Source organism: Psychrobacillus sp. 05T411, assembly GCF_056396485.1.
In genome coordinates, this window is sequence record NZ_JBFTLO010000001.1 from 1 (window position 1) to 57,671 (window position 57,671).

58 protein-coding genes, 1 riboswitch and 2 other annotated features (1 of these 61 running past the window's edge) are annotated in these 57,671 nt (G+C 36.0%); of the genes, 43 read left to right on the forward strand and 15 right to left on the reverse strand.

Annotation, left to right across the window (positions count from 1 at the left end; genetic code table 11):
• Positions 1–196: 196 nt before the first annotated feature.
• Positions 197–742 (reverse strand): GNAT family N-acetyltransferase, encoded by a 546-nt coding sequence (locus AC1DFT_RS00005; protein WP_477916472.1) that lies wholly within the window; start codon positions 740–742, stop codon positions 197–199.
• 346 nt (positions 743–1,088) lie between these two features.
• Here AC1DFT_RS00005 and AC1DFT_RS00010 point away from each other — a divergent pair, with 346 nt between their 5' ends.
• The 8 genes from AC1DFT_RS00010 to AC1DFT_RS00045 all read left to right on the forward strand — a co-directional run bounded on the left by AC1DFT_RS00010 (position 1,089) and on the right by AC1DFT_RS00045 (position 12,809).
• Positions 1,089–2,756 carry a diguanylate cyclase domain-containing protein gene (locus tag AC1DFT_RS00010; RefSeq protein WP_477916474.1) on the forward strand — a complete coding sequence of 556 codons (1,668 nt, stop codon included), beginning with the start codon at positions 1,089–1,091 and terminating at the stop codon, positions 2,754–2,756.
• A gap of 31 nt (positions 2,757–2,787) precedes the next feature.
• Positions 2,788–3,465, forward strand: a complete 678-nt coding sequence (locus tag AC1DFT_RS00015) for a response regulator transcription factor (RefSeq protein ID WP_477916476.1) — start codon at positions 2,788–2,790, stop codon at positions 3,463–3,465.
• Positions 3,462–4,838 (forward strand): HAMP domain-containing sensor histidine kinase, encoded by a 1,377-nt coding sequence (locus AC1DFT_RS00020; RefSeq protein ID WP_477916477.1) that lies wholly within the window; start codon positions 3,462–3,464, stop codon positions 4,836–4,838. The genes AC1DFT_RS00015 and AC1DFT_RS00020 overlap by 4 nt, the downstream gene beginning before the upstream one ends.
• Positions 4,839–5,104: 266 nt before the next feature.
• The gene (locus tag AC1DFT_RS00025) at positions 5,105–7,906 is read left to right on the forward strand and encodes a 2-oxoglutarate dehydrogenase E1 component (protein WP_477916479.1); all 2,802 of its coding nucleotides are present in this window, start codon (positions 5,105–5,107) and stop codon (positions 7,904–7,906) included.
• 80 nt (positions 7,907–7,986) lie between these two features.
• Positions 7,987–9,213: a 2-oxoglutarate dehydrogenase complex dihydrolipoyllysine-residue succinyltransferase gene (gene odhB, locus AC1DFT_RS00030; RefSeq protein ID WP_477916480.1), complete on the forward strand. Its 1,227-nt coding sequence runs from the start codon at positions 7,987–7,989 to the stop codon at positions 9,211–9,213.
• 595 nt (positions 9,214–9,808) lie between these two features.
• Entirely contained in the window at positions 9,809–10,006 is a 198-nt protein-coding gene (locus tag AC1DFT_RS00035; RefSeq protein ID WP_477916482.1) for a DUF6501 family protein, read from the forward strand.
• Positions 10,007–10,052: 46 nt separating this feature from the next.
• A complete protein-coding gene (locus tag AC1DFT_RS00040) occupies positions 10,053–10,916 on the forward strand; it encodes an AAA family ATPase (RefSeq protein WP_477916483.1) in 864 nt (287 codons plus the stop codon).
• A gap of 9 nt (positions 10,917–10,925) precedes the next feature.
• The gene (locus tag AC1DFT_RS00045; RefSeq protein ID WP_477916484.1) at positions 10,926–12,809 is read left to right on the forward strand and encodes a vWA domain-containing protein; all 1,884 of its coding nucleotides are present in this window, start codon (positions 10,926–10,928) and stop codon (positions 12,807–12,809) included.
• A gap of 16 nt (positions 12,810–12,825) precedes the next feature.
• On the opposite strand, the gene AC1DFT_RS00050 is transcribed toward AC1DFT_RS00045, so the two are convergent.
• From AC1DFT_RS00050 to AC1DFT_RS00060, 3 genes are all read right to left on the reverse strand, one after another.
• The gene (locus AC1DFT_RS00050) at positions 12,826–14,013 is read right to left on the reverse strand and encodes a toxic anion resistance protein (RefSeq protein WP_477916486.1); all 1,188 of its coding nucleotides are present in this window, start codon (positions 14,011–14,013) and stop codon (positions 12,826–12,828) included.
• Positions 13,988–14,662, reverse strand: a complete 675-nt coding sequence (locus AC1DFT_RS00055; protein ID WP_477916487.1) for a 5-bromo-4-chloroindolyl phosphate hydrolysis family protein — start codon at positions 14,660–14,662, stop codon at positions 13,988–13,990. The genes AC1DFT_RS00050 and AC1DFT_RS00055 overlap by 26 nt, the downstream gene beginning before the upstream one ends.
• 72 nt (positions 14,663–14,734) lie before the next feature.
• Complete coding sequence (locus AC1DFT_RS00060) at positions 14,735–15,016, reverse strand: acylphosphatase (protein ID WP_477916489.1); 282 nt, start codon at positions 15,014–15,016, stop codon at positions 14,735–14,737.
• A 159-nt stretch (positions 15,017–15,175) separates the two neighbouring features.
• Here AC1DFT_RS00060 and AC1DFT_RS00065 point away from each other — a divergent pair, with 159 nt between their 5' ends.
• Together AC1DFT_RS00065 and AC1DFT_RS00070 are read left to right on the forward strand one after the other, a co-directional pair.
• Positions 15,176–15,454 carry a DUF1033 family protein gene (locus AC1DFT_RS00065; RefSeq protein WP_477916490.1) on the forward strand — a complete coding sequence of 93 codons (279 nt, stop codon included), beginning with the start codon at positions 15,176–15,178 and terminating at the stop codon, positions 15,452–15,454.
• Positions 15,455–15,645: 191 nt separating this feature from the next.
• On the forward strand, positions 15,646–15,846 hold the full coding sequence (locus AC1DFT_RS00070) for a cold-shock protein (RefSeq protein WP_142605075.1): 201 nt from the start codon (positions 15,646–15,648) through the stop codon (positions 15,844–15,846).
• Positions 15,847–15,888: 42 nt separating this feature from the next.
• On the opposite strand, the gene AC1DFT_RS00075 is transcribed toward AC1DFT_RS00070, so the two are convergent.
• Positions 15,889–16,533, reverse strand: a complete 645-nt coding sequence (locus AC1DFT_RS00075; protein ID WP_477916492.1) for a hypothetical protein — start codon at positions 16,531–16,533, stop codon at positions 15,889–15,891.
• Positions 16,534–16,639: 106 nt separating this feature from the next.
• Between AC1DFT_RS00075 and AC1DFT_RS00080 the strand changes: the two genes are divergently transcribed.
• Positions 16,640–17,128, forward strand: a complete 489-nt coding sequence (locus AC1DFT_RS00080; protein WP_477916493.1) for a YkvA family protein — start codon at positions 16,640–16,642, stop codon at positions 17,126–17,128.
• A 260-nt stretch (positions 17,129–17,388) separates the two neighbouring features.
• On the opposite strand, the gene speD is transcribed toward AC1DFT_RS00080, so the two are convergent.
• Positions 17,389–17,664, reverse strand: coding sequence for an adenosylmethionine decarboxylase (speD, locus tag AC1DFT_RS00085; RefSeq protein ID WP_477916494.1), 276 nt, complete (start codon positions 17,662–17,664; stop codon positions 17,389–17,391).
• Positions 17,665–17,884: 220 nt separating this feature from the next.
• Between speD and AC1DFT_RS00090 the strand changes: the two genes are divergently transcribed.
• Positions 17,885–19,153, forward strand: a complete 1,269-nt coding sequence (locus AC1DFT_RS00090; protein WP_477916495.1) for an S-adenosylmethionine decarboxylase related protein — start codon at positions 17,885–17,887, stop codon at positions 19,151–19,153.
• Positions 19,154–19,250: 97 nt separating this feature from the next.
• Here AC1DFT_RS00090 and AC1DFT_RS00095 read toward each other — a convergent pair whose 3' ends face one another.
• Positions 19,251–20,855: an ABC-F family ATP-binding cassette domain-containing protein gene (locus AC1DFT_RS00095; protein ID WP_477916497.1), complete on the reverse strand. Its 1,605-nt coding sequence runs from the start codon at positions 20,853–20,855 to the stop codon at positions 19,251–19,253.
• A gap of 244 nt (positions 20,856–21,099) precedes the next feature.
• On the opposite strand from AC1DFT_RS00095, the gene AC1DFT_RS00100 reads away from it, so the two are divergent.
• Entirely contained in the window at positions 21,100–22,383 is a 1,284-nt protein-coding gene (locus tag AC1DFT_RS00100; RefSeq protein WP_477916498.1) for a sensor domain-containing diguanylate cyclase, read from the forward strand.
• Between the two features lie 23 nt (positions 22,384–22,406).
• Here the strand turns inward: AC1DFT_RS00100 and msrA are convergent, their stop codons facing one another.
• Complete coding sequence (gene msrA, locus AC1DFT_RS00105) at positions 22,407–22,922, reverse strand: peptide-methionine (S)-S-oxide reductase MsrA (protein WP_477916499.1); 516 nt, start codon at positions 22,920–22,922, stop codon at positions 22,407–22,409.
• 121 nt (positions 22,923–23,043) lie between these two features.
• Here msrA and AC1DFT_RS00110 point away from each other — a divergent pair, with 121 nt between their 5' ends.
• The 8 genes from AC1DFT_RS00110 to metA all read left to right on the forward strand — a co-directional run bounded on the left by AC1DFT_RS00110 (position 23,044) and on the right by metA (position 30,683).
• On the forward strand, positions 23,044–23,985 hold the full coding sequence (locus tag AC1DFT_RS00110; protein WP_477916501.1) for an LCP family protein: 942 nt from the start codon (positions 23,044–23,046) through the stop codon (positions 23,983–23,985).
• Between the two features lie 73 nt (positions 23,986–24,058).
• Positions 24,059–25,252 carry an AI-2E family transporter gene (locus AC1DFT_RS00115; protein WP_477916503.1) on the forward strand — a complete coding sequence of 398 codons (1,194 nt, stop codon included), beginning with the start codon at positions 24,059–24,061 and terminating at the stop codon, positions 25,250–25,252.
• Positions 25,253–25,257: 5 nt separating this feature from the next.
• A complete protein-coding gene (locus tag AC1DFT_RS00120) occupies positions 25,258–25,653 on the forward strand; it encodes a sporulation protein (RefSeq protein WP_477916505.1) in 396 nt (131 codons plus the stop codon).
• A 542-nt stretch (positions 25,654–26,195) separates the two neighbouring features.
• Positions 26,196–26,423, forward strand: coding sequence for a hypothetical protein (locus AC1DFT_RS00125; protein ID WP_477916507.1), 228 nt, complete (start codon positions 26,196–26,198; stop codon positions 26,421–26,423).
• 67 nt (positions 26,424–26,490) lie between these two features.
• Positions 26,491–26,622, forward strand: coding sequence for an RAxF-45 family protein (locus AC1DFT_RS00130; RefSeq protein ID WP_477916508.1), 132 nt, complete (start codon positions 26,491–26,493; stop codon positions 26,620–26,622).
• Between the two features lie 118 nt (positions 26,623–26,740).
• A complete protein-coding gene (gene abc-f, locus AC1DFT_RS00135; RefSeq protein ID WP_477916510.1) occupies positions 26,741–28,609 on the forward strand; it encodes a ribosomal protection-like ABC-F family protein in 1,869 nt (622 codons plus the stop codon).
• Complete coding sequence (locus AC1DFT_RS00140) at positions 28,606–29,127, forward strand: 5' nucleotidase, NT5C type (protein ID WP_477916512.1); 522 nt, start codon at positions 28,606–28,608, stop codon at positions 29,125–29,127. Before abc-f ends, AC1DFT_RS00140 begins: the two co-directional genes overlap by 4 nt.
• A 235-nt stretch (positions 29,128–29,362) precedes the next feature.
• Positions 29,363–29,471, forward strand: a riboswitch (SAM riboswitch).
• 303 nt (positions 29,472–29,774) lie between these two features.
• Positions 29,775–30,683: a homoserine O-acetyltransferase MetA gene (gene metA / locus AC1DFT_RS00145; protein WP_477916514.1), complete on the forward strand. Its 909-nt coding sequence runs from the start codon at positions 29,775–29,777 to the stop codon at positions 30,681–30,683.
• Positions 30,684–30,726: 43 nt separating this feature from the next.
• Here metA and AC1DFT_RS00150 read toward each other — a convergent pair whose 3' ends face one another.
• A complete protein-coding gene (locus AC1DFT_RS00150; protein WP_477916516.1) occupies positions 30,727–31,659 on the reverse strand; it encodes an aldo/keto reductase in 933 nt (310 codons plus the stop codon).
• Between the two features lie 164 nt (positions 31,660–31,823).
• On the opposite strand from AC1DFT_RS00150, the gene AC1DFT_RS00155 reads away from it, so the two are divergent.
• The 3 genes from AC1DFT_RS00155 to AC1DFT_RS00165 are packed head-to-tail and all read left to right on the forward strand — an operon-like array spanning position 31,824 to position 33,744.
• A complete protein-coding gene (locus tag AC1DFT_RS00155; protein WP_477916517.1) occupies positions 31,824–32,429 on the forward strand; it encodes a histidine phosphatase family protein in 606 nt (201 codons plus the stop codon).
• Between the two features lie 43 nt (positions 32,430–32,472).
• The gene (locus AC1DFT_RS00160) at positions 32,473–33,084 is read left to right on the forward strand and encodes a DUF4652 domain-containing protein (protein WP_477916519.1); all 612 of its coding nucleotides are present in this window, start codon (positions 32,473–32,475) and stop codon (positions 33,082–33,084) included.
• Positions 33,085–33,096: 12 nt separating this feature from the next.
• A complete protein-coding gene (locus AC1DFT_RS00165) occupies positions 33,097–33,744 on the forward strand; it encodes a hypothetical protein (protein WP_477916520.1) in 648 nt (215 codons plus the stop codon).
• A gap of 34 nt (positions 33,745–33,778) precedes the next feature.
• Here the strand turns inward: AC1DFT_RS00165 and AC1DFT_RS00170 are convergent, their stop codons facing one another.
• The 4 genes from AC1DFT_RS00170 to AC1DFT_RS00185 form a co-directional block, all read right to left on the reverse strand.
• Positions 33,779–34,012 (reverse strand): PepSY domain-containing protein, encoded by a 234-nt coding sequence (locus tag AC1DFT_RS00170; RefSeq protein WP_477916522.1) that lies wholly within the window; start codon positions 34,010–34,012, stop codon positions 33,779–33,781.
• Positions 34,013–34,236: 224 nt separating this feature from the next.
• On the reverse strand, positions 34,237–34,461 hold the full coding sequence (locus tag AC1DFT_RS00175) for a hypothetical protein (protein ID WP_477916524.1): 225 nt from the start codon (positions 34,459–34,461) through the stop codon (positions 34,237–34,239).
• Entirely contained in the window at positions 34,462–34,635 is a 174-nt protein-coding gene (locus AC1DFT_RS00180; protein ID WP_477916526.1) for a YvrJ family protein, read from the reverse strand.
• Positions 34,628–35,152 (reverse strand): sigma-70 family RNA polymerase sigma factor, encoded by a 525-nt coding sequence (locus AC1DFT_RS00185; protein ID WP_477916527.1) that lies wholly within the window; start codon positions 35,150–35,152, stop codon positions 34,628–34,630. Before AC1DFT_RS00185 ends, AC1DFT_RS00180 begins: the two co-directional genes overlap by 8 nt.
• 507 nt (positions 35,153–35,659) lie before the next feature.
• On the opposite strand from AC1DFT_RS00185, the gene AC1DFT_RS00190 reads away from it, so the two are divergent.
• From AC1DFT_RS00190 to AC1DFT_RS00235, 10 genes are all read left to right on the forward strand, one after another.
• Entirely contained in the window at positions 35,660–36,967 is a 1,308-nt protein-coding gene (locus AC1DFT_RS00190) for a helix-turn-helix domain-containing protein (protein ID WP_477916529.1), read from the forward strand.
• A 1-nt stretch (position 36,968) separates the two neighbouring features.
• Complete coding sequence (locus AC1DFT_RS00195) at positions 36,969–37,103, forward strand: hypothetical protein (RefSeq protein WP_477916531.1); 135 nt, start codon at positions 36,969–36,971, stop codon at positions 37,101–37,103.
• Between the two features lie 324 nt (positions 37,104–37,427).
• Positions 37,428–37,970: an NADPH-dependent FMN reductase gene (locus tag AC1DFT_RS00200; protein ID WP_477916533.1), complete on the forward strand. Its 543-nt coding sequence runs from the start codon at positions 37,428–37,430 to the stop codon at positions 37,968–37,970.
• Positions 37,971–38,134: 164 nt separating this feature from the next.
• Positions 38,135–38,378 (forward strand) — a binding site (T-box leader).
• 53 nt (positions 38,379–38,431) lie between these two features.
• Positions 38,432–41,515, forward strand: a complete 3,084-nt coding sequence (ileS, locus tag AC1DFT_RS00205) for an isoleucine--tRNA ligase (protein WP_477916534.1) — start codon at positions 38,432–38,434, stop codon at positions 41,513–41,515.
• A gap of 427 nt (positions 41,516–41,942) precedes the next feature.
• Positions 41,943–42,160, forward strand: a binding site (T-box leader).
• 87 nt (positions 42,161–42,247) lie between these two features.
• Positions 42,248–43,276, forward strand: coding sequence for an anthranilate phosphoribosyltransferase (gene trpD, locus AC1DFT_RS00210; protein WP_477916535.1), 1,029 nt, complete (start codon positions 42,248–42,250; stop codon positions 43,274–43,276).
• Positions 43,276–44,067, forward strand: coding sequence for an indole-3-glycerol phosphate synthase TrpC (gene trpC / locus AC1DFT_RS00215; protein ID WP_477916536.1), 792 nt, complete (start codon positions 43,276–43,278; stop codon positions 44,065–44,067). Before trpD ends, trpC begins: the two co-directional genes overlap by 1 nt.
• Complete coding sequence (locus tag AC1DFT_RS00220) at positions 44,064–44,666, forward strand: phosphoribosylanthranilate isomerase (protein ID WP_477916537.1); 603 nt, start codon at positions 44,064–44,066, stop codon at positions 44,664–44,666. The genes trpC and AC1DFT_RS00220 overlap by 4 nt, the downstream gene beginning before the upstream one ends.
• Positions 44,667–44,670: 4 nt before the next feature.
• Positions 44,671–45,861: a tryptophan synthase subunit beta gene (gene trpB, locus AC1DFT_RS00225; RefSeq protein ID WP_477916539.1), complete on the forward strand. Its 1,191-nt coding sequence runs from the start codon at positions 44,671–44,673 to the stop codon at positions 45,859–45,861.
• Positions 45,858–46,637 (forward strand): tryptophan synthase subunit alpha, encoded by a 780-nt coding sequence (trpA, locus tag AC1DFT_RS00230; protein WP_477916541.1) that lies wholly within the window; start codon positions 45,858–45,860, stop codon positions 46,635–46,637. The genes trpB and trpA overlap by 4 nt, the downstream gene beginning before the upstream one ends.
• Before the next feature lie 392 nt (positions 46,638–47,029).
• Positions 47,030–48,004, forward strand: a complete 975-nt coding sequence (locus AC1DFT_RS00235) for an NAD(P)H-dependent flavin oxidoreductase (protein ID WP_477916543.1) — start codon at positions 47,030–47,032, stop codon at positions 48,002–48,004.
• Between the two features lie 101 nt (positions 48,005–48,105).
• Here AC1DFT_RS00235 and AC1DFT_RS00240 read toward each other — a convergent pair whose 3' ends face one another.
• Positions 48,106–48,384, reverse strand: a complete 279-nt coding sequence (locus AC1DFT_RS00240; protein ID WP_477916545.1) for a DUF2277 domain-containing protein — start codon at positions 48,382–48,384, stop codon at positions 48,106–48,108.
• 103 nt (positions 48,385–48,487) lie between these two features.
• Here AC1DFT_RS00240 and AC1DFT_RS00245 point away from each other — a divergent pair, with 103 nt between their 5' ends.
• The gene (locus tag AC1DFT_RS00245) at positions 48,488–49,369 is read left to right on the forward strand and encodes a GNAT family N-acetyltransferase (RefSeq protein WP_477916547.1); all 882 of its coding nucleotides are present in this window, start codon (positions 48,488–48,490) and stop codon (positions 49,367–49,369) included.
• Between the two features lie 35 nt (positions 49,370–49,404).
• Here AC1DFT_RS00245 and AC1DFT_RS00250 read toward each other — a convergent pair whose 3' ends face one another.
• Positions 49,405–49,590, reverse strand: a complete 186-nt coding sequence (locus AC1DFT_RS00250; RefSeq protein ID WP_477916548.1) for a DUF3951 domain-containing protein — start codon at positions 49,588–49,590, stop codon at positions 49,405–49,407.
• A gap of 423 nt (positions 49,591–50,013) precedes the next feature.
• Here AC1DFT_RS00250 and AC1DFT_RS00255 point away from each other — a divergent pair, with 423 nt between their 5' ends.
• The 8 genes from AC1DFT_RS00255 to AC1DFT_RS00290 form a co-directional block, all read left to right on the forward strand.
• The gene (locus AC1DFT_RS00255; protein WP_477916550.1) at positions 50,014–50,388 is read left to right on the forward strand and encodes a cytochrome-c oxidase; all 375 of its coding nucleotides are present in this window, start codon (positions 50,014–50,016) and stop codon (positions 50,386–50,388) included.
• A 197-nt stretch (positions 50,389–50,585) separates the two neighbouring features.
• Entirely contained in the window at positions 50,586–51,374 is a 789-nt protein-coding gene (locus AC1DFT_RS00260) for a helix-turn-helix domain-containing protein (RefSeq protein ID WP_477916552.1), read from the forward strand.
• A 234-nt stretch (positions 51,375–51,608) separates the two neighbouring features.
• The gene (locus AC1DFT_RS00265) at positions 51,609–52,847 is read left to right on the forward strand and encodes an LL-diaminopimelate aminotransferase (protein ID WP_477916553.1); all 1,239 of its coding nucleotides are present in this window, start codon (positions 51,609–51,611) and stop codon (positions 52,845–52,847) included.
• Positions 52,848–52,860: 13 nt separating this feature from the next.
• Positions 52,861–53,715 carry a diaminopimelate epimerase gene (gene dapF, locus AC1DFT_RS00270; protein ID WP_477916555.1) on the forward strand — a complete coding sequence of 285 codons (855 nt, stop codon included), beginning with the start codon at positions 52,861–52,863 and terminating at the stop codon, positions 53,713–53,715.
• Positions 53,716–53,737: 22 nt separating this feature from the next.
• Positions 53,738–55,063 (forward strand): type I glutamate--ammonia ligase, encoded by a 1,326-nt coding sequence (glnA, locus tag AC1DFT_RS00275; protein WP_477916557.1) that lies wholly within the window; start codon positions 53,738–53,740, stop codon positions 55,061–55,063.
• 172 nt (positions 55,064–55,235) lie between these two features.
• Positions 55,236–56,120: an aminoglycoside phosphotransferase family protein gene (locus AC1DFT_RS00280; protein ID WP_477916558.1), complete on the forward strand. Its 885-nt coding sequence runs from the start codon at positions 55,236–55,238 to the stop codon at positions 56,118–56,120.
• Positions 56,121–56,237: 117 nt separating this feature from the next.
• Positions 56,238–56,822: a lysophospholipid acyltransferase family protein gene (locus AC1DFT_RS00285; protein ID WP_477916560.1), complete on the forward strand. Its 585-nt coding sequence runs from the start codon at positions 56,238–56,240 to the stop codon at positions 56,820–56,822.
• Between the two features lie 111 nt (positions 56,823–56,933).
• Positions 56,934–57,671: the 5' portion of a DUF4097 family beta strand repeat-containing protein gene (locus AC1DFT_RS00290; RefSeq protein WP_477916562.1), read on the forward strand. 63 nt of this gene lie beyond the right edge of the window; only the first 738 of its 801 coding nucleotides appear in the window; it begins with the start codon at positions 56,934–56,936; the stop codon falls past the right edge of the window.

Consider the following 57,671-nt stretch of genomic DNA (forward strand, 5'->3'; position numbering starts at 1 on the left):
TTAATCCTGGGATATTCATGTTAAAATGCATTTGTACGTAGCTCCTTTTCATACTTGTTTCTCGACAATTCAAGTATAAAAGAAACAGAAGTTACGTGCATTTTTTTATGCACAATTGTAGGAAAACCCCAACAAATATTATAGAACCAAAAAATAAAGAACTCCCGTCAAGTCGTTATTTGACGGGAGTTTATAATTACATCGCTTGTTCTTCTGCATCGTTTTGTTGCATCATCACTAAATGGAATAAATCTTTTGGAATATAATACAAATCATAAACTTCTTGGTTTTTGTTAATCTCTGCATAAATGGAAGGATGTGATTCGTTTGCTATTATTGTATAAGGAAGTTTTTCTGCAGCACGAATACTTTTTGGATTCGTTTTACGAATGCGCAAAAATACCGTGTGGATATCTAGCTCGAAAAATAACTCTTCTAGAAATTGTTCTTTAGCTTTCTTATTGTACCCAAGCCCTTGGAATTGGGTACCGATCCATGTGCCAAGAAATCCAGCTCCATCTTCAATATCAAATAAATTAATGGTACCGATTGGCTGACCGAAATCACTTATAATCGTGCGAGTAATGACAGTACCAGCTTCCTCTTCTTCCATTAACTGTTTCGTTGAAAACCAATATTCATCCACTGAATATGCTTTATGGCGTACATAAGGCAGTACAGTTGGATCCGACATAAGTTCATAGAGAGAAGTACATTCATGCAAATCTCGTTTTTTTATCAAAAAAAGCGCCCCCTAAAGAACCCAAAAAATGAGCGTAGTCATCCTAGGTCCCAGAAATTTTTCATTTCGAATTGCATAAAAAATTTCGGGGTAGGAATCGAACCTACTAGGACCAGCTCAAAACTGGTGGCGCACCATTTGCCTTCCCTCGGCAAAGTGAACTTTGCCTTATAAAATTATTTGCATTAATAATATACTTTGTTTTCACCGTTTTGCATAGTCTTAAATCGTGTCAAATTTATTAAATGTTTGTAAAGAAAAAAAACTAAATACTTGTATGTTACACTTGAAATACATATGATTATAGGGTACAAGTACTTAATGTGATAGGAGTTTGTTTAAGAATATGCCTTACCCAATTATTACGCAAAAACAATTCCATTTATTATATGATTTAGTTGACGATTATGTGTTTTTTATGCGTAAAGAAGGAAATACATTTTTCTATGAATATATCAATAAAAAGGCGGAAGAAATCTTCGTTGAAAATCCTCAAGGAATGCGATTAGAGCAATGTTTTGATGATTTTCATTGTAAAACAATTTTCTATCATTATAATAGAGCGTTTATGCTTAAACAGTCTGTTTCTTACCAGGATCATCACTGTATAAAAGGTGCAACATCTGTTAATGAAACGACCGTAATTCCTATTTTTGATGAAGAGAATATGTATATATTAGCAATAACAAAAGCAGTGATCAAAACAAAAGAAATGCAAGATTCCACTTATATATTAGAAAGTTATCGAAAAGGAGTAAATGGTGCGGCCCTTGTCGCAATGACTAATGAAGACGGCATAATCGAAATGGTAAATGAATTATTCGAAACGACTTCTCAGTTTAAAAAAGAGGAATTAATCGGAAATTCATTTTGGATGATCAACTCTCATTATCATGAGAACCACTTTTTTGAACAAATGTGGGAAACGATTCAAAAAGGGGAAGTTTGGAGAGGGCAAATACGTAATCGTACAAAATATGGTTCTTTCTATTGGGTGGATGCGACAATTATACCGATTGCCAATGAAAAAGGAATGATTGAGAAATATTTAACGATTCAATTTGACAACACAGAAAAGAAACGAATCATGACGGAACTACGTAATATAGAACGTTCATTCAAACTAATCACAGAACATTCCAACGATCTAATCGCTATTACAGATGAAAATGGCTATTTACTTTATTCATCACCAAGTCATGAAACGATTTTGAAATATGAAAAAGAAGAGTTACTTGGAACTTATTATTTGCAGTTGGTCGCAAAAGAAACTTCTAACATTTTAGAAGATGTTGAATTGTTTTCAACGCAGGAAAACAAAGACAAAATACGCACAGAATTGCTTTTAAAAACGAAAGTTGGTTCCGCTATATGGACGGATACAACTATTACGACAGTGCAAAGTACAGTGGATGATGAAGAAGAAAAGTGGTTTGTTTTTGTATCTAGAGAAAATACGGAAAAACGTGCGTTAGCGGATCAGCTGAAATATTTAGCTTTCCATGATAGTTTGACAGGTTTACCAAACAGAAGGATGTTCGATGAAAATATGCAGGGAGCTACAAAACAAGTATCGGTAAATGCTACAAACATTGGATTGCTATTTATAGACGGTGATAATTTTAAAGAGGTTAACGACCAGTTTGGACATGATATGGGAGATCGTTTTTTAAAAGAGTTTGCGACCAAATTAGAGCAAATTGTGCAACAAGAGATGAAAATATATCGTTTTGGTGGAGATGAATTTATCATTGTTATAGAACAGCTTCATGATTATATGGATGGCAAAAGTGAGTTTCTGGAATCCATTATTCAATCGATTCAACATACCTTTAAAAAAGGTTGGACGATTGACACTGTTCGTTTTTCACCAACCATTTCGATTGGCATTTCTATCTATCCTCATGATGGTCCAAATGCAAATGAGCTGTTGGATAATGCGGACAAAGCATTGTATGAGGCAAAGAAACTTGGTAAAAATAATTTTGTATATGCGAGTACCGTTCATTCATAGTATGAACGGTATTTTTTGAAAGGATTTGTGTATGGTGAAACGACATATTTTACTAATAGAAGATGAGATAAACATTGCTAAATTTGTAGAGTTAGAATTGAAACATGAAAATTTTGTTGTGACAGTTTCCCATGATGGGAGAGAAGGGGCAGAACTTGCATTAGAAAATGACTATGACTTGCTGTTAATAGACGTTATGCTGCCTAATTTGAATGGTCTAGAAATTTGTCGGCGAGTTCGAGGAAAAAAAGAAAAACCCATTATTTTAATAACGGCAAGAGATGCGATTATCGACCGAGTTTCTGGTTTGGAAGCAGGCGCGGATGATTATGTTGTAAAGCCATTTGCAATCGAAGAATTATTAGCGCGAATTCGTGCCATTTTAAGAAGAGTAGATCGTCCACAAGCAGCTATAGATGATCTGACCATTGATGAACTTTCCGTGGATCAAAAGGCACATCAAGTATTTTATCAAAATAAAGAGATTTTGCTTACGAAGACGGAGTATGACCTGCTCGTTTACTTTATGCAAAATAACAATATCGTTTTAACGCGAGATGTCATTTTAGAGAAAGTGTGGGGCTATGAAACGGAAGTTGAGACAAATGTTGTAGATGTGTATATACGACATCTGAGAAAAAAGCTACCAGAAAAAATTGCTTCTCTTATTGAAACGGTTCGTGGAGTAGGATATGTGATGCGCACATGAGACATTGGACATTGCAACGAAAATGGACATATGCATCTGGACTTTCGATTTTTTTGAGTTTTTTTATGATGTGCATTATTCTATTCTTTTCAATTTACAACTGGTTACTTATTTCAGAAGAGAAGACAGCGCAGAATACATTACACGAAGTTGTTAACTTTTTCGAATCAAAAGGGCCAATAATTTCTATTCAAGACATCCAGCGTAATAAAACATTGCTAAATCAACTTGTAAACCAAAAACAGTCGGTTCGCATATTAAATGCTGATGGAATTGAAGTTTTACGCATAAATGATGCGAGCCCGTTTCCAAATTTTTCACCGACATTAACGACAGATTTTCAAAAAGATAAATTAAACAATCAAGTGCTTCTTCATAAAGTATCGGAAATTGATTTTGGTTTATTTAAAGGATATGTGGAGATTTCTCATAGTTTAGAAAATTTCTCGCAATTAATGCGCTATATTCTTATCGCAATGGCTATTTTTACGATCATAGCACTCGTACTTTCCGCATTAATTGGTTACTCATTGTCTTCTATATTACTCAAACCTTTAAAAGAACTTCGTAATGAAATGCAAGAAGCGAAACAGACGAAGTTTTCAAAAGAAGTAAATTTTCAATATGCTACCAATGATGAGATTGGGGAACTTTTAACGATTTATAAACAACTGATGAATGAAGTTTCTGAAACCATTACTAGACAAGATGAGTTTATTCACAATGTGTCGCATGAATTACGGACACCAATACAAGTAGTAGAAGGGCATTTGTCTTTATTAAATCGCTGGGGAAAAAAAGATAAGGAAGTGCTAGATGACTCTTTGCAAATCTCTTTATTAGAAGTACAAAAAATGAAGCTACTAATGGAAGAGATGCTTAAGCTTGCAAAAAGGGAACAGTCGGATGAACAAAAAGAAACGAATATTTCTACAGTCGTTTATGACTTACAGCAAAAATATCGTATTTTAGCACCAATGGTAGAAATTGATTTTTATGGTAACGATAATGAAAAACTACCGATACCAACAAACGCTTTAGAACAAATAATAGGGAATCTAATCGATAATGCGATTAAATATAATATTAATCAACCGAAAATTGTCATAAAAGTAAGGCATAAGGACGCTCAAACTATTCTAACTGTCGAAGATAACGGGATTGGTATTGCAACTGAATTACTACCTAAAATATTTGATCGTTTTTTTGTCGTAGATGAAGCAAGGACGAAAACTAAAGGGGGGACTGGTTTAGGGCTTAGTATAGTAAAACGTTTAGTTTCAGAATACGGGGGGAATATTCATGTAGAAAGTACAGTAAAAGAAGGAACAAAATTTTACATTATTTTCACCAAATTTACAAAAGAGGAATAATCCATTTATATGAAAAAAATATATAGTTCAAATTCTTATTTAATTTGAAAAAAAGCATTGTATTTTTTTCCTAGAGTAGTAAGATGGATATGGAAAAATTGTTCTTTCAAACTATACTTTCAGTCCTTTTGAAAGAGTGGTAAACTATAAATGTGTACATTTTGTGATGGACACAAAATGTTTACATTCGATTTTATTCTACTGTATTTATTTATGTTATTTTTCATCAAAGCCTAGAAGGCACAAAATGTTGGAGGTTTTTCTAAATGTCGAACAATCAAACACCTTGGTCAGCTTTTTCTGGTCCTAACCTTGGTTATGTGATGGAGCAGTATGATTTATTTCTACAGTCTCCGGACGAAGTGGATAGCGAATTAGTAAGTTTATTTCAACAGTATGGTGCACCAACGATTGCATCTACTACATCCAGTGCCAATATTGCTACATCTTTAGTTGCGCCAAACAATTTTGAAAAAGTAATTCGTGCAATCCAACTTGCAGATGCTATTCGCGCACATGGACATTTAACAGCGGATATTTATCCACTAAATGATGGTCCAAAAGAAGATCCGAAAATTGATCCGAAAACATATGGTTTAACAGATCAAGATTTACGAGATGTTCCAGTTTCATTTCTATTAACGAACGCTCCAAGTAATATTACAAATGGTTTACAAGCAATTGATCATTTAAAAGCTGCTTACTCAAACAAAATAGCTTTTGAAATTGCACATATTGTAAATGCAGAAGAAAGATTATGGTTACAAGAAAAAATTGAAAAAGGTGCTGTATTAGAAAAGCTTTCAGCCGATGACAAAAAAGCATTACTTAAGCGTTTAACACAAATAGAAGGTTTTGAGAAATTTATCCACCGCACATTTGTTGGTGCGAAACGTTTTTCCATTGAAGGTTTAGATACGCTAGTTGTCCTAATGGATGAATTAGTACGTCAATCCAATAAAACAAATACCAAACAAGTAAATATTGGTATGGCACACCGTGGAAGATTAAATGTGTTAACACATGTTTTGCAAAAGCCATACGAAATGATGTTTGCAGAGTTTGCACATGTACCAAGCGAGTCTTTTTTACCGAAAGATGGTTCTTTACAAATGTCAGAAGGTTGGTATGGAGATGTGAAATACCACAAGGGTGCAACATTCCGTTCGCCATCTGGCCTAACTTTAAAATTAGCATATAACCCGTCTCACTTAGAAGTAGTAAGTCCAATTGTTACAGGACAAACTCGTGCAGCGCAAGAAACGACAGATGAAGCAGGATATCCTGTTCAAGATAAAAATGCGGCATTTGCTATTTTAATCCATGGAGATGCAGCTTTCCCAGGTCAAGGTGTTGTAACAGAAGTATTGAATTATAGTCGAGTACGAGGATTCCAAACTGGGGGATCTATACATATTATCGCAAATAATATGATTGGGTTTACAACAGAACATTACGATTCACGTTCGACACATTATTCTTCTGATCCAGCAAAAGGATTTGAAGTGCCGATTATTCATGTAAATGCCGATGATCCAGAAGCAGTGCTTGCTGTAGCGAAATTTGCCCATGAATATCGCCAAAAATTTGAAAAAGACATCGTAATTGACCTATTAGGTTACCGTCGTTATGGACATAACGAAATGGACGAGCCTTTAGTGACAAATCCAACGATGTACTATAAAGTTCATCAACATCCAACAGTTCGAGAGCTTTATGGAAAACAATTAGTAGCAGAAAAAGTAATGGACTCTGCTGGTGTAACCACATTAGATGAGTCGATTTTCAGTGGAATGCAAGAAGCATATGATCGTGTGAAAGAGCTTCCACAAACTACTGCTCATGATATCGTTATTCCGGAAGCGGTATTTAATGGATTTCCTAAATTCCAAACTGGCGTAGAGGAAAGTAAGCTTGCCATGATTAATGAAGAGTTGCTAACTTGGACTGCGGAATTTACAGCATTTAAAAAATTAGAGAAAATTTTAAAACGTCGTGAAGAACCATTTAAAGGAAAAGGTAAAATCGACTGGGGTCATGCAGAAACACTTGCTTTTGCAACGATTCTTCAAGATGGAAACTCTATTCGTTTAACTGGTCAGGATGCGCAACGTGGTACTTTCTCTCATCGACATTTAGTGCTACACGACGAAAAAACAGGTGCAGAATTAACTCCAATTCATGCTATTAGTGATGCGAAAGCTTCATTCGTTGTGCATAATAGCCCATTAACGGAAGCCGCTATCTTAGGTTATGAATTCGGCTATAATTTAGAAGATCCAAACTCTTTATCTATTTGGGAAGCACAATATGGAGACTTTGCCAATATGGCTCAAGTGATGTTCGATAACTTTATTAGTGCAGCAAGATCCAAATGGGGGTTAAAATCAGGACTTGTTATGTTATTACCACACGCTGCTGAAGGACAAGGTGCAGAGCATTCAAGTGCACGTTTAGAACGTTATTTACAATTAGCGGCGGAAAATAACTGGACGGTGGCCAATCTTTCGAGTTCGGCAAACTATTTCCATATATTACGCAGGCAGGCTAAAATGTTAAAAGAGGATGCAATTCGTCCATTAATCATTGTGTCTCCAAAATCATTATTGCGTCACCCACTAGTTGGAGCAGATGTTGCTGAACTAACTTCTGGCCAATTTGAAACAGTAATAGAACAACCAGGTCTTGGTCAAGACGCTAAAAAGGTTGAGAAAATCATTTTTGCAAGTGGTAAACTAGCAATCGATTTAGCAGACAAAGTAAAAGACGGGGAAGGTTACGATCACTTACACATTGTACGTGTAGAACAACTATATCCGTTCCCAACTGAAAAGATTCAAGCAATTGTAGAACGTTATCCGAATGTGAAGCAACTTGCTTGGGCGCAAGAAGAACCAGAAAATATGGGTTCATGGAATTTTGCGCTTCCGTATTTATTAGAACTAGCAGATGGCAAAGAAATCAAATATGTAGGTCGTGTGCATCGTTCAAGTCCAGCTGAAGGTGACGGAGATACGTACAAAGTTGAACAAGCACGAATCATTGACGAAGCATTAAAAAGTTTATGAACAAGCCGAGAACACTCGTGACTATAGGTATGAGAGGTTTCAAAGAGAAGCTAGGATAGATATCAGAGGAGGAAATTCAAGTGGCAGAAATTATTGTTCCAGAATTAGCAGAATCGATTACAGAAGGTACGATTGCACAATGGTTAAAACAACCAGGTGAAACAGTAGAAAAAGGTGAGTTCATCGTTGAACTTGAAACAGATAAAGTAAATGTCGAAGTAATTTCAGAAGAAGCTGGAGTAGTTAGTGAATTACTTGCAGCAGAAGGCGATACAGTTCAAGTAGGTCAAGTAATTGCAGTCGTTGGAGCAGGTTCAGGCGCAGCAGCTGCACCGGCACCAAAAGCACCAGAGGCAGAAGCTACACCAGCAGCACCTCAAGCAACAGCGGCTCCGGTTGTAGAAGAAACTTCTACTGAGCAAGACCGTACAATCGCAAGCCCAGCTGCTCGTAAATTGGCTCGTGAAAAAGGCATTAACTTAAGTGAAATTTCACCTGTAGATCCAATGGGACGCGTTCGTGTACAAGATGTTGCAGCGCATAGTTCGACACCAGCACCTGCTAAAGCGGCACCAGCGCAAGCTACTACTGCTCCAAAAGAAGATGATGGTCGTACGACTCGTGAAAAAATGTCTCGTCGTCGTCAAACAATCGCTTCTCGTTTACTAGAAGTAAGACAAAGCACTGCTATGTTAACTACTTTCAATGAAATCGATATGACTAATGTGATGGCATTACGTTCACGCAAGAAAGACCAATTCTTTGAGCAAAACGATGTACGTCTTGGATTTATGTCATTCTTTACAAAAGCTGTTGTTGCAGCCCTTAAAAAATATCCTTACGTAAACTCACAAATCGATGGAACTGATATTGTGAAAAATAATTTCTATGATATCGGTATTGCAGTATCTACAGAAGGTGGACTAGTTGTACCAATCGTTCGTGATGCAGACCGTAAAAACTTCGCTGAAATCGAAGGAAATATTGGTGAACTTGCTAAAAAAGCTCGTGATAACAAATTAGCCCTTTCTGATATGTCTGGCGGTTCATTTACAATTACAAACGGTGGAGTATTCGGATCATTACTTTCAACTCCAATTCTAAACGGTACACAAGTTGGTATCCTAGGAATGCATACTATTCAAAAGCGTCCAATAGCAGTTGGTGAAGAGATTCAAATTCGTCCAATGATGTACGTAGCATTATCTTATGACCACCGTGTAATCGACGGAAAAGATTCAGTTGGATTCTTAAAAATGGTAAAAGAACTTCTAGAAAACCCAGAAGACCTAATGTTAAATTCTTAATTAATGAATCAAAAGCAGATCCTGCCATCAGGGTCTGCTTTTTTTGCTTATGAAACTATAAGAATTTTGACATATGGATATCAACTTAAGAAGGAATTGCATTGCCAATTTGTACTTGATATAGGGATAATGCGTCTAAGTCATAATCATCTCAATCCAAGTAAAGAGCAGTTTGAGAATTGGTTGCTTTCACCAGTAATTTGGTTGCTCTCGTGCGGATATGGTTGCCTTCGCGTTAATTTAGTTGCTTTCCGAATAGAACTGGTTGCTTTCAATGCCGATTAGTTGCCCTTAGCCATTTTTGGGATTTATAGCGTTTGCTTTCGAAGCATTATCTCTATAATATGTCAAAAATCACAGTCATCTCAATCCAAGTAAAGAGCCATTTGTTGAATTGGTTGCTCTCACCGGCGATTTGATTGTCCTAAACCATTTACTGGGCTACGAAAGCTCATTTCTTTATAATATATTCATGCCATTCAATATGCCCATTTGACGTATATAGGCAAGGATAGCCGATTTAGCGCTTTTTTTCTGCTCATTTATTGAAATTCAAGTGTATCAATCGTATACTAAAAGAAAAGGAAGTGTTTAAATGATACATACAAATTGGGCAGCTAAGCCTACGCTAAAAACAGTAACTTGTGTACATACAGATGCGAAGAAATTCTTAGTTAGTAATGTACTTACAGTTGGAAAAACATACGAAGTAAAAAATGAAACAGAAGAGTTTCTATTTGTTGTCGACAATACTGGTAAAGTAGGCGGCTACTACAAAGAATATTTTCAGTAAAGTCCGGTGAATACTCATCGGATTTTTTTCATAAGGAGACTAAACTATGAATGAGTTATTAACGAAAGAACAACAAGTACGGTTAGCCAGAGTACATAATGATGAAGATAGTCGGCTAATAGGGACGGGCGGATATCTATCGCCGAATAATGATTTGTTCACTGATGTACTCATTGCTATTTCATTAAAAAAACCTGTTTTACTAAAAGGACCAACTGGGGCAGGAAAAACAAAACTAGCAGAAACAGTGTCTCACTATTTTCACCAACCAGTTCAGAGCATTAACTGCTCCGTTGATCTAGATGCAGAGGCATTACTTGGCTTTAAAACGATTGTTTTAAAAGATGGAACGAATGCCATTGAGTTTGTAGAAGGTCCCGTCATTGAAGCGATGAAAAAGGGACATATTTTATATATTGATGAGATTAATATGGCAAAAGCCGAGACATTACCAATTTTACATAGCGTCCTGGATTATAGAAGAATGCTGACCAATCCTTTTACGGGGGAAGTTATCCAAGCGCATCCTGACTTTTCTGTCATTGCTGCGATTAATGAAGGATATATAGGGACGACTCCGATGAATGAAGCACTAAAAAATCGCTTTGTATCTTTTTCCGTGCCATATATTTCTGGAGAGTTGCTTGCGAATCTTTGGAATGAAACATTCCCAGCAGCTCCGAAGCAACTAATAGCTCTTATGTTAAATTTAGCGGAAGATTTAATGGGACAAGTAAAACTAGGATTGCTTTCAGAAGAAGCAGCTTCTATTCGAAGCTTATTAGATGCTACAGAATTAGCCCAGTATATGGATCCTATGCGGGCGATAAACTATGCCATTGCAGAGAAACTAGAGGATGAACAAGAAAGAGAACTCGTATTAGAATTAGCCTCTTCTTGGATAAAGTGAGGGATGTAGATGGGCTCTGTTAATCGGTTTATCCAGTTTAATAATGAAACATTAGATGCACGAAAGTTAATGCATTATGAAAATGTTGCAAAAGCGCTAACGAATAATACAAAGCTTCTTGTCAACGAACGAAAGTTAATCGAATATCATCCGGCGGATCAAACGATTTCACTAAGTGTATTTTGGAGGCATCGTGAAGAAGCAATTATGCATGCTGGTCGGTTATCGGATATTTATTTATTAACTGAAGGGTTTTGGAAATTATTTGATGTGAGCGCTTGGAAAGCATTTACACTAAAAAAAGACAAGGATTTGCCAAAGCTACTCAATCAGCTATTATTTTGCCTAGAAGAGTTTCGCTTAATCGAAACAATTCAGAAAAATAGAGTGGGTACTACTAAATATTTTCGCTCAAGGGTGCAAACATATTTGGCTTTTCATAAACAGCAATTATTAGTAAATAGTCAAAAAGGCTTTTTAGCGGATGCATTGATTAGTTATGTATACATCGGTATCCATGAAGGTACTATGCATGCAAAAGGGCCGGATGCATTTCAGTTAGCAAATCCGATTATTCAAAATGTCTACGAAAGTAAAAGTACGCGAAATTCTATTTACCTAGTATATCAACTTTACTATTTATTGAAAGAATATATAAGAACAGATGCATTACATGAATACTATGCTATCCTTTCTGAATCCAATTTACGAACGGAAGACTTTCATTATCATCATGGTGTTAAAGACTCTGAAATGGGTGAGGAAGGACATAAGGAAACGATTGAAGAAATTTTCCGCACCTGGCATCGAGAAAATGAACAAGAAGATGGGGTACATTTACAATACGAGCTAGAGCATGGAAGAGATGGTAAAGCCGATCAACATCTCGCTTCGAGGGAAGGTGAGGATGGTCATGCAATTACAGAGATTGGCCAAGGTAGCTCAGTTGGTGATAGTAGAGAGGGCTTTGCAACAGAACGAGATGAGGAAAAATCTAGTGCAAAGAAAAAAGCGGGAAAGGCATTTGGGAAAGAACATATACATGTAATGTATGAGGAAAAAAGAATGGACGGATCTATATCCAGTCACCATAAACTACAGCTACAAGCCTTTCGTCAAGAGCAAGCTCCTTATGTAAAAGCATTCGTACAAGAGATAAAGAAACGAATGGAACAAAAAAAGATAGATAAGCGTGTAAATCTGTCAAAAGGTAGGCTTGGTTCTAAGTTAACCGCACTTTGGACGGAAGAACGACCAAAACCTTTTTACCAAAAAAATGCACCTAGTACACAGTTGAATGCTGTTTTTGGCTTGCTTGTGGATGGTTCTGCTTCGATGCAGGATAAACTAGAGGAAACGAAAAAAGCTGTTTTGTTGTTTCACGATGTGCTTAGACAGCTTCATATTTCACATGAGATTGTATTACACTACGAGGATGCTTTTGAAGCTTCTGAAACCATGCAGCCAAACACATTTGAGTGGATTCATAAATTAGAAGATGGCGGAAAAGATAGTGGGTTGAACATTTTGTCGATGGACGCCCATGAAGATAACCGGGATGGATTTGCAATCAGATGGATGGGGAAAAGATTAGAGAATAGACCTGAAACACATAAATTTTTACTCGCTTTTTCCGACGGTGAACCTTCTGCATTTGGCTATGCGCAAAATGGTATTATGGATACTGCAGAAGCCGTTGTAGAGCTTGAGAGAAAACATATATCAGTGCTTCATTTATTTTTGAATGATACGGAAGCAACAGAAGAGCAATTAGATTTGTACCGATTAATATTTGGAAAGAAAACCGCAGCTGCCGCATCGCTAGAAAAGTTTTCGGATGAGACATTGAGATTGCTTCGTAAAATGCTTCATCATGTGGTGAAAAGTACTTGAAAAAAACCGTTCTTCATTAAGAAGGACGGTTTTTAGATTGGTCTGCGATTAATAGAAGGCGTTGTTTTAGTTCCTCTTCCATGCGTCCAATTTCAATTTCAGCTGCTTTTCGTTTTACTCGGCCATCTGCTTGTATACGCATTGTTTCTTCGATGGTTTGCAGTAAATTTTCTTGTGTTTTCTTCAATGTCTCAATTTCAACGATTCCACGCTCATTTTCTTTTGCAGTTTCGATACTATTCACTTTGAGCATTTCTGAATTTTTCAGCAGTAAATCATTCGTTGTCTTCGTTACTTGCTTTTGAGCTTCTACTGCTTTTTGTTGACGATTTAACGTTAATGCAATCGCAATTTGGTTTTTCCAAAGTGGGATAGACGTCATAATAGAAGATTGGATTTTTTCTGCTAGCGTTTGGTTCGTTTGTTGAATCATGCGTATTTGCGGTGCGCTTTGAATTGTTATTTGGCGAGACAATTGTAAATCGTACATGCGTTTTTCTAAACGGTCCACGAATTGTGCCATATCATTTACTTCTTGGTAAGCCATTTGATCATTGGATTCCTCTGCTTTGCGTCGCATTTCAGGGATAGTGACATTTAGAATTTCTTCTTTTTTAACTTCCGCAGCGGCAATGTATACATTTAAGGCTTGGAAATACGTTTTGTTTTGATCGTATAATTTATCTAACATATGCACGTCTTCTACTAAACCGCGTTTGGAATGTTCCAGTTGGATGCCGATACGGTCAATTTGTGTGCTTAATTTTTGGTATTTTGTCATCATTTCTTGTACAGAACGATTGACCCGATTAAATAATCGTTTAATACCTGATTTTTTTTGTGTCGTCAGTTCTTCCGGATTAATATCAGAGAGCTTATTCATCAGATCCCCTAAAATATCACCGACAGGACCGATGTCTTTCTTCTGTACATGATCTAACATTTGGTGAGAGAACCTGGAAAGTTCGGTTTGCGCATTTGCTCCATATGTTAATATTGCTTCGTAATTACCAGCGGGGATTTGGCTCGCCAGTTGTTTAGCTTTTTGTTGTTCTGCTTCGGATAACCGATCAATTAGTTTTGTAGGAGCAGCGTTCTCCGCTGTAGTCACAGCTTGTGGCTTGGTCGTATTTACTTCAAATGGACTTGCTAATAATTCGTCCATTAATAAATCATCACTAATATTTGCCTGTTTTTCGCTCATTGTCTGATTCTCCTTCTAAGTATAAAGGTTGTTCTTTTTTGGGTACGGAAAGTTTAGCAAAATCCAGTTCCATTTTGAGGTGTTCAATATCAGCAGCTAGTACATCTTTTAGATCGTCTTCCATAATAGTATTCATCGATTCTAATGTCTCACGAGTATCCGCCAAAGCAATTTTTAAATCGTTGCTTTTCATTGGTTGCGATACTAAAAGGGTATATTTTGATGTGAGCTCTACTGCAGAATCTAAATGTGCATAAAAAAACTTCTCTACTTGGTAAAACTTACGTGGATTTTCTTTTACTAAAGAAATAATCCGTTTTGCCAATCTATTCATATCAAACAATTGTTTAAATGAACTAAAAGAGCGTACTTTTAAATAGTGGCTATTTAGCGTTCGGATTTTCGCTTTCGCTTCTTTTAGTTGTTTTTGTATATGGAAATACTCAGAGTGAGTAAGTTGGTGTTTTTTCATAATTCTCCGATGTTGGATCTTTTTTATACTGAAATTCGACACTAAATATACACCGATTGCAAGTCCAGAACTGATGAAATAGCCAATGTCTAGTGGGAAAAAGAAAACAAACCAGGCTATGAACATAATGGGTATATTGATAATATGACGAACAAAAGTATTCATTACTTCAGTCATAATAGGCTACCTCCTTTTATCTACAATATATTATACGAATGGGAGGGAAGAAGGTTTCATTTTCCTATTGTTTTAGACGATATCCGTTTCCATTTTTGTATATCCTATTAGTTGGTCGGATATTTCTATTTCGAAAGCATTTTCTTTCGATAGAGGGGATACTCCTTTTTGAATAAACTCGATAAATTCGTCTAAACGATTGACATCGCCTTCTATATCGATGACAATTTCCTGCAACTCATTTTGCATACAATAACCTTTTAAACTAAGTGATTGTGCTTTTTGTTTTACTAGAAATCGAAAGCCAACTCCATCTACATCCCCGTGCATCTGAATATGCGCTCGCTTTTTCAACTCATCTTCTCCTTTGTCATTTCATAAATTGTATTAACTATAACTTAACTTATATTGCGCATATTTTCAATTCATTGACCGTGTAAAAGTCGTATGAGTAGACATTTTTTGTCGAAGCAGTACAATATGAGTTAACAATAAATGTTAGAGGCGATGAACATGTATGAAGTTATTTATATGAAAGCAGATTACGAACCTTGGTGGGCTTTCGAAGGATGGGAAGAACATATTGTAAAAAAAGCGACGTTCGAACAAGAAGAAGAGGCATTGAGTTATTTAAATAACACATTGGATGAATTTCGAGGTAAGTTTCCAAAAGAGCAAGTAAAAGGGGATAAATATTGGGCTTTTTGGTCATTAAAAGAACAATGTTATTGTGAGTCATGTGAGGATGAATTACAAATTTATCATGGGATCATTTGGAATACTTTAACGTAAACGATTTAGAATTATAAAAAAACTTGTTGACTATATTTATCCAACTGGTATACTTTAGTTAACAATTTAAAGTGAGAAACAGTATTTGTAATTCACATATCCTATGTAGTGATCGATGTGATATCGGTACTTCATGGGATATGTGAATTTTTGTTTTTCGCATATTGATTAATTTTTTTGGAGGTAATAACATGAAACAAGGTACAGTAAAATGGTTTAACGCGGAAAAAGGATTTGGATTTATCGAAGTAGAAGGAGAAAACGATGTATTCGTACACTTCTCTGCTATTCAAGGTGAAGGCTTCAAATCACTTGAAGAAGGACAAAAGGTAGAATTTGAAGTTGTTGAAGGTAACCGCGGACCGCAAGCAGCAAACGTAGTTAAACTTTAAAAATCAAAAAGAAGCTCTCCGAATATGGAGGAGCTTCTTTTTTTATGAAACTTTTTCTAGCGTAGAGGTAACTTTAAACGGTTCATCGTCTTCGTTCATCATAAATTCCCGTTTGATCTCCCCGAAGTGTTTGACGAAATATTTTCTTGAGATGGCATTTTGCTCATCAGCTTTTTCTATAACGAGGACATCTTCAAATGTCTGGAAATCTGTTTTTAATGTTTCGGTTGTTGAGATGATTTTCCAACCATCGAATTCCTTGTCTACTGCAAGTGGAGCTGCTAAATATACTTCTAATGCTTGCATAGATTCAAGTTCGGCAAGAGAAGGCTCTTTAGCATCATACGCTTCGCCATTATTAGCGATTAAACTAATTTTATCTGGTTGAATATAGTAAATTCTCTCTACAACCGTACCGCCATTATCCTCATAAGTAGCTACATAATTATCATACAAATACTTTGTGGTTAACTTGTAAGATGCAAATTCATTCCCTTCGCCTTTAAACTGGGCAACAGAGTTATTTGGCATAAAATAATCGGATAAACTTATATTTGTTTCAGCAGGAGCAGATGTCGATGTATTTTCGGTAGGAGTACTAGTTGTTGGTTCATTTACGCTTTGTTCTTCTGCACTACAGGCGATAAGGAATAGTGTAGGGATGAACATAAGTAGATATTTTTTCACATGGTTTCCTCCTTGTATAATCGTTATAAATTAGACGGCTACAATCCTAATATGTTTCAATTTGATGAAATTTTGGTATAGTGACAGTAAGGAAGGAGAGATGAAGATGGATATCGAACTAAAAAAAGAATTGCCTCCGCATGAGGAGCAGCAAGATTTTTATGAGAAATTACGTTCCAAAATAACAACTTATGTAGAATCGAAAACAGGAAAAAAGGGGAAGTTCACTCCGTATTTATTATTTGCTCCTGATTTATTTCATTTGCTAGTGAAATCATTATTAGATAATCGAATCGATGCAAAAAGTAAAACAATTATAGGCAGTGGAATTCTTTATTTTATAACGCCATTAGATGTTTTGCCAGAAGGATTAATTGGTCCAGGTGGATTTATCGATGATATTATTGTGGCCACTTTTGTCGTAAATATGCTATTGAATAAGTTTTCCCCAGATATAATAGAAGAGCATTGGTCAGGCGATGAAAAGTTATTACATGCATTGAAGAAAATTGCCGGAACGAGTGATTCGTTAGTAGGGAAGCTTCCATCTCGATCGTTATTAGGGAGATATATAAAGAAGGAGAAAAAAGCTTAACGAACAAACAGGGCTTTTTAATCATTATATAAATAGACGACATTACATTCTTTTTGAACTGTAATGTCGTTTTTATTATTTCAAATTTCTTATGTTGCTAGAATGCTTACGGTAAGAAAGATTGGGATTCTATGCTACCATCATTAGATCCATTAAAAGTATGTGTGAATTTTTTTATGCTGTATTATTGTGGAGTTTTTCTCCTCTAGAAATCTCGTATATATTGGATTGTTTAGCTTGTAATATTTGAAGAATATCTTCTAGAGCCGGCCATATATTTTGGTCCCCGCATGTATAAAATCTAATGCTGCATATCCATGCTCCGGCCATGTATGAATGGAAAAATGGGAAGTTAAAATACCTATAATTCCTGTAACACCTTCAGGAATAAAGGAATGGAAATGAGCTGATAGAATCTCCATTCCTAACTTATTAATTGCTCCTTTTAATAATTGTTCTATCTCTTTGGCATTATTAAGAATATCATTTTGACACTCAAAAGCATCAATTACTAAATGCTGTCCGATTGTATCCATAGAATCACTTCTTTCTTTTTTGAATTTTCTTTAACCAGTGAGATTTACGAATTCTATAACTTTACTTGTATTATTTTATGTTCAATAAGGCGGAAGTTCTGTACATATAACATTAGAAATAAAACTATTTGAATAGAAGTAACATTATCTCATTAGGGAAGCAGTCTACACGCTTAAAATCTCATCACATATATTATTAAAAAGTAGATGAGGTGTATGAATGAAAGAGAATCAAACCGTCTTAACCATTTTGGGTAGTTCAGGAGGAGTCGCAAAATCTGTACTTGCAATTTTAAATAAGTCAGTCACTGATAAACAGGATCCAATTTATCAGATTGTTAAAAGTTGTAAGATTCATCTAATAGATTATAAGCAAAGAAAGCAAACTTACTATGCTAGTTTATTTCCCAATTTGAAAGATCAAATTGTTTTACATGAATTCGATTTGAAAGATACGAATAATTTTATCAACCATCTTAAAAAATCGAAAACATCTGTTGTGATTGACGTTTCTTGGGCTGATACGGTTGAAATGTTGCAGTGCTGCGATCAACTAGGTATCAAATATGTAAACACAGCATTAGAGAATACGATGGTTGATGAAAACGAAGATTTATATGAAGGATTTGGGTTAATCGAGCGAATGAGAATTTTAGAAGAGAAGAAACATACATTTAAAAATACAACTGCTGTAATCGGCTCAGGCATGAATCCAGGAGTAGTTCAGTGGATGGCAATTGAGCTACTTAAAAAAGATCCAACAGAAGAAACTCCACTTGCCTGCTATATTGTAGAGGATGATAACTCATTTTATAAAGATAAAAAGAAAGCAAAAAAGAATGTAATCTATACAACTTGGTCCCCAGAATGTTTTCTCGATGAGGCAATTTTAAGCTACCCAATGTTTATGAAGCATCGTACACCACTTTTCCTTTATGAAAATGTATATGATGTCGAATTTAAAGTGACGCTAGGGGACAAGAAGTTTTATGGATGCTTAATGCCTCATGAAGAAGTTTATACATTAGGTAGATTGTATGACATGGAATGTGGATTTTTATATAAGATAAATGATCATACTTCCGAATTAATTCGTTCAAATATGGAGGATGTAGATAAATTATGGGATTTTGAAATGAAGGTTCTTGATCCCCTTGATGCGACTTTGGAAGGGGAGGATTTAGCAGGGGTACTGCTAGTTTATAAGGACAAGGAACGATATATGTATAATGTATCAAGGAATGATATCATCTTTTCAAAATACAAAACAAATGCCACATATTTTCAAGTAGCTTGTGGAATTTATGCTTCTCTATCCGCTCTGTTATTAGATAAAATACCAAAAGGGGCATATTATGTAGATGAGCTTTTGTTAAATACGGAAAATAACTATGGTCACTATTTGACTTATTACATGACCGATTTTGTAATAGGGGAAAATAAACACTCCGATGGTTTATTACACGAAAGAATCAAAAAGCGTACATGATTTTGAAATTAATCGAGAAATTAGTAACATAATTGATTAGCAAAACAGGTTATTCTCCCTCGATATAATCGAAGTAGAATAACCTGCTTAAAATTGATTATGAAATTTTTTGTGCTTCTTTCCATTCTAGGAACTCATCATACGTTAATTGTTTATCTAAAATTGAACCGTCTTCGCGAATTTCAATGACACGATTCGCGATCGTTTGGATGAATTGATGGTCATGTGATGTAAAGATCATGGCACCTTTAAAAGCAGTCAATCCATTATTTAATGCTTGGATAGATTCCAAGTCTAAATGGTTTGTAGGATCGTCTAGTAAAAGTACATTCGACTCTGATAGCATCATTTTAGAAAGCATACAGCGAACTTTTTCTCCACCGGAAAGTACGGATGGTTTTTTCTTCACTTCTTCACCAGAAAATAGCATACGACCTAAGAATCCACGTAAGAACGTTTCGCTTTCATCATCAGGCGAATATTGACGTAACCAATCTACTAATGAAGACTCGTTTCCTTCGAAATACTTTGCATTATCAAGAGGGAAGTAGGCACGAGTAGTAGTGACACCCCAGCGGATGGAACCTTCTTGGGCTTCTTCTTCCTCTGCTAGTACACGAAGTAATGCAGATTTTGCAAGTTCCCCTCCAAGAAGAATAATTTTATCTTCTTTATTCAAGGTGAAGTTCAATTTAGAGAATAGTTTTTCTCCTTCAAATGTATAGCCTAAATCTTGTACTTGTAAAACATCATTACCGATTTCACGTTTCATCGAGAAATTGACATAAGGATATTTACGAGAAGATGGTTTAATATCATCTAACTCAATTTTATCTAACATTTTCTTACGAGAAGTTGCTTGTTTCGATTTAGAAGCATTTGCACTAAATCGAGCGATAAAGGCTTGAAGCTCTTTAATCTTTTCTTCTTTTTTACTGTTTTGATCAGATGCCAGCTTCAATGCAAGTTGACTTGATTCATACCAGAAGTCATAGTTTCCAACATATACTTGGATTTTACTAAAGTCTAAGTCCGCAATATGCGTACATACTTTGTTTAAGAAGTGACGGTCATGGGAAACTACAATAACTGTATTTTCAAAGTTAATTAAGAAATCTTCTAACCATTGAATCGCTTTAATGTCTAAATGGTTAGTAGGCTCATCTAGTAACAGAACATCAGGTTTACCGAAAAGGGCTTGTGATAGTAACACCTTTACTTTTTCAGAACCAGTTAACTCAGACATTTTCTTTTGGTGCATACTATCAGGAATGCCTAGACCTTGTAAAAGGATAGCTGCTTCTGACTCTGCTTCCCAACCATTTAAGTCTGCAAATTCACCTTCAAGCTCGGCTGCACGCATACCATCTTCATCTGAAAAGTCTTCTTTCATATAGATAGCATTCTTTTCATTCATTACTTCGTATAAACGTTTATGACCCATAATAACTGTTTCTAAAACCGTAAATTCTTCGTATTCGAAGTGGTTTTGTTTTAGAATAGCTAAACGCTCATCTGGATTCATAATGACATTGCCTTCTTGTGCCTCAATTTCCCCAGACAAAATTTTGATAAAAGTTGATTTTCCCGCTCCATTTGCACCGATTAAACCGTAACAGTTACCTGGTGTAAACTTTATATTTACGTCTTCAAATAATTTTCGATCACCGAAACGAAGACTTACATTACTTACTGCAATCATGCTAGTACCTCCTAAAATTCACAATGCTCTTATTATAGCACGATTACGCTCAACAAGGTATTTTGAAAGCAAAATAAATGAATGACTTTACAAAAAAAAATATTCTGAATAATCGGCCCTTTGTTGGATTTTCGAGAAGTTTAGTAGTAAAATAGAAATAAAAACAGATGCCGAGGTGAGTCAATTGAATCATTATTTTCATGAAGCTTTTCAACAAGCAATAAGAACGGGACCCATAATTTTTATGCATTGGTTCTGGGATGAAAAAATGAATCCGATTGACTTTGTTTCACCAAATGTTGAACCAATATTCGGTTATTCCGTAGAGGAATTAATCAATGGAACGACCAAATTAATAGATATTTTTATAGAAGAGCATCAAGCCATTTTTATTTCCAACTTAAAAAGGCATATTGAACAGGAGGATACTTTTTGGTATGAATCCTATGAAATCTATGCAAAAGATAAACAAGTAAGATATATTCGAACCTATAGTTATATACAAGAAGATATACTTTCCAATTTACCTTCCTTGTACACATATGTGATTGATGAAACGGCATTGTTCAAACAGCTAAATGAAAAAGAACTATTAGCTAGGCGCTATCAAGTTGCGATAGAAAACGCGGAAGAAGGTGTATGGGAATGGGATCCTGGACTGAATCGTATGTTTTATTCAGATGATTGGAAGCGGATGCTTGGTTACGAGCCAAATGAAATTGCGAATACATTTGAAGAATGGGAACGACTTATACATGCAGAAGATTTACAGAAAGCAAAAGCCGTATTAGCGCAATATACTGCTGGAGAAATAGAAAAATATGAGTCGGAATTTCGCATGCTTCATAAATCAGGTACGTATCGATGGATTTTGTCACGAGGAAAAATCATTTTCATTCAAGACAATCATCTAAAGAAAGTGATAATTGGGACGCATGTTGATATTACAGAACAAAAAAATACAGCTGCACTGCTGTTAAAACGCAATGAGGAGTTAGAAATACTGCTAAAACAAATAAAAGAGCTTTCTATAACGGACCCGTTGACTTCTTTATTCAATAGAAGGAAAATTTTGGAGGAGTTAGAAGGAGCACAACAAGCCCAAAAATGGAATAATAATTCCTATTCCATTACAATTATTGATCTAGATTTTTTCAAACGAGTGAATGATACGTATGGTCACTCCGTTGGGGATGAAACATTAAAAATGTTTGCATCATTTATACAGCAAAATGTACGTGGGCAAGATATTGTGGGAAGATGGGGCGGGGAAGAGTTCTTTATTATTTTTCCTGATACGATAGATGTACAAGCATTTGATGTATTGCTGCGTTTGCAGAAAAATTTTGCGAAAAAACCCTTATGTATAAAAAATCATTCAATTAGAATAACATTTTCTGCAGGAATTTCGAGTAGTGCCGTGGATACTTCAGTAGATGAAATGATAAAGCAAGCAGATCAAGCATTATATAAGGCAAAAGAATTGGGTAGAGATTTAATTGTCAAATATGAAAAAAATCAGAGCTAGTAAAAATGTACTAGCTCTTTACTTTACTTCCAATATTTTTGGATGAATTCATCTCTACCGGATTGTGCTCTATCTTCTTTATAGTGATCCGGGCTTTTTTTATAAAAGTCTTGATGATAATCCTCTGCTTCATAAAAGGTTTTTGCTTCTCTAATTTCTGTTACGATTGGTTTAGAAAACTTTCCACTTGCTGCTAGTTGTTCTTTCGATTGTTGTGCAAGCTCTCTTTGTTCATCTGTATGTACAAATATTGCAGACTTGTAGCTTTCTCCGCGGTCTTGAAACTGGCCTCCAGCATCTGTCGGATCAATTTGTTGCCAAAATATTTGGAGCAGTTCATTGTATGAGAAGATAGAAGGATCATATTGAATTTCAACTACTTCTAAATGCCCTGATGTCCCTTTTTTTACGTCCTCATATGTGGGGTTTTCTAGATGTCCTCCCATATAACCGGAAGTTACTTTATGTATGCCGTCCCATGTATTAAATGGCTTGACCATGCACCAAAAACAGCCACCTGCAAATGTTGCTTTTTCCATTATTATCATTCCTCCCATAATAGCAACTTGAATTTTACCATGAGAAGCTAAATTGTACAAAATTCCGAAACTTAAAGGGGAAAAATACGTTATTATTAGTATATAAAGGAGCGATTTCATAATGGAAGAAGAACGACAAACACGAACAAGACTTAAGCGAAAAAAACGACTACGTATAGGACGAGTCTTTACCTTATCGCTTATCTTAGTTCTATTAGTAGGCGGAATATATACCGTTTCCCAATATTCCAGTGGATACAAATTAGCCAATAAAGAAGTTGATTTAACGATCGATTTTGAAGGGGACAAGCTGCAATCGGGGGAACGAGAAAATATATTAGTACTTGGAGTAGACTCTAGAGGACAAAAACAAGCACGCTCGGATACGATGATGCTTGTTTCTTGGGATAAAAAAGATAATGATGTCAAGATTATTTCCTTTATGCGGGATATATATGCAGATATTCCTGGCTATCAATCGTATAAATTGAATACAGCCTATTATCTCGATGGAGTTCAATTATTGAAAAAAACGATTCAACAAATGTTTGATCTTCCTATTCATCATTATGCGTTAATTGATTTTAGTAGTTTTGAGTCGCTTGTAGATATACTTTCTCCTAACGGCGTCCCGATAAATGTAGAAAAAGATATGTCAGAGAAAATTGGAGTTACGCTTGTCCAAGGCCAGCAAAATTTAACCGGTAAAGAGCTGCTCGGTTATGCAAGGTATAGAGCAGATGCAGAAGGCGATTTTGGACGAGTTAAGCGTCAACAAATAGTGATGGAAGCATTAAAAAATGAAATACTATCCATTGGAAACATATCTAATACACCGAAGTTTTTAGGAGCGGCTGAAGGATATATCGAAACTGATTATTCTAGAACGGATAAAGCAAAACGCATTGTGGATGCGCTTATTAGTGGAAAACTGGAAATGGAAAAGTTAACAATACCGGTAGAAGGAACATACTCCTTTGCTAGTTATAGACATGCTGGATCAGTCATTGAAATGAATACAGAAAAAAACAAACAAGCTATAAATGACTTTTTAGAAAAATAATAATGCTTTAACATTTGCCAATCTTTTCATTCGTCCGTAAAATAAACTATATAAGAAAGGGTGTTTGATAAAAGTGGAGCCGGAAAAACCTTCTTTTTTTTCTACAAGATACATAAAATTTTTAGGAGGACGTAATACGTTCTTCACATTTATCGTAATATTATTAATCGGACTAATTATTATGGTATATGGTAAAGTGTCATTTATCTTTAGTCCGTTAACTATATTTCTAGGAAATGTCGTTTTACCTGTTATTCTAGCGGTCATAGCCTATTATTTATTGCGACCTATTTTGCGACTGATTGAGAAGATTAAAATACCGAGAGTATGGGGTATTTTAATCATCTTCCTAGCATTAATCGGATTAATCACCTTACTCGTATTTTTAGTCGTACCGTTTTTAAAATCACAGTCTACTAGGTTAGTCGAAGAATTACCTGTATACTTGATTCAGTTACTGAACTCTTTAGACAGCTTTTTGAGAACATCGTTCGTTGCAGACTATTATTTACAAATTGAACAAGATGCAATGGAAATGTTGAGAAGTGTTCCTACAGAAGTAGGGAAACTGTTTCAAAGTACAATTACGAGTGTTGCAACAGGTATTACTTCTGTTGTCGGCGCTGTAACAAGCTTTGTTTTATCTATTATTATGGTACCATTTATTCTTTTTTACTTACTGAAAGATGGGGAAAAGCTACCAAGATTTGTGATTAAAGTTTTTCCGCCACGTATGCGGGATGATTTTCAATCCGTTTTCAAAAGTATAGATAACCAAATCAGTGCTTATATTCAAGGACAAATTTTAGTGTCCATGTGTATTGGATTTATGATATTTATCGGTTTTACAATCATTGGAATGGATTACGCATTACTACTCGGTGTTATCGCAATGGTGACAAGTGTTGTACCTTATTTAGGTCCTGTAATAGCGATTACTCCAGCTGCAATTATAGCGCTTGTTTCTTCGCCATTCATGTTAGTGAAACTTGCGATTGTATGGACAATAGTTCAATTTGTGGAAGGAAAGTTCATTTCTCCACAAATTATGGGTAAATCCCTTCATGTGCATCCAATTACGATTATTTTCGTACTAATTACTTCTGGGGCTTTATTTGGAGTACCTGGTGTTATTCTTGGGATTCCAGGGTATGCAATATTGAAAGTGATTGTTGCTCATTTTTATACTTTATATAAAAGACGTTACAATAAATATGAACCTAATTTAGAAAACCAATATGAGCATATAAATAACAAGGTGGATTGAGAGTAATGGCAAAGAAGTTTGAATCTTCTATAGAAGTACAATCGATTAAAATTGATACAGTGGTTGACCATCCTTATATTGAACATGGTATTAATCTATCTGGTACCATTTATATAGATGGTGTGCATGACGATGTTTCTGTTGAGAATATTAAACTAGAGGTTTTTAAAGTAAGAAACGAACTTGTTTCCGAAATTATCTCCAAACATTCAATTGAATTAGTTGGATCCGTCGCTTCCAAGGATATGCAAATGATTCCTTTTGAAATTATGCCAGATGAGAGATGGTTACCAGATGAAGCAGAGGACGTTTCCAAATTAATTTTACGAACGACTGTTTTATTTGAAAATGGCAAGGAATTCAGTGATGAAGATGAAATTTACTTCGATATAGAAGAATAAGAAGATGTGTAAACTCCAGTGACCATACTGGGGTTTTTCTTTTTGTGGGAATTATTCAATTTGTATTGAATATACAACTTTTTACAAACATCATCAGGTAGGTGATTTTTTTATTAAACGCAATATAGTGATAAAGCGTAGCCAGGTGAACGCTTGCGGCAGTCATGAGCCAGGCGCGCTACGGCACAAGTATAGATTCTATTTATCTAGAGAAGATTGTCCAATAAACATGCAAAAAATCTCATCGTTTATAAAAAATCCGTCACATTCCGAGTCGTCTCAATCCAAGTAAAGATCTATTTTAAGAAATGGTTGCTTTCACCGACAATTTGGTTGCCCTCGTACGGATCTAGTTGCTTTCAGAATAGAACTGGTTGCTTTCTATGTCCGATTAGTTGCCCTTATTCATTTATTGGATTTACTGCATTTGCTTAAGACGCACTATCTCTATACTAAGAATGATCGACTTACAATGGTAGTTTTTCTTTTCGTATAAAGCTGCAAAATTGGCACAATCTAATGAAAAAATAGGAGGTAAATAAATGAACAAAAGAATTTGCCTAATGTTACTCGTTTCATTGCTTATGCTAGCAGCGTGTGGTTCTAATCGAGATTCAAATGAACCTGCGAATCCCGAAACGCAAATGGATAGCCGTGACAAAGATATTCCAAACACCGGAAACGAAGAAGTCAATCAAGAAAATGATCTTGGTGTACCCGATACTGGAGACGATATGAATGATCCAACTTTTGAAAAACCAGCTGAATAATCCATTGAATTATTAGAAAAATCATGATACTATTAATTTAACTATACTGAACGGAGGTGAAGGAAGAATGAAAAACGCTGTGAATGCACATAGATTTATATTGGAATTTTTATCCACATCTTGTGCCATTACTCATGAAATTGCTGACAACGGGACCAGTCTGTCCATTTTTAGCAAATTAAATGAATTTCACAGCTGATAAAGTCATTCTTTCTGAACCATACACACATGGAAAAGACTGCTTTTCAGGCAGTCTTTTTTTGTGCAGAAAAATGCTTCCAGCTGAATTAAATCTAATTGAAAAGGAAGCGAACAATATGATATGTACAATACAAGAAATTAGTAAAATGCTCGGAGGAAATACCATTTTCGATAATCTATCACTTTCTATTAAAACAGGGGATCGACTTGGAATCGTTGGGCGAAACGGTGCTGGAAAAACGACCTTATTTAAGTTAGTTGCCGGTATAGAAGCGACGGATAAAGGAAGTATCCATTATAAAAAAGGAACGAAGATAGGCTACTTGGCACAGATACCTATTTTTTCTGAAGCAATCACAGGTTATGATGTGTTAAAAAGTGCTTTTCAAACATTAAACGAATTGCAAACGAAAATGAAAGCACTAGAGAAGGAGTTGTCTACCTCCAATCCAAAAGATATGGAAAAGCTACTGCAAACATATGGAAATGTTCAAGAAGAATTTTCGAACCTCGGTGGCTATATAATGGAATCCGAACTAGATAAAGTGATTCAAGGGCTTCAGTTATCCAATTTTGTTTCACAATCTTTTTTAAGTTTGAGTGGTGGAGAACAGACAAAGATCATGTTGGGCAAACTTTTACTGACAAAGCCTGATTTACTGTTGCTCGATGAGCCGACGAATCATTTGGATTTATTTGCAGTGGAATGGCTGGAGGAATATGTAGTTAATTATACTGGCACAGTTGTCATTATTTCGCATGATCGGTACTTTTTAGACCAAGTTGTAACAAAAGTGGCGGATTTAGAGGAAGGTGAACTAACGGTCTATCATGGGAATTACTCTGCTTTTAGTATTGAAAAAGAAGAACGACTCACACGTGAGTTTCAAGCATACGAAGAACAACAAAAAAAGATTAAAAAAATGAGAGAGGCGATTAAACGTTTAAGGCAATGGGCAAATGAAGCCATTCCTCCAAATCCTGGTTTACACCGTCAAGCGAGAAATATGGAAAGGGCTTTAGAACGGATGGAAAAGGTAAGAAAGCCGCTAACTGACCCGAAAAAGATGGATTTGACTTTTGAAACCGCGGAGAGAAGCGGAAAAGAAGTGATCATAATGGAGGACGTGTGCAAATCATTCGATGAAAAAGTGTTACTTCATCATGCTAACTTACATGTGTACTGGAAAGATCGTGTAGCGATTGTCGGACGTAATGGCACTGGAAAATCTACTATATTAAATTTACTTCGTGGAGAAGTTCCAGTAGATAAAGGGAGTGCACGGCTAGGTAGTAATGTACGTGTAGGCTTTCTTTCGCAGCATTACCAAATCTCGGATCCAAAAGCTCGTCTCATCGATGTGTTTCGTAGTGAAGTGAATGTCTTCGAGGGGGATGCGCGTCACATATTAGCAAAGTTTATGTTTTACGGACCTGATGTGTTTAAACGAGTAGGTGATCTAAGTGGAGGAGAACGCATGCGTCTTCGCCTTGCGCAACTCATGCATCAGGATATAAATTTATTGATGCTAGATGAACCAACAAATCATCTAGATATCGATTCAAGAGAAGTATTAGAAGATGCTCTAGAAGACTTTCAAGGGACGATTCTTGCTGTTTCGCATGATCGATACTTTTTAAATAAGCTTTTTCCAAGGACTTCTTGGTTAGATCAAGGACAACTAACTACCTTTGAAGGTCCATATGAGTGGGCACGTGGAAAATGGGAGGAGTTACAGACTAAACAATCCCCACTCACACTCGTGGAAACAAAAGAATCAGTTAAATCAAATCAAACTAAGATAAAACAAAAACAACCAATTGAAGAGGAAATTGCTGCATTAGAATTAGAAATCAAAACATTAGGAAGTCAAATAGAGTTGGAAAATGATTGGGAGACTTATGAGCGATTGATGGAAACTAAAAAACTACAAGAGCAGCAATTAGAGAAATTATTGGAGAAATGGATGGAGAATGAAAATTGAAACGCATTGCAATAGATATGGATGAAGTTATTTCGGCTTTCAGTATGAAATGTTTGCAGCTTTTTAATGCAGAATACAATTCAAACTATAATGTAATTCATCTTCAGGGAAAGCTATTAGCGGAGCTAGATCAACGTTTTAAGGAGAAAGTGAATGATTATTTAGCAGAGGAAACTTTTTTTCTCGATTTAGAGGTGATTGAAGGAAGTCAAGATGCATTGCGAGGATTAAATGAGCAATATGAGATTTTCATTGTTACCGCGGCGATGGACTTTCCTGCTTCATTGGCACCAAAATATCAATGGTTGAAAAAGCATTTTCCTTTCTTGAATGAAAAGCATTTCGTTTTTTGTGGAGATAAAAGTATCATTCGGGCAGATTATTTAATAGATGATACGCCAAGTAATTTAGATGCATTTTGCGGGGAGGGGATTTTATTTTCCGCTCCTCATAATAGGAACGAAAACAGATACACACGTTTGAATAATTGGAAAGAAGTCGAATATTATTTTTTGTAATATAAAGTATCCTATGTTAATTATCAGTAACATTAATAACTCGTACAAAAAGCGATAAAACTTCGCCTGAATAAGCTTATCCTTGAAATGAAAGAAAAGAAAAAATTATGAATAAAGACCTTTCTATTAGAATATCCATTAAGAAAGAAATTTTTACTAATAATTTTAACTAGTTGCACAAATATTTTGCTCGTGGTAGTATTTACTAGATTACATAAATACACCAATTAAATACTTCTTATCAAGAGAAGCAGAGGGACATGGCCCTGTGAAGCTTCAGCAACCTCTGACATTGTCAGAAAGGTGCTAACTCCTACAAGATTTTTGGTCTTGAGAGATAAGAACTGAGAGCTATCCTTACACCCTCTTTTCTTATCCATGAGAAAAGAGGGTTTTTATCTTCATTCAGCGAAAATACTCTCATCTCTATAGAAGGTGAGATGAATGCGGTTTTGTTTACTGTTCAGCTTGTGTTCAAACGCCCGCTGGACGAAGATAAAGCCTCCGGAGGATGTCACAGATTTTGAAAGGAGTTAAAGAAGGCAGTCTAAGTTCGCGACATCCTGTAGGCCTCAAGCTCGATTCAAAATCTGGACGTAATTACGCCGAGGTGTAATTGATGTTACATAGAAAGGAAGAGGAAGAAAATGCCGATTAATGTACCAAAACAGTTGCCAGCGACGGCCTTATTAAAAAAAGAAAAGATATTCGTGATGGATGAGGAACGTGCTACTGGGCAGGATATACGTCCTATGAATATCATTATTTTAAACTTAATGCCTGAGAAAGAAAAAACAGAGCTGCAACTTTTAAGATTATTAGGGAATACACCACTTCAAGTGAATGTTACTTTTATGAACATGGCTTCCCATGAATCTAAAAATGTAAGTAAAACGCATTTAGATACGTTTTACACAACGTTCGAAGAGATCAAACATCGTAAATACGATGGGCTGATAATTACTGGAGCCCCAATTGAGCATCTACCGTTTGAGGATGTGAATTATTGGGATGAAATGAAGGAAATTATGGAGTGGACTAAAACGAATGTCACATCTGTTTTCCATATTTGTTGGGGGGCACAAGCTGCTTTGTATCATCATTATGGAATCGATAAATACGAACTACCAAAGAAATGCTTTGGTGTATTTAATCATCGTTTATCTGATTTAACGGTTAATCTTGTACGCGGATTTAACGATGTTTTCAACGCTCCTGTGTCTCGTTATACATCGATCCCTTATGAAAAAATTAAAAACGATCCAAGATTAAATATACTTTCTCTATCAGACGATGCTGGCGTTTTTTTGATCATTTCCAAAGATGAAAAACATATTATGGTTACTGGTCACCTAGAATATGACGCAACAACTTTAGCTGATGAATATAACCGTGATCTGGATAAAGGAATTGATATCGATGTACCAAAAAATTATTTCCCGAATGATGACCCATCTAAAGAACCATTAAATACATGGCGTTCCCATACGCATTTATTATTTTCCAACTGGTTGAACTATTACGTATACCAAGAAACACCTTACGAGTGGGAATAAACGATAGAAAAGCACAGAGCATTCGTTTGCTCTGTGCTAGTTTTTATTTAAAAATCCGATCAATTTCTGCAATTTCATCAGTTGAAAGTTGCACATCTAAGGTTTTCAAATTAGCTAAAACTTGCTCCGGTATTTTTGCTCCAGGAATGATTACGTCGATTGCTTCCTGTGCTAAATACCATGCAAGTACAATATTTGCAATTCCAACATTTCTATCGCCTGCTATTTGTCGTAGTTGCTCCACTTTTTCCAGGTTTTGTACAAATGGTTGCCCTTGGAATAATGGATTTTTGGAACGACCATCTTCAAATGTACTATTCTTATCGAATTTTCCCGTTAATAAGCCAGATGCAAGTGGATAATAAGGAATAAAGGAAATTTTCTTTTCCAGCGTATATGGTAAAAATTCATTTTCTGCATCGCGTTTTAATAAATTGTAACCAGATTGAAGGACATCAATATATCCATCTTGGTTGCCCTCCTTTAATTGATCAAGGGAAAAGTTCGATACACCAATGGCACGTATTTTTCCTTCTTCTTTTAAACGTTGAAGTGTGCCAATTGCTTCTGCTTTCGGTGTATTTTCATCTGGATAATGTATATAAAATAGATCAATATAGTCAGTTTGTAGACTGCGCAAACTATTTTCCACCGTTTCTCTTAAAAACTTAGGAGAGTTGTCTATAAAAACTTGTCCATCTTCTAATTTGTGTGCCCCTTTTGAAGCTAATATAATTTCGTGTCGGCTCTGACTTTCTTTTAAGACTTCTCCAATTAACTCTTCCGATCTCCCTTTACCGTAGATGAAAGCTGTATCCAAAAAGTCAATTCCATTATTAATTGCTGTACGAACGATTTCTTTTCCAGTTTCATCGTTTAGATTAGGAAATAGATTATGTCCTCCTACTGCATTTGTACCTAATCCAACTGGATTTACAAATAATCCTGTTTTACCGATCTCGACTTTGACTACCATACTAGTAAAACAACTCCTTTTTCTGATAACTTTCATGATAATCATACCAATTTAAAATATTCGCTTAAAGCAATAAGATTTACTTTAAGAGATTAAAGGAATTTTTCTTCTCTATGACGAATAATATGCTTTATGAAGAAAGAAAACTAAGGAGCTTAAAGATATTGAATACAAATTTATTTTTCGTCCGCCACGCACATTCTACCTATTCATCAGATGAGTTTAACAGACCATTGTCAGAACGCGGGATGCTAGACGCAAAGTTAATTACGAATCTCTCGAAATTGTTGCAAATCGACCACGTCATTTCAAGTCCATATAAAAGAGCCTTTCAAACTGTTGAAGGAATCGCAGAATTGATCGGGGAAGAAATAGAATTGATGGACGATTTTCGTGAACGCTTGCTTTCGAAACATCCCCTAGCAGATTTTAACGAGGCTATTTCACAAGTGTGGGCAGATTTTGATTTTTCATTGGAAGGAGGAGAGTCCAATCATCTTGCCCAAAAAAGAGGGCTAGAGGCAACCCTCCAAGTTTTAGATAAGTACGAAGGTCAAAATATCGCAATCGGGACACATGGCAACATCATGGTGCTCATTATGAATTATTTTGATCCGCGATTTGACGTCCACTTTTGGCAGGAGCTTGCCATGCCTGATATATATAAACTTACTTTTAATAAAAAGAGACTTGTTGCAGTTACAAGAATAAATCCGCAAGTAGTAAGCTTATCAAACACAGGCTATTCAATATATACAAGAGCAGATTAACTTTGATAGATATTGAAAAAAGAATGAGCGGGGGTATTTATMCATGATTAAAAATAAACAACAGCTGAAGCGAAAAATTGTAAATAAAACGATACTTGCTTTTTTTAGTTTGCTTGCTATTAGTATTTTTATAACGCCTTCCGTTTTTAGTAAAGAAAAAGAAAATACCCCTTCACAATTTCACGCAAAGGTAGTAACCAATTATGAAGTGTCCTTTCATTCAAAGTGGAAAAAGTCACCAAAAGGTTTACAACAAGCGACCATTGATGGAAAAGGAGAATCAGTATCAGAAGAAGGCGAAGCAGTCCTTATCATTGAAAATTTCAAAACGAAAAAAACAACAATTTATCAGTTAAAAAATAATGATCTTAGTCAATACACGCCTAAATATATCGAATGGATTGATGAAAATCGCTTATTTGTCATTGTTGGTTATGCTTATGGTACGGTTACCACCGGTGGGAAACTGTATGTACTAAATATAAAAGACAATATCGTTACTCCAGTAATCGATGATTTACTAGATAACGAAGAAATCATGACAGTTATAGTCCATAAAAATAATACTTTCACTTATAAAAAACATGTGTATGACAGTGAACATTATGATGATAAGGAAAGTCATATCGAGGAAGTAACAATTCCAATTCCATAGACTAAAGATGCTATGGTAGGAAAAAGTAGTCCATCTAAGGGTTTAGCGCACTATAAAATCGAATTAATGCACTTTGTCGATCCTGGCCTTATGGACAGAGTAACATATGATAAAAGCTTCCAACCATTCGATGCTAGGATGAAAGTAAAGGAACAAATGGAATGGATAGCGAAGTGTAATGTCGATGCTATCCTCATAACTTGTACAAACTATATTGCCCTATTAAACGAAGAAGATTTTTCATTATCCATTCCGATTATTAAAATAGACGAACCTTATTTTGAGGCAATTTGCCAAAGAAAAGAACCTCAAATAATCCTTTTTACAAATCCAGCTACAGTAAAAGGTACAATGAACCGATTAAATGACTATGCGAAAGCTCAACAAAAAACTTTAGATTTAGAAGTTGTTGTGATTGATGGTACATTTGAATTGTTGATGCAGGGGTTAAGTGATGAGTACAACCAGTTAATCTCAAACTACATACGAAAAATCGTTCAAGATGGAAACAAAGAAATCACCGTTGCCCAATTATCTATGGTGAATGCTTCTAAGCAGATTGAGCGCGAGCATTCTAAGACGATTATTAATCCATTAGATACATTGAGTTCTTCCATTGTATATCAATTAAAAACGGAAAAAAGTAATCTATTTAGGTAGGAAAAACCTAATAGATTACTTTTCTATTAAAAAATCATCCATTGAAGAACATACTACTCTCCTGATCAATATCAACAATTACACCTGTCTTGGCATTTACGTCCACTTGATATACTTTGCCTGCAGCTGTCGAAATAAATACTTCGTACACTAAAAGTCCATTTTCCATATCCAAATCCACATGGATTACTTGCCCTGGCACTTGCTGTCTTGCATTTTGCATTGCTTGCTCAATTGTAATTCGCTGTCTACTCATAGGGTTAACCAATTATAGATATCCTCCTTATGCAAATGTATCATTCTACCATATGTATGGGGGAGAACTTCGGTTACTTTTTTAAAACAACTACCTCCATTAAAAAACTGCACCTCTAATTGTTAATTCGTTCTAACAATAGCGGTGCAGTTCATATACGAATGGAGGTAGTTCCAATGATAAATTTTAATGCTAGTGACCTAGTCAACTTATTGAATAATAAATTTAAAATTTTTTTAGCACCTCGTTAGTACTCCTGAATAATCATGCGTTAATTCTTCTCCGATGAAGTCAAAAAAACCCGGGACCTCAAGATGGATATTATTTTTAATAATTTTAATAACACGCTCTTTTAAATCTTGTTCCAAGTCTTCTCTGTAATCATTACTTGTTTGAAATAATACACTTTGCAGTTTGGGTTCTAGCTGTTTTAAGATCGCAAGAATGTCTATTTCGTCCATTTATTCACCTCCTTTTCTTTTTTCAATATTACTATTAACTACATTCTCAATGTTGTGGATGGCATTTTCAAGAGATTCTATTTTATTTTCAAAGCGGTGTAATAAATAAATGGATACAACAATTGGAAATCCAAAGTTGCCGATTAAAGGTACAATATTCCCTGCATCAATCATGAGAAATCCCCTTTCTAATTTTTTTAATAACATTTTTTCTTGTCTTTTGGACAGCTTGTTGAGAGATTCCTAAATACTGAGCAATCTCTTTATCTGTCATTTGCCTCACATAAACAAGTGATAGTATTTCTTTTTGTCTATCTGTAAGTGCTTTAAAACAATTAAATAATTTATCATCAGATATATGGTCGGCAATGTCTTTAGAAAATTCAATTGCATCTGAATATGATTTCTCGAAGTAGACAGGAGAAAAGTCTAAGTTTTCCAAATCACTTGTAAGTATTAATTGGTATCTACTCTTATAGGTGCGCATCTTTTGATCGAAATGTTTACTCTCATAGTGTAAAACTTTTATTAGATAGGATAAAATTCTGTAATTTTGATAATATTTTTTAAATTTTATATCAATTTTTCGTTTGATTTCTTCTGATTTAGTAATTTGATATTCTTMAAATAATTTTTTGTTGTAAGGACATTTTAAAAACTCTTGAATTATCTTCTGTTTTTCGGAACCCATTTTGTCACTCCTTCACAAAAAAGAATCTTCGTTCTGATTTGGCGTGTGAAAAATAATGTGTTGCATCCCGGGTAAGATATATCTTGTCCTATAAAGGGGATTTTTCCTCGTTATTAACAACCATTTTATTAAAAAAATTTTATTAAATTTTATCGGGACTTTATACTTAATATGTTATAATTGTGTTAAATTAATATTTAGTAAAAAGTAATTGTTCTTTCCTAAATATTACTAAAAAATAACCATGTTTAGAACAAAAATAAGTTGGGAAATATCATTTTCTAAGTATATTTATTTTTGTGTAAATTATTAAAATTTCATAAAAGAAGGAAATTTTAATAATATATAATATTTTTTGGATAGCTGACATATCTATATATTAAACTTGTTAATCACCACTCTTAACCCTTTCATATCTTATTGTCGGAATAGGTCGAGCGATTGTAAAAGGTTTCTTACTTTTCTTAAAGAACTAATATATGTAATACGTTCATAGGGGTGAGGAAAATGAGTAGTGTAGGTTATACCATCAAACAGGAGAGATTAAATCAAAAAATCAAACAGTCTGTATTGGCAAAAGGGATCTGTTCTACTTCCTATCTCAGCAAAATTGAGAATAATTCAACTGTACCAAGCGAGGAAGTTATAACCTCCCTACTGGAAAGGTTAAACTTGGAAATAGAACAGTTGCCAAATGAAGAGGAAAATAAGTTCATAGAAGCTTTTTATGAGGAATATAAAAAAGCAATTATGCAAAGGGACAAGAAAAGGATAAAAGAAACACTAGAGAAGTTCTCTATTAGAAATAACTACTTTTTGCAACTAAAAAATTTCTATACTTATAACCTTTATATGTTTCGATTAATGTTAATCTTGAACGAAAAGGCCGAGGTCTTACAATCCACTTATGATGTGATCATAAAAACAGAAGCTGATTTTGATGAGAAGCAAAGATTTTTAGGGAATTTAAATATAGGTTTGTATTTCTACTTAAATGACGAATATTATAAAGCCTTAAACAGATTAGAGAGCTCCGTGAAGTTTGTAAATAGTGTAGCAAATGAAGAGTGGGAGATAGCGGATTTTCACAATGTGCTTAGCTTGATTTACTTTAAATGCAATCAATTTTTTAACACTATTAATCACGCTTCAAAATCGCTAGCCTACTATAAAGACAATCTCCTATTCGAAAGAGCAATTGATAGCTACATCGTTATGGGGGTTGCGCATAAAAAAATGAGACGATACGAAGAAGCAGAGAAAAATTATAATCTAGCCAAAAAGCTGGTGATAGACTATAAAGTTGTTAATTATGAAGGGATGATTTATCAAAATATAGGATCATTATATGCAGTCCAAGCGAATATAGATAAGGCCATTGAGTATTATAAGCTAAGTTTAAATAGTAAAGAAGAGAATGATAATATGGAAGGATATTTGATATCTATTTTTTCAATCATTAAGGAATATTCTAAGCAAAATAACCATGTAGAAGTGCTTAGTTGGTGCAAAAAAGGTTTTGATGTCATAGAGCATAGTGAAAATAAATATAATAGAGTAAACCGTTCCTATTTTTGTCATTTGGAAATTTATAGGGCATTCCATTCTTCTGCCGATGATCTTGAAGTGGTATTAAAGAAAGGGATAAACTATTTCAAGATGATTCATGACGACCGACATGTTCAAAAGTATGCCATTCTTCTGGCGAATTACTATTTTAAAGAAAGTAAGTTTAAAGCAGCTGACTTATATTATCAGCAAGCTATTCAAATGCTATATAAACAAAATTCTATTACTAACTGGGAGGATTTGTGAAATGAAAAAGAAAAATGTATTTATCTGGTTATCTTTAGCTATGATTTTGACATTAAGTTTTACATCATCCGCAATTAATATTGCCGAAGACGAAGTACCTAGACCTACATCTGTCGTTTACACTTCTTTCTTATAAAAAATAAGTTGATATTAGGTTTGTAAAAATGTGTTGCCCGATACTCATTAGCTTTATATGGCTGATGGGTATCTTTTGATTGGTAAGAAAATCATTTCTGTAGGGAATACCTAATAGAAAACAAAATTGAATATCACTACTGAATGACTTCTGCAAACAATCGATGTGAAAAGAGCAATTTCATGGATTATCAAGCAAATAATTTTTGAAATGAAGTAACATACTATAAGATAGTAATGTTGCTTTAAATCTTCCATATTAATGAAATAGAGCAACGATTATATACTAAATTTTTTGTCTAACAGACACCAGGAGGAAACAGAAATGAAAGTAGTAGCAATCGTCGGAAGTATTCGTAAGGATTCATACAATTTAAAATTAGCACAGCATGTACAAAAACGTTATGCAGATCAATTTGATCTTGAAATTTTAAGCTTACGTGATCTACCAATGTACGATCAAGATATCGAACTAGAAGCTCCACAAGCTGTGCTAGATTTCAAAGCTAAAGTAAAAGAGGCTGATGCGGTACTTTGGGTAACACCAGAATACAATTCAACTATTTCAGGTGTGCTTGGTAACGCTATTGACTGGATGAGCCGTGTGGATAAAGTGATGAACGGTAAACCATCCATTATTATGGGTGCTTCTATGGGCGCATTAGGAACTGCAAAAGCACAAATGCACTTACGCGATATTTTATTCGCAAGTGGCTTAAACTCACCACTACTACCAATGAACGAAGTATACGTTGGCGCTGCGCATACGAAATTTGATGCAGAAGGCAATATGACAGACGAAGCAACCATCCAATTTTTAGATACAGTGATTGGGAACTTCCAAGAGTGGATGAAACAATACGTATAAAGAACATGCTCCCTTATACAACAAGTGTATAAGGGAGTTTTTACATGCTTCTAAAAATAAGAAGGGAATTGTCTTTAATTTTTATTATCAATTTCGAAAATCATTCATATACTAAGTTGACAAATTATTTAGACTTGTGTAAAATTCATCGATAATAAAACCATACAAATTCGTTGATGAGAAAAAATAGTAGATGAAACTGTTCCAAAGAGAGCCGGTGTATGCTGAAATCCGGTGTTCCGTTCATGTATGAAAATCCTCTCTGAGAAGTCGAGCTGAAGTAAAGTAAGTGAGACCGGGTGTCTACCGTTAAAAAGAACGCGTATGTTAGTACGTGGCTAAGTGCTATTGCAGAATGAAACTTTGCAATAGAATTAGGGTGGTATCGCGGTTAAACCCGTCCCTTTTTACAGGGACGGGTTTTTTGTATGTTTTATTAATAAAATGAGGAGTGATACCCAATGGTTAAGGAAAACGAAAAAGAAACTGCTCCAAAACGAGAGGAAGGCATTCGACGGCATTGGCAGCAAAATGAAATCTTTCAAAAATCCGTGAAAAATAGGGAGGGGAGCCCTTCTTTCGTATTTTATGAAGGCCCACCCACTGCCAATGGCTTACCACATGTTGGTCATGCATTAGGACGTACGATTAAAGACGTCGTCGCAAGATACAAAACAATGACTGGACATCAAGTAGTACGTAAAGCTGGTTGGGATACACATGGTTTACCGGTCGAGCTTGGGGTCGAAAAGCTATTAGGGATTTCTGGTAAAAGCGATATTGAAAAGTATGGAGTAGAGGCATTCATAGAAAAATGTAAAGAAAGTGTCTTTGTTTATGAAAAGCAATGGAGAGAGTTTACGGAAAGTCTCGGTTATTGGGTGGATATGGATGACCCGTATTTGACATTAAGCAATGCTTATATAGAAAGCGAATGGAATATACTTGGTACTATCCATGAAAAAGGGCTATTGCAAAAAGGCCACCGTGTTTCTCCGTATTGTCCTAGTTGCCAAACTTCACTCAGCTCGCATGAAGTGTCACAAGGTTATAAAATGGTAAAAGATTTATCGGCAACAGCTAAATTTAAAATAACAAATGGAGACAATGAATACTTTCTTGGATGGACAACAACGCCTTGGACTTTACCTGCAAATGTAGCACTGGCAGTTCATCCTTCGTTGAAATATGTTCGTGCTAAACTAGGGCAAGAAATTTTCATCGTAGCAGAAGCATTAGCTGGTTCAGTATTAAAAGAGGAATATGAAATACTTTCTGTCCATCTTGGCGCTGAATTAATAGATATTCCATATACAGCCTTATTTGATTTTGTAAATGTAGAAAACGGACATAAAGTAGTGACTGCTGACTATGTGTCTGCAGAGAGTGGAACAGGGATTGTTCATATTGCGCCTGCTTATGGGGAAGATGACTACAAGGTAGTAAAAGAAAATGGATTATCTTTTGTCCATGTGGTGGATGAAAAAGGAAAATATACGCCGGACGTGACCGGTTTTGAAGGTCGATTTGTCAAGGATTGCGATGTAGATATTGTTCGTTACCTAGCTGCCAAAGGTTTACTTTACAGCAAAGAAAAGTACGAACATAGTTACCCTCATTGTTGGCGTTGCGATTCCCCTCTTTTGTATTATGCAAATGAAAGCTGGTTTATCCAAACAACAGCCTTGAAAGAACAGTTTATACAAAACAATGAACAAGTCACTTGGTACCCAGAACATATAAAGCACGGAAGATTCGGCAATTTTTTAGAGCAAATGGTTGATTGGAATATTAGCAGAAAACGTTATTGGGGAACCCCGCTTAACGTTTGGGAATGTGAAGCGTGTAATCATGAATATGCACCAAAAAGCATAGAAGATTTAAGACAGCATTCGATTGATCCTTTAGATGATATCGAACTGCATAAACCTTATGTCGATCAAGTGAAGCTTCGGTGTTCCAATTGTGGCGGGACAATGATCAGAACGCCTGAAGTCATCGATGTATGGTTTGACAGTGGTTCTATGCCATTTGCCCAATATCACTATCCATTTGAAAATAAGGAGCTATTTGAAAAACAATTTCCGGCGGATGTAGTAGTAGAAGGAATTGACCAAACGCGTGGGTGGTTTTATAGTTTGCTTGCAGTATCCACTCTTTTCACAGGAAAAGCGCCTTATAAACGAGTACTATCGACGGGTCATATTTTGGATGAAAACGGTCAAAAAATGTCTAAGAGTAAAGGAAATGCATTGGATCCAGTAGAGTTAATTCAAAAGTATGGAGCAGATGCATTACGCTGGTCTTTATTGGTAGACAGTGCACCTTGGAATACGAAACGTTTTTCCGAACGCATCGTGCAAGAAGCGAAATCTAAACTTATCGATACGTTAGACAATGTGTATAGTTTTTATTCGTTATATACGAATTTAGATAATTACAAACCTAAAGCGAAAGTTAAAACGAAGAAAAATAAGTTGGACGACTGGATATTGTCACGTTTGCATAGCACGATTAAAGCGGTGAGAACTAGTTTAGACGATTATCAATTTACAAATGCTGCAAGAGAAATTGCAAATTTCTTAGAGCAAGTAAGTAATTGGTATGTAAGACGATCAAGAGAAAGATTTTGGTCAAGTGGCATAAACCCAGAAAAGGCAGCTGCATATAAAACGCTAAACGAAGTATTAACCAAAACTAGCCAGTTGTTAGCACCATTGACTCCTTTTGTGGCGGAAGATGTGTATATGAATTTGACGGGAGAAAGTGTTCATTTATCCAATTTTCCTAAAGCCGATGAACAATTAATAAATGAAAAGCTAGAAAAAGAAATGGCTGCTGTCCTGCAAGTAGTTGAGTTAGGAAGAAGTGTGCGAAATAGTACTTCCTTAAAGGTAAAACAACCATTAGGCGGACTCTCGCTTATGAGTTCAATTAATAATATGGATTGGAATTTATACGAAGATATTATCAAAGATGAGTTGAATGTTAAGAAATTTGAATTGATAGACAATGAAGGGGAATTTGTTTCTACCAAAATAAAACTCGATTTCAAAAAAGCCGGAGCAAAGTTTGGGAAACAGTCGAATTCGATTAATGCATGGCTTCAATCATTAAGTGAAACGCAAGTACAACAATTCATGGAAGCCGGTTTCATGGAACACGAAAATACTAACATAGGAGTAGAAGATGTACAGATAGAAAAAATAGCGAGGGATGGATATGCTTCTGCATCAAATGGAGTGTACACCGTTACTTTAAATATCACTTTAACCGAAGAACTCCTACAAGAAGGATTGGCTAGAGAGTTGATCAGAGCTATACAAGCATATCGTAAACAATTAAATCTTCCCATCGACTTACGTGTGGATATTACGGTGAGTGCAGATAAAGAACTTCAAGCTGTCTTTGAAAATTTTAAACATATGTTGGAGCAAAACTTATTAATGCGAAACTTATTAATTAGTGAAGAAGTAGACGGGGGAACAGAAATACAAATAGCAGGTCATACCATTTCATTACAGTTAATATCAGTAAATAACTAATACAACACTGGATATTAGGATAATAGCTAATATCCAGTTTTTTTGCCAATCTTTAGATTCATCTAATATTTGTGAAGCCTAATTCCTTTGATAGCTTGTGATTTTTTTCATAGCTAGAAACTTCTTGATAGATTCTTTAGTAATAGTTGCGGAATATTCTTTTATCTTTTCGGATCATCTAAAATGAGTTGTAAACCTTGATTAGTCCTTATGCCATTCAAGTTTTTTTTATATGCTGAAGTACCGAATAAATTCTTCTTTAGTGAGATAAAAGCTGATTTTGAAAACAAAATGATAAAAATAGTTTGACAATTGAAAGTATTGCTACTATCATAGACAGTAACTTAAATGTTCGGGTACGGGTAGAAGATTTCGGGAGCGAGATCGCCCAAAGAACAGTTGAGCCGAGATTAGAAGAGCATAGCAGAGAAATTATTTGAATAAGAAGAGTAGCATTTGTGCGCAATTTAGAGAGTCAGTGGTTGGTGAGAACTGATTTGTAGCAAGTGTGAATGGACTTATGAGAGCTATCTTGAGAGCGAGCAGTCGTTTTAGAGGTAGACGTGTTTCCTACGTTACAGGAAATGAAGTGGGAGTGGAAACACTCCAACAAGAGGTGGCACCGCGGTTAAATCCGTCCTCTTCAAAGGAATTTTTTTCGATTCCTTTGAAGAGGACTTTTTTTGTATTAAAAAATAGTGAAGTCGAGTTAAGCGGAGGGAGAGACCTAAGATGAGAGATTTTATTGAAAAAGTAGAGAAAAATGAACACTTACAATATGAAGAAATGGTAATAGCATCACGATTAATGTTTGATGAAGCGACAGAATTACAACAAATTGCTGATTTTCTCGTAGTGCTATCTAAAAAAGGAGAAACAGCTAATGAAGTGGCAGCGCTTGCTACTGTTATGAAGTCGTTTGCGCTAAAACTGAATGAACCAGTCGGAAATTATATGGATAACTGCGGTACCGGGGGAGATGGCTTAAAGAGCTTCAACATTAGTACAACTTCCGCTTTTGTATTAGCAGGGGCTGGAGCATCAATTGCAAAACACGGAAATAGGAAAATTTCAAGTGCGGCAGGGAGTTCCGATGTATTAGAAGCACTAGGTATAGACACCGCTATCTCTTCGGAAGCATCTATGGATTTACTTGCACGAGAAGGGCTTACTTTTCTTTATGCACCAAGCGTTCATCCCAAATTAAAGCGAATTGGGCTCGTTCGCCAACAAATTGGAAAGCCAACAATCTTTAATTTGATTGGTCCTCTAACAAACCCGATTCAACTTGCAACGCAGTACACAGGTATTAATCGACCGGACTTTACCATGGAGTATGCAACGGTATTGCAAATGCTTGGAAGAAAACGTGCAATCGTTGTTTGTGGAGCCTTAGGGATGGATGAAGCATCACTAGCAGGAAAGAACTCCTTTGTACTTGTGGATAAAGGGGATCTAATACCTTTCACTTTAACACCAGAAGATGTCGGTCTTAAAGCTGCTCCGGTGTCAGCAATCCGAGGCGGAGATGCGTTCGAAAATGCGAAAATCATGCGATCGGTATTGCAAGGGGAACGTAGTCCATTTTTTGACACAGTCATATTTAATGCAGGGGTTGGCTTGTATGCAAATGCTATGGTAGGCACTATTCAAGAGGGGGTTAAAATAGCAGCGGATAGTATCTTGTCTGGCAAGGCACTTGGAAAATTAGAAGCAGTGATCGAGTTCAGCAACCATGCACGCAAACAGGAGGTAGTATGATGGCAACTATTTTAGACAAGATACTAGTCGAGAAAAAGAAACAAATCGAAATCTTAATAGCGCAACACACTCTAGTAGTAAAAAGTGAAGTGGACCGTCCTTCTTTATTTAATCGATTATACCGTAGTGAATATTTGCAAGTCATTTCTGAAATAAAGCGGGCTTCTCCTTCGAAAGGGTTAATTGCAGAAGGTGTGAATCCTAGGGAGCAAGCGAAAGCCTATTACGAGGCAGGAGCGGCTTGTATTTCTGTTTTGACGGATACTCCATTTTTCAAAGGTACTTTTGAGGATTTAGCAGATGTCGCGCGAACAGTCCCTATTCCTTTGTTATGCAAAGACTTTATCATCCATCCAGTGCAAATTGATCACGCTAAAAACGCAGGAGCTTCTGTCATTCTTTTAATCGTTGCAGCGCTGAGTACAAACGAGCTAACTGAACTTTATCAATATGCAACAAGTCTAGAGCTAGAAGTATTAGTCGAAGTTCATGATGCGGAAGAATTAGATCGCGCACTGCAGTTGGGTGCACAAATTATCGGCGTAAATAATCGGGATTTGCGAACCTTTGACGTCGATTTGAAACGCACAGAAGAAATCGCCTCGATCTTTCCCTTTCATGAAGAGCGAGTACTTATTAGCGAAAGCGGTATTTGGAATGCGGAAGATGCGGAGCGAGTGGCAAAAGCTGGTGCTAGCGGAGTGCTTGTTGGCGAGTCACTTATGAGAAGTGGCGATGTCGGAAGTGCGCTTCAATCTTTACAAGTGGAGCTAGGGGGCATCCTGAAATGACGAAAGTGAAAATTTGTGGATTAATGGAAAAAAAGCATGTGGCAGCCGCCGTGGAAGCCGGAGCAGATGCAATTGGTTTTGTTTTTGCTCCTAGTAAGCGTCAAATTACAGTGGAAAAGGCGCATGAACTGGCGAAAGATATTCCAGCTTCTGTCTTGAAAATTGGTGTATTTGTCAATCCGACGAAGGACGAACTTGAGAAGGCTTATCGTGAAGTACCGCTAGATTTTGTTCAATTTCATGGCAATGAAAGTCCTGATTTTGTTCACTCAACTAATTATCCTTCTATTAAAGCATTGTCTATTCGAAGTGAAGAAGATGTCGAAAGAGCAAAACAATATAACACAGACTTTTACTTATTCGATGCACCTCAAGCTGGTAGTGGCATCACATTTGATTGGCAGCTAATGCAAGGGCATGAAGTGCCAAAGGAAAATGTGATTTTAGCTGGTGGGCTAAATCCTAAAAATGTAGCCGAGGCTATTGGGCGAGTGAAGCCGTATATGGTGGATGTATCCAGTGGAGTCGAACGTAATGGCATAAAAGATGAGCAATTGATTCATGCATTTATTCAAGCGACAAAAAGTGAGGAGAGATGAGCAAATGGTACAAACAAAAGCAGGGAGATACGGTCGATTCGGAGGCCAATTTGTTCCAGAAACATTAATGACGGCATTAATAGAGTTAGAAACAGCTTATGAGAATGCTATAATTGATCCTACTTTCATAGAGGAAGTTAACTATTATTTAAAAGATTACGTTGGCCGGGAGAATCCACTCTATTTTGCAGAACGATTGACTAGTCAAGTTGGTGGAGCAAAAATCTATTTGAAGCGAGAAGATTTAAACCATACCGGGGCACATAAAATTAATAACACGATCGGGCAGGCATTACTTGCAAAGCGGATGGGGAAAAAGAAAATAGTCGCTGAAACAGGAGCAGGACAGCATGGGGTTGCTACTGCTACAGTTTGCGCCTTATTTGATATGGAATGTGTCGTATTTATGGGGAAAGAAGATATTCGTAGACAAGAGATTAATGTATTCAGAATGGAACTTCTTGGTGCGAAAGTCGTTTCCGTCGACCAAGGTTCTGGTACGCTAAAAGATGCTGTCAATGAAGCACTTCGCTACTGGGTATCAAATGTAGAAGATACGCATTATATATTAGGTTCCGCACTTGGACCGCATCCGTTTCCAAAAATTGTTCGTGACTTTCAACGAGTGATCGGTGTGGAAACAAGAAAACAAATTCTAGAAAAAGAAGGTCGTTTACCGGATGCGGTGATTGCTTGTGTTGGTGGCGGCAGTAATTCCATTGGTATGTTCCATCCTTTTGTAGAAGACGAGAAAGTTGCATTGTATGGTGTAGAGGCAGCTGGAAGTGGGATTGAAACTGGTAAGCATGCTGCAGCAATTGCTGGTGGGAAAGAAGGAGTACTTCATGGTGCGTATATGTATGTACTACAGGATGATGATGGGTTGATACAAGAGGCGCATTCCATTTCTGCCGGACTTGACTATCCTGCTGTTGGACCAGAGCACTCTTACTTACATGATATAGGTCGAGCAACATTTACTTCCGTAACGGATAGCGAGGCACTAGAAGGATTGCAATTGCTTGCAAAAACAGAAGGAATTATTCCAGCTTTAGAAAGTGCACATGCCATTCACTTTGCAGCAGGTCTAGCTAAAACAATGAGTGAAGAGGAGATTGTAGTCGTATGTTTATCGGGACGTGGGGATAAAGACGTGCATACTGTTCGAGAGGCGCTTGGAGGTGCAGGGGAATGACTAAAAAAACATTAAGCAAAGCAATACAAACAAGATTGGACGCAGGAGAAAAAGCATTTATTCCATATATTATGGGTGGAGATGGGTCGATAAAAGAGCAAATACTTTTTCTTCAAGAAGCGGGAGCTACTGCAATCGAGGTTGGTATCCCATTCTCCGATCCAGTAGCAGATGGCCCGACGATTCAACGAGCCGGAGAACGAGCACTTGAAAATGGCGTAACGTTGCGGACTATTTTAGATGAGTTAAGAGGGATTCGGGATGAAGTAACGATTCCGCTAATAATAATGACCTATATCAATCCCATTTTAAGCTATGGGATCGATGCATTTGCACAAGCTTGTAAAGATAGTGGAGTTTACGGTTTGATCGCACCAGATGTACCCCTAGAAGAAAGTGAATTATTGAAAAACGCATTATTAGAGTCAGATGTCTCACTTGTTCAACTTGTTTCACTAACTAGCCCACCTGAACGCATCGAAAAGATTGTAACTGCCGGTGAAGGATTTATCTATGCGGTCACTGTTAATGGGATTACGGGAGTACGAGACGGATTTAATGAGCAATTAGAAAAGCATTTGAAGCAATTGAAAGAAATAAGTCCAGTTCCGGTTCTTGCTGGGTTCGGTATTTCCACCCCAGAACAAGTAAAATCGGTTGGAGACATGGCAGATGGAGTTATTGTTGGAAGTGCGATTGTAGAGGCGTTTCATCAGAATGAATTAGAAAAAATACGAGAGTTAGTTGGGGCTTCTAAAAAGAAAGTTCTAAACTAATAGAAATGGCCCTTTGATGTAAAGTCAAAGGGCTTCTTTGTCTTAATGAATGATTCAATCACTTGCACACAAATTACTTGTATGCAAATAATTTTCTATATGTTACATTCTTATTAATCTGAAAATAAAATTGAAGAGGAAGATATTTGTGGAAAAAATTGATATTTGAATTCATTTTCTACTAAGTAAAGCATGGCAAAGTGTAAATCAAGTAAGTAAATCCAAATTATCCTTTTACGGTGTGACGCCAGTTCAATATGCATTACTTCGTCTACTTTGGAAAAGAGATGGTCAAATTGGTTATGAATTGCTTTTTAATAAAAGTATTAAAATGAGTGATTTACATTTTATTTAAAACTACTATACCTATTTATGGAATGGAGGAACAAGAAATGTCGAAAATTCCGTCAGTACTTCAAAATTTGCGTCTCCCTGTAATCGGAGCACCCTTATTTATTATTAGTAATCCCAAGCTAGTGATTGAGCAGTGTAAGGCAGGAATCGTTGGATCAATGCCTGCACTGAATGCGAGGCCAGCATCTTTACTTGATGAATGGTTGGCAGAAATCACAGAGGAGCTGGAGGATTATAACGCAAAAAATCCTGATCGTCCAGCTGCCCCATTTGCAATCAATCAAATTGTTCACAAGTCAAATGAACGATTAGAACATGACATGGAATTGTGTGTGAAGTATAAAGTTCCCATCATTATTTCATCCTTAGGTGCACGTGAAGAAATATTTGAGGCTGCACATAACTATGGAGGAATTGCTCTGCACGACGTCATTAATAATACTTTTGCCCACAAGGCAATCGATAAAGGTGCAGATGGCATAATTGCTGTTGCAGCAGGGGCTGGCGGTCATGCTGGTGTGAAAAGTCCTTTTGCTTTAGTTCAAGAAATACGACAGTGGTTTGATGGTCCGCTTGCTCTTTCCGGATCGATTGCCACGGGAAGTGCTGTCCTGGCTGCCCAAGCGATGGGAGCCGATTTTGCCTATATTGGCTCACCGTTCATTGCAACACATGAAGCCCGTGCATCTGAACAATATAAGCAAGCGATTGTTGACTCCACGTCTGATGATATTGTGTATAGCAGTCTTTTCACTGGTGTACATGGAAATTATCTAAAACCGTCCATTCAAGCGGCAGGATTAGATCCGGACAATCTTCCAGAAAGTGATCCATCCAAGATGAATTTTGGAGAAACGTCCGCAAAAGCATGGAAAGATATTTGGGGAAGTGGCCAAGGAATTGGTTCTATTAGTGAGATTACTAGTGCGGCAAAGTTCGTAGACAAACTTTCCATAGAATATGTGGAAGCTAAAGACAGTCTATTTAGCCGAAGTGTAGCTGGGAAAATCTGAATATGCAAATAATGTCCTAATTTAATAGATAATATTGTGCTTTTTAACTATTATAGAGCTGCTCCCTTTCGAGTAGCTCTATCTGATTCCTACTTAATTCATCAAACTTGCCCGGTTCCAAATCTCTTTGCATTTCTTGCTCGAGCCTGTTCCGCTTCAACTTCTCGATCGCGAGGTTCTGCATTAGTCTCTAGTGAGTTTAGCAAATTTCTAGTAATCACAGACACTTCCTCGACAGCTTTATGAAAAATTTCTTCATTTACTTTTGAAGGCTTATTAAATCCGGAAACTTTACGAACATATTGAAGGGAAGCTGCATAAATCTCATCATCTGTTGCGGTTGGCTCAAAGTTAAATAGTGTTTTTATATTTCTGCACATATTGTTCTCCTCTACTATGGTGTGATTTTCTTGATTGTACCATATTCGGATAAATAGATTGGTTAAAGTCTTTCGATAAATATAGGAATGAGGATGATAATGAATGAATCTTGTCATAAGTCCGCCTACAGACATAGAAAAGCTGTCACTTTTTTTAGAGGAAATGAACACAAATCCGGAAAGTCATATCGGATACTGTGGTAATACCAAGGAGGAGATAGCGCATACGCTAGTCCACAGTTTTTCTGATGGAGATATCTCCCAATGTTTTGCGGTTGCGTATGAAAATAAAGAAATAGTTGGTGCACTAGGATTTGATCTGGACAAGGAAAGTAAAAGTGCAGAAGTATGGGGACCTTATATTAAAAAGGAAATGTTGAATCTAGGTATTGCAGAAGCCTTATGGGAAAAAGCGAATGAAATGTCTAATAACGTAGTGAACGAACATTCTTTTTTCGTGAATATAGAGAATAAATTCGCACAACAGTTTGCTATAAGTAAAAAAGCAGTCAACAAAGGAAATCATCTATTACTGAAAGCTTTCCGTAAGGATTTAGGTAAAGTTGATTTAGCGCAGATAGAAACATTTAATCTTTCATACAAAGATTCATTTATTAGCCTTCATGCAACTATTTTTCCAGATACTTACTATAGTGCGTCGGAAATACTTAATCGATTAAGTGATCATAATCAATTATTAGTAATGACTGATTTTGATGGAAGGATTAAAGGATATGCTTATGTTGAAGCAAGTCCGGAGCATCAAGAAGGAAAGATTGAATATATTGCTGTATCAGCTGACTATCGAAAACAAGGGATTGGTACAAAACTAATCCGAGCCGCTTTGTCCTCACTTTTTTCTTTCGATCAAATCGAAGAAATTTCACTCAGTGTTGCAAAAGAGAATGAAAAAGCCATCCATTTATATAAGGCTGCAGGTTTTAATGAAGTGAGTGAGCTTGTTTATTATCATTGTGTTAAATAAAATAATTAAGTTATATTAGGTGTTTTTTCCTCATATTATGTTTCGTGTTTTGTATCTTGAATACTTTTTTCTTGTTTGATATCCGTTTTAGTCCCGGTCATCAAATCGTCGAAAGGTGTGTATCGGTTAGATGGGACACGTTTTCTTTTAAACATTTTATAGCACACAAATAAGAAAAGAAACAAATAAATGCTTGCAAAAACTATACTCATATAATTCATAATATTCGGCACTCCTTTTTGTATATATTCTATGCGAGTAAGTGATTTACCTTTAATAAAGTCAGAAGACGTTAGAAATTATAATTATTTGTTACATTTTGAGAAGAAATGCGCAACAATTATTTGTGTTTCACTACAAGTAAACTTGTTATTTTGGGAATTAGTTGCCTTCATTCTCAAATTGGTTGCTCTTATCCTAATTTGGTTGCTTTCGGAATAGAATTGATTGCTTTCAATGATTGGTTTGTTGCCCTAAGCCATTTACTGGATTTATTTCGACTTTGTTTGACCCACTTCGCCCTGAAAGTCTATCATTTCTGGTTGGACAACTCCATTATTTTACAAAACAAGCATACTACTTTACTTTCGCAAATAGAATATATAGAACTAATTATTCTATTATGAGAAAGGGGAAAGGTAGGCATGGCTATCCGCTTTATCAAGATTTCGGTCCTTTATTTTGTCATTGGGGTTCTATTAGGTCTGTACATGTCAATGGCGCACGATTATGCATTAAAAGGGGTGCATGTGCATATCAATTTATTGGGCTGGGCTTCATTTGTTTCTGCAGGGATTATCTATCATTTATTTCCTAGCTCCAGTAATAACATGTATGCGAAATTACATTTTTGGAGTGCGAATATCGGACTTCCCTTAATGATGATTGCCTTGACGGTACTCATATTGAATGGGGCAGAAGTGGCGACTGTATTTACTGCAATCGGTGGAGTGCTTGTTGTGTTTAGTGTCATTATGTTCGCTATCAATGTTTTCCTCAATGTCCGATCTTCAAATTAGTGCAGGAGAATAAAAGCAGAACTGTTGTTTTATTAACTTAACTCTCTACCAAAGTTGAGTTAATAATAAATTGAATGGGAGCTCTCATTGTATTAGATGCAAGAGAGCTTTTTTGTATTATCATAAAATTCTCTCTATCTATCATTTGCAGAAACTTGTAAATTTAGTATAAAATAAATGAGTAAAGGGGGATTTAGATGCTAGATATAAACCCAGATCATTTTATATTGAAACCAGCATTTGCAACTATTCATTGTGAACCGAGCTGGAAATGGAGAAAGCGCGAGAAACCGATGCCGAATTATGATTTGTTCTACATATGGAACGGTGAAGGAACGGTAGTTTTAAATGGAAAGTCATATAATGTAGAAAAAGGTCACTGTTTTCTTTTCAAACCTGGTGATTTAATAACTGCAACACATAATCCTCAAAACCCTCTTATTTTAACTTATATTCATTTTGATATATCTGAAACACCTCAACTGGTTCCACCAGCTCATAGGGTTATAGAAAATACAATTATCTTCGAATCTTTATTAACCCAATACGTTCGTTTGTTTTTAGTAAAAACATTTGGTGCAGAAATAGAGGCAAAGCTAATATTGAAGCAATTGATGATTCACTTATTAAGAGAAGAACTAGAAAAAGAAGAACAAATAAATAATATGAGTAATCGTTTATATGAAACAATTCGAGAAATAGCCAATTTTATTCAGCAACATCCTGGAGAACCCCATACAATTGAAAGCTTAGCAACACGTGCAAATTTATCCCAACGATATTTCGCTGAGAAATTTAAACAGACTATCGGGCAGACAGTTAAATCTTATATCTTACATACGAGGATACAAAGGGCAGAGCATTTATTGCATTTCACAGGTATGACAGTAACCGAGACGGCCTATGCGCTTGGTTATAATGATCTTCACTTTTTTAGCAGGCAATTTAAAAAATATACTGGGAAAAATCCATCAGAAGTTCGATAATTAACCCCCATATTTATATTTCAGGAGTACTTAAAAGCGGATTGCTTTTTAAGTACTCCTTTTTGTGCCTTAAATCAGCTTTTTTTGAACCTACATAAAAGTGCAAATATTTATTTAATTGGTCTAAATAAATTTGATTTTCAGAATGCTATTATAAAAAACAAGAACAAGAAAAAATCTAATTTAATACAAAATTTTATGAGTAAAATGACTTTAGTTTTTGGAGGAACAGTAATGGTAAATGATTATTTACAAAAGCTATTTGCAGATCGAATTGGTGGATCACAATTTGGCATAAAAAAAGAAATTTACAAATTCGAAAAAATAAAAAGAGCAAAAAGAGAAGCAATATTAGCAAATCCTACTATGCAATTGATTGATCTAGGTGTTGGAGAACCTGATTCCATGGCAGATCAATCAATTGTAAAAAAGCTAGAGACCGAAGCTCGTAAACGAGAAAATCGCTTTTATGCAGATAATGGGATCCATGAATTTAAGATGGCARCAGCAACATATATGAAAGAAGTATTTTCTATCGATGACCTTGATCCAGAAACAGAGATCAATCACGCGATTGGTTCCAAATCCGCACTAGCCATGCTTCCGACTGCATTTATAAACCCAGGTGATATTACGATTATGCCGACTCCAAACTATCCGATTCTAGGAACCCATACGGAGTACTTAGGAGGAGAGGTTGTTCACCTGCCATTACTTGCAGAAAACTCATTTTTACCAGATCTAGATTCATTGAGTGATAGTGTGTTAGAAAGAGCAAAGTTGCTTTACTTAAATTACCCAAATAATCCAACGGGTGCTGTAGCGAATCGAGGTTTTTTTGAAGAGGTTGTTCGATTTGCGAAAGATAATGAATTGATCGTTATCCATGATGCTGCTTATGCTGCCCTAGTTTTCGATCAAGAACGTCCCTTAAGTTTTTTATCGATTCCAGGTGCCAAAGATGTTGGGGTCGAGCTACATTCTTTATCCAAATCCTTCAATATGACAGGTTGGCGGATTGGCTTTATTGCAGGTAACGCTAAGCTAGTTTCCGCTTTTGCAACTGTGAAGGATAACTATGACTCAGGTCAATTTATCCCGATTCAAAAAGCAGCTGCGCATGCACTAGTACATTCAGAACTGACAAAGGAGATAGCGGCTAAATATTCACGTCGTCACGATCTTCTCGGGGAAATATTACGTGATTGTGGATTTGATGTAGTAAAACCAAAAGGATCATTTTTCTTATATACGAAGATTCCGAGATCAGTAGTAAATGGTCCGAAGTTTCAGTCCGCAGAGGAATTTAGCCAGTATTTAATTAAGGAGCATTTAATCTCCACTGTTCCATGGGATGATGCCGGACCATATGTCCGCTTTTCCGTCACATTTCAAGCAGATGGTATCGAAGAGGAAAAACAAGTAGTTGAAGAAATTAAAGCAAGACTTTGCAAGTCTAATTTCAATTATTAAGGAGGGAAGAAAAGTGGTGTTTACTAAAATGCATGGATTGGGAAACGCCTATGTGATTTTTAATCAATTAGAAGATGATATGAGAAACCAAGACTTTCACCAACTTGCTAAAGACATCTCAGATGTGAACTTCGGAATTGGATCTGACGGGATAATTCTGATCTGCTCCTCAAAAATAGCTGACTTTCAAATGAGAATTTTTAATGAAGATGGTTCAGAGGCACAGAACTGTGGAAATGGATTGCGCTGTGTATCTAAGTTTCTTTTTGACCATAAATATGCAACAACACCACGCTTTACGATTGAAACATTAGGCGGTGTTGTGACTGTGGAAGTGGAGCCACTACATAAACAACCGGTGAAATATATCACGGTTGACATGGGGCAGCCGAAACTGTTAAAGGGAATGATTCCGATGATAGGCGATCCATTCAATGCGACCATTAACGAACCGTATTCATTTGGAGAGGCTTCGTATCATCTTACTTGTGTATCAATGGGGAATCCCCATGCAATCATCTTTGTCGATGATGTAAATGCATTCCCATTAGAAAAAATCGGTCCGATTATTGAACACTCTAGCCTATTTCCAGAGCGAGTTAACATTGGAATTGTTCATGTTAAAAATCGACAAGAGCTGGATTACCGAGTATGGGAGCGAGGCTCAGGTATTACGATGGCATGTGGAACAGGGGCTTGTGCAGCAGTAGTCGCCGCTACATTAAATGAATTTCTTGATAAATATGAGCCAGTAACGGTCCATCTTCCAGGTGGAATTTTAACAATTAGATGGGATGAACATGGGCATGTATGGAAAAGGGGAGAAGCAGCTTATATATGTCAAGGTGAGTGGAATTTAAATCAATAAAACAATCCAGGAGGATGATGAAATGAATAGAGAAACGATAGTAGAAATGGTAAAAGAACATAATGTTCGATATATTCGCCTACAATTTACTGATATATTTGGAACGATTAAAAATGTGGAAATTCCAGTTAGTCAGTTGTCCAAAGCACTGGATAACAAAATGATGTTTGACGGTTCATCTATTGAAGGCTTTGTTCGTATTGAAGAGTCTGATATGTATTTATATCCTGACCTGGATACATTCGTTATTTTCCCATGGACAGCCGAAAAGGGAAAAGTAGCCAGGTTGATTTGCGATATCCATCATCCAGACGGAACCCCATTCGAGGGAGATCCTCGCAATAACCTTAGAAGATTATTAAAAGAAATGGAAGAAATGGGTTTTACTAATTTCAATGTTGGACCGGAACCGGAATTTTTCTTATTTAAACTGGATGAAAAAGGCGAACCGACACTGGAACTGAATGATCATGCTGGATATTTCGATCTTGCCCCAACCGATTTAGGAGAAAATTGCAGACGTGATATTGTTTTAGAACTAGAAGAAATGGGATTTGAAGTCGAAGCTTCCCATCATGAAGTAGCGCCTGGTCAACACGAAATTGACTTTAAATATCAAGATGCATTAAAAGCTTGCGATGATATTCAAACATTTAAACTCGTTGTAAAAACCATCGCACGTAAACATGGATTACACGCAACATTTATGCCTAAACCATTATTTGGTGTAAATGGATCGGGTATGCATGCAAATTTAAGTTTGTTTCAAGGAAAAGAAAATGTATTCTATGATCCAACAAAATCATTAGAGATTAGTGATATAGCTAGAAATTTTTTAGCCGGAATATTAAAACATGCCCGAAATTTCACTGCGGTTACTAATCCAACTGTCAATTCTTATAAAAGATTGGTGCCTGGTTATGAAGCGCCATGCTATGTTGCTTGGTCAGCAAGAAATAGAAGTCCCTTAATTCGCATTCCTGCTTCCCGAGGTTTAAGTACACGTGTAGAAGTTCGTAGCGTAGATCCAGCAGCAAATCCATATTTAGCAATGGCTGTTTTATTGGCTGCTGGTTTAGATGGAATAAAAAATAAAATAGTAGCCCCAGAGCCGATCGATCGAAATATTTATGCGATGTCAAAAGCTCAGCGGGAAGAATGTGGAATTGTTGATTTACCATCTAATTTGTCACAAGCTCTCGAATATTTAAAGGCGGATCCAGTTATTACGTCGGCATTAGGTGATCATTTATTAACACATTTTGTCGAGGCGAAAGAAATCGAATGGGATATGTTCCGTACGCAAGTCCATCCGTGGGAACGCGACCAATATATGACACAGTATTAATATTAACGTTATCGATAATTGGGGCGTTGACTCCAGTGAAAAAGCCGATCTGTTGTTCCATTGTGGAATAGCAGAGCGGCTTTTTTCTCTGAAAAAATAGGTTGCTAAATATCTGAAAATACTGTAAAGTAAAATTCGTTGCTCAAAAATTTCCAACTGGAGGAGGAATAAAGTGGACAAGCTTAAAATACCTTTTCTACATAAATGCACTTCTTTTCAATTAATCGAAGAAGGCTTTTCAAACGATGAAAAATGGTGCGTCGACCAAATATACTTACTACGTATTTCTACGACATCTGATATTAGTAAATTAGTAGAGCAGGCGAAACTTACAAATGAAGTACATGCTCTGGATGCTCGGATTCCATATGTGCATGATGTAGGAGTATATAAAAATAGAGCTTATATGATTCTCGATTATATGATTGGTGAAAATGGGGATGATGCTTTACCAATAAAAAGCCCGGAAGTTCAATATGAAATTGGACTTCAAGTAGGTAATGCGCTGAAGAATATGCATAGTATAAAAGCAACGAACAATTATCCAAGTTGGGAAGAGACTTGGAGAGGTAGGTTTGACAATCAAGCGGCTCGTTTTAAAGAAATTGTTAATAGACATCCGAATTATGAAAGCATTTTACCATTTATACAAGATAATTTGCACTTATTGAAAAATCGGCCAAGTTGTATTCAGCATTTTGATTTTCATCCAGGTAATATATTGATCTATGAAGATCGTTTCACAGGTTTAATCGATATGCAAAAAATAAGATATGCAGATCCAATCAATGAATTTTACAAGATGGAATATTTTAATGTCCAAGTTAGCCGAGCTTATGCGCGCGGTGTCGTCGATGGGTATCATGATGAKAAGCCCATACCAAATTCGTTTTGGGAGATGCATCGACTGTACGCAGCAATGCATCTTGTATTTGCAGAAGTTTGGGGTCATGAGGGTGGCATTGATCAGAAGGAGAAGTTTCAAAAGTATACTCGTTTTACAATAGACCAGTTTGACGAATTTCGATTACTTATTCCAAAATGGTATGAAAGTTAAATGGATAGACTAATAGATGAAAGTCTGTATTACATTTATACTAGGTCTAGTATTTTTAAAACCAAGATACTATAATTGGTACTAGATTCTAAAACTAGATACTAGAAGGTGTTAACTATGTACAATTTTACATTATCAATAGCAAAACTGGTTGTACGATTATTTGGAAAAGTAGAAATGAAAAACGAGCATTTATTGCCAAAAAACGAAGGGTATATCGTCACTTGTACACATAGAGGATGGTTAGAAATAGTCATACTAGGAATGTGTGTGCCAAAGCCGATTCATTTTATGGCAAAGAAAGAGCTATTTGAAAACAAAGTGGTTGGGTGGTTCTTACGAAATATCAATGCATTTCCAGTCGACAGAGAAAATCCATCTCCTAGTAGTATAAAGCAACCAGTGAAACTTTTACGATCCGGAGAAGTAGTTGGCATATTTCCTAGTGGAACTAGAACGACGGAGGATGCCCCGTTAAAAAGGGGAGCTGTAACCATTGGGAATTTATCGAAAGCACCTATCGTTCCAGCCCTATATGTCGGTCCAAGAAATTTAAAAGAGCTAAGAGAGATGAAAAAAGCTACAATCATATTTGGCGAACCAATATACATAAAAACAACAAGCAAAGATGAATTAGCATCTTATACCGAGCACTTAAATGAACAAACCAACTTACTAGAAAAACAAATAAGCTACTCCTAGATTTTTTATACGCCTTAAGGCTTAGAAGGAATCACTGCTCCAGACCATTTGCATATGTTCTCAGTACTATATAATAAGATGTAACAAGTAAGAAAAAAATGGAGGTAAAAAATGGGTCTAAAAAAAGTAGCAATCATTTGTTTATTCGTTTTACTAGCCGGAGCAGCTATCAGTATCATCCTCAATATAAAGGACACATTAGTAGATAAATCAGATGAAATAGTAATAAAGGACAATAATTTTACAAATATACATGTGGAATCTGGTAATGCTTCTGTCGAAATTATGCCGACAAAGGACTTGAATACGAAAGTGGAGTATTCAGGGAAAATCAAGAAAAAGTTTAATTATCGTTTCCATGCAGAAGTAAAAGGGGATACTCTTTTCGTCGAACTAAACGAAAAAAGATGGAACTTTTTCCATTTCGGATTTGGAGCTCATTCTATTAAATTAACGATACATGTTCCTGAAAAAGAATACAATGAACTGAAAATGGAACTCGACAATGGGAAAATTAACGTGCATGACATCGATGTTCAAGCTATTGATTTAGAAACAGACAATGGCGTAATAGACTTAGAAAATATCGATGCACAAAATGTTCGCCTTAAATCAGATAATGGGAAAATCCTTATGCAAGAAGTAAATGGCAGTATAGAGGCAGAAACGGATAATGGTCGAATTATCTTAACTACGTCTGATATAAACCGAGCAATTGATTTAAGAACAGATAATGGATTAATCGAAATCCAGACCGATAAAGAACCGACGAATGCAACAATCAGTGTACGTGTAGACAATGGGAAAATAGACATCTTTGGAGTAGAAAATAAACAAACGGTTTTTGGT

Excerpts from the sequence above, each read along its gene's own strand:
- AC1DFT_RS00010 (WP_477916474.1), top strand. The coding sequence starts at position 1,089 with ATGCCTTACCCAATTATTACGCAAAAACAATTCCATTTATTATATGAT.
- AC1DFT_RS00015 (WP_477916476.1), top strand. The coding sequence starts at position 2,788 with ATGGTGAAACGACATATTTTACTAATAGAAGATGAGATAAACATTGCT.
- AC1DFT_RS00020 (WP_477916477.1), top strand. The coding sequence starts at position 3,462 with ATGAGACATTGGACATTGCAACGAAAATGGACATATGCATCTGGACTT.
- AC1DFT_RS00025 (WP_477916479.1), top strand. The coding sequence starts at position 5,105 with ATGTCGAACAATCAAACACCTTGGTCAGCTTTTTCTGGTCCTAACCTT.
- AC1DFT_RS00035 (WP_477916482.1), top strand. The coding sequence starts at position 9,809 with ATGATACATACAAATTGGGCAGCTAAGCCTACGCTAAAAACAGTAACT.
- AC1DFT_RS00040 (WP_477916483.1), top strand. The coding sequence starts at position 10,053 with ATGAATGAGTTATTAACGAAAGAACAACAAGTACGGTTAGCCAGAGTA.
- AC1DFT_RS00045 (WP_477916484.1), top strand. The coding sequence starts at position 10,926 with ATGGGCTCTGTTAATCGGTTTATCCAGTTTAATAATGAAACATTAGAT.
- AC1DFT_RS00050 (WP_477916486.1), bottom strand. The coding sequence starts at position 14,013 with ATGAGCGAAAAACAGGCAAATATTAGTGATGATTTATTAATGGACGAA.
- AC1DFT_RS00055 (WP_477916487.1), bottom strand. The coding sequence starts at position 14,662 with ATGACTGAAGTAATGAATACTTTTGTTCGTCATATTATCAATATACCC.
- AC1DFT_RS00065 (WP_477916490.1), top strand. The coding sequence starts at position 15,176 with ATGTATGAAGTTATTTATATGAAAGCAGATTACGAACCTTGGTGGGCT.
- AC1DFT_RS00070 (WP_142605075.1), top strand. The coding sequence starts at position 15,646 with ATGAAACAAGGTACAGTAAAATGGTTTAACGCGGAAAAAGGATTTGGA.
- AC1DFT_RS00080 (WP_477916493.1), top strand. The coding sequence starts at position 16,640 with ATGGATATCGAACTAAAAAAAGAATTGCCTCCGCATGAGGAGCAGCAA.
- speD (WP_477916494.1), bottom strand. The coding sequence starts at position 17,664 with ATGGATACAATCGGACAGCATTTAGTAATTGATGCTTTTGAGTGTCAA.
- AC1DFT_RS00090 (WP_477916495.1), top strand. The coding sequence starts at position 17,885 with ATGAAAGAGAATCAAACCGTCTTAACCATTTTGGGTAGTTCAGGAGGA.
- AC1DFT_RS00095 (WP_477916497.1), bottom strand. The coding sequence starts at position 20,855 with ATGATTGCAGTAAGTAATGTAAGTCTTCGTTTCGGTGATCGAAAATTA.
- AC1DFT_RS00100 (WP_477916498.1), top strand. The coding sequence starts at position 21,100 with ATGCATTGGTTCTGGGATGAAAAAATGAATCCGATTGACTTTGTTTCA.
- msrA (WP_477916499.1), bottom strand. The coding sequence starts at position 22,922 with ATGGAAAAAGCAACATTTGCAGGTGGCTGTTTTTGGTGCATGGTCAAG.
- AC1DFT_RS00110 (WP_477916501.1), top strand. The coding sequence starts at position 23,044 with ATGGAAGAAGAACGACAAACACGAACAAGACTTAAGCGAAAAAAACGA.
- AC1DFT_RS00120 (WP_477916505.1), top strand. The coding sequence starts at position 25,258 with ATGGCAAAGAAGTTTGAATCTTCTATAGAAGTACAATCGATTAAAATT.
- AC1DFT_RS00125 (WP_477916507.1), top strand. The coding sequence starts at position 26,196 with ATGAACAAAAGAATTTGCCTAATGTTACTCGTTTCATTGCTTATGCTA.
- AC1DFT_RS00130 (WP_477916508.1), top strand. The coding sequence starts at position 26,491 with ATGAAAAACGCTGTGAATGCACATAGATTTATATTGGAATTTTTATCC.
- abc-f (WP_477916510.1), top strand. The coding sequence starts at position 26,741 with ATGATATGTACAATACAAGAAATTAGTAAAATGCTCGGAGGAAATACC.
- metA (WP_477916514.1), top strand. The coding sequence starts at position 29,775 with ATGCCGATTAATGTACCAAAACAGTTGCCAGCGACGGCCTTATTAAAA.
- AC1DFT_RS00150 (WP_477916516.1), bottom strand. The coding sequence starts at position 31,659 with ATGGTAGTCAAAGTCGAGATCGGTAAAACAGGATTATTTGTAAATCCA.
- AC1DFT_RS00160 (WP_477916519.1), top strand. The coding sequence starts at position 32,473 with ATGATTAAAAATAAACAACAGCTGAAGCGAAAAATTGTAAATAAAACG.
- AC1DFT_RS00165 (WP_477916520.1), top strand. The coding sequence starts at position 33,097 with ATGGTAGGAAAAAGTAGTCCATCTAAGGGTTTAGCGCACTATAAAATC.
- AC1DFT_RS00175 (WP_477916524.1), bottom strand. The coding sequence starts at position 34,461 with ATGGACGAAATAGACATTCTTGCGATCTTAAAACAGCTAGAACCCAAA.
- AC1DFT_RS00180 (WP_477916526.1), bottom strand. The coding sequence starts at position 34,635 with ATGATTGATGCAGGGAATATTGTACCTTTAATCGGCAACTTTGGATTT.
- AC1DFT_RS00190 (WP_477916529.1), top strand. The coding sequence starts at position 35,660 with ATGAGTAGTGTAGGTTATACCATCAAACAGGAGAGATTAAATCAAAAA.
- AC1DFT_RS00195 (WP_477916531.1), top strand. The coding sequence starts at position 36,969 with ATGAAAAAGAAAAATGTATTTATCTGGTTATCTTTAGCTATGATTTTG.
- AC1DFT_RS00200 (WP_477916533.1), top strand. The coding sequence starts at position 37,428 with ATGAAAGTAGTAGCAATCGTCGGAAGTATTCGTAAGGATTCATACAAT.
- ileS (WP_477916534.1), top strand. The coding sequence starts at position 38,432 with ATGGTTAAGGAAAACGAAAAAGAAACTGCTCCAAAACGAGAGGAAGGC.
- trpD (WP_477916535.1), top strand. The coding sequence starts at position 42,248 with ATGAGAGATTTTATTGAAAAAGTAGAGAAAAATGAACACTTACAATAT.
- trpC (WP_477916536.1), top strand. The coding sequence starts at position 43,276 with ATGGCAACTATTTTAGACAAGATACTAGTCGAGAAAAAGAAACAAATC.
- AC1DFT_RS00220 (WP_477916537.1), top strand. The coding sequence starts at position 44,064 with ATGACGAAAGTGAAAATTTGTGGATTAATGGAAAAAAAGCATGTGGCA.
- trpB (WP_477916539.1), top strand. The coding sequence starts at position 44,671 with ATGGTACAAACAAAAGCAGGGAGATACGGTCGATTCGGAGGCCAATTT.
- trpA (WP_477916541.1), top strand. The coding sequence starts at position 45,858 with ATGACTAAAAAAACATTAAGCAAAGCAATACAAACAAGATTGGACGCA.
- AC1DFT_RS00235 (WP_477916543.1), top strand. The coding sequence starts at position 47,030 with ATGTCGAAAATTCCGTCAGTACTTCAAAATTTGCGTCTCCCTGTAATC.
- AC1DFT_RS00240 (WP_477916545.1), bottom strand. The coding sequence starts at position 48,384 with ATGTGCAGAAATATAAAAACACTATTTAACTTTGAGCCAACCGCAACA.
- AC1DFT_RS00245 (WP_477916547.1), top strand. The coding sequence starts at position 48,488 with ATGAATCTTGTCATAAGTCCGCCTACAGACATAGAAAAGCTGTCACTT.
- AC1DFT_RS00250 (WP_477916548.1), bottom strand. The coding sequence starts at position 49,590 with ATGAATTATATGAGTATAGTTTTTGCAAGCATTTATTTGTTTCTTTTC.
- AC1DFT_RS00255 (WP_477916550.1), top strand. The coding sequence starts at position 50,014 with ATGGCTATCCGCTTTATCAAGATTTCGGTCCTTTATTTTGTCATTGGG.
- AC1DFT_RS00260 (WP_477916552.1), top strand. The coding sequence starts at position 50,586 with ATGCTAGATATAAACCCAGATCATTTTATATTGAAACCAGCATTTGCA.
- glnA (WP_477916557.1), top strand. The coding sequence starts at position 53,738 with ATGAATAGAGAAACGATAGTAGAAATGGTAAAAGAACATAATGTTCGA.
- AC1DFT_RS00285 (WP_477916560.1), top strand. The coding sequence starts at position 56,238 with ATGTACAATTTTACATTATCAATAGCAAAACTGGTTGTACGATTATTT.